Genomic DNA, 57,671 nt, shown 5'->3' with positions numbered 1-57,671 from the left:
ACTCCTACGTGGGCTTCGAGACGAGCGTAAACATCGCCGAGGAGACCAAGGACCCGGCCCGGTCCTACCCCAAGGCCCTCTTCGGCGCCCTGGTCGTGGCCGGAATCGTCTACGCACTCGTCGGAGCGGCTGCTGCGGCCGTCATCCCCACGGCTGAACTGGCCGAGAGTTCTGCTCCCCTGCTCCAGGTGGTCACGGCCGCCGGATTCGTCCCGCCGATCCTCTTCAGTGTGATCGCCCTCGTGGCGGTGGCCAACGGCGCCCTGCTGACCGGCATCATGTCCTCACGCCTGGCCTACGGCATGGCCCGGGACCGGCTGCTGCCGGCCGTGCTGACCCGGCTGCTGCCACAACGGCGGACTCCCTGGGTGGCCATCATCGCCACCACCGGCCTCTCCTTGGTACTCGCGCTGACCGGCACGCTGGAGATCCTGGCGGGCACCATGGTGCTCTTGCTGCTCGTGGTGTTCACCGCGGTCAATGCCGCCGTGCTCGTGCTGCGGCGGGACCCGGTGGACCGGCGCCACTTCCGTGTTCCGGCGTTCCTGCCCGTGGCCGGGATCGTCTCCTGCATCGGCCTGACCACCCAGGTCGAGGGCGAGGTCTGGCGACTCGGTCTGCCGTTCCTCGCCCTCGCGGCGGTGCTCGCCGGTCTGGCCGCCTGGCGCCGACGGGCCCGCCGCGAGCACGCCACCGACAAGGACTCTGAAAAGGGCTCTGAAAAGGGCTCAGCAGAAGGATGCCGCCCGGCGCCCTAGGCTTCCGGCGTTGACGCCGCCTGCTGCTCTGCCAGCTCTGCCTGTTCAGCCTGCTCTGCCGCAAACCGGTCCAGGCGGGTCAGTGTGGAGTGCTTGCCCAGAATCTCCAGGGACTCGAACAACGGTGGCGAGACCTTCTTGCCGGACACGGCGGTCCGCACGGGGCCGAAGGCCTGCCGCGGCTTGAGTCCCAGGCCGTCGATCAACGCGGCACGCAGGGAAGTCTCGATGGACTCGACGGTCCACGAGCCGGCGTCGACCCCGTCCAGGCCGGCCCGGGCCGCGGCCAGGGCCGCCGGCAGATCGGAGGGCATGCCCTTCAGGGCCCCGTCCGCCGTCTTGATGTCCTCGTCCTGCTGGAAGAGGAAGGCGAGCATGTCCACGGCCTCCCCCAGCAGGGCGATGCGTTCCTGGACGAGGGGGGCGCCGGCGTCGAGGATCTCGTTCTCCCGGTCGGTCAGGGACTCTCCCACCAGGCCCGCAGCCTGCAGGTGGGGCACCAGCCGGCCACGGAAGTCGGCGGCGTCCAGCATCCGGATGTGGGTGCCGTTGATCGCTGTGGCCTTTTTCTCGTCGAAGCGGGCGGGGTTGGCCAGCACCTGGTGGATGTCAAAGGCCTCGATGAACTGCTCGCGGGTGAAGATGTCCTCATCCGCGGAGAGGGACCAGCCCAGCAGGGCCAGGTAGTTGATGAGCCCCTCGGGGATGAAACCGCGCTCACGGTGCAGGAAGAGGTTCGACTGCGGATCACGCTTGGACAGCTTCTTGTTGCCCTCGCCCATGACGTAGGGCAGGTGCCCGAACTCCGGCATGTACCGGGCCACACCCACCGCGTAGAGAGCCCGATAGAGGGCAATCTGGCGGGGCGTGGAGGAAAGGAGGTCCTCACCGCGCAGTACATGGGTGATCTCCATGAGGGCGTCGTCCACGGGGTTCACCAGGGTGTACAGCGGGTTCCCATCGGCACGGACCACCACGAAGTCCGGGACGGAGCCCGCCCGGAAGGTGATCTCACCGCGGACGGTGTCCGTGAAGGTGATGTCCGTGTCCGGCATGCGCAGGCGCAGCACCGGCTGGCGGCCCTCCGCCCGGAAGGCCTGCTTCTGCTCGTCAGACAGCTCGCGGTCGAAATTGTCATAGCCCAGCTTCGGGTCCCGGCCGGCGGCCCGGTGCCGGGCCTCGACCTCGTCAGCCGTGGAGAAGGCCTCGTAGATGTAGCCGGCGTCCCGGAGCTTGGTGATGACCTCCTGGTAGAGCTCGGCCCGCTGTGACTGCCGGTACGGGCCGTGCGGTCCACCGACCTCCACGCCCTCGTCCCAGTCGATGCCGAGCCAGTCCATGGCCTCCAGCAGCTGCTGGTAGCTCTCCTCGGAATCGCGCTTGACGTCGGTGTCCTCAATGCGGAACACCATCTTGCCGCCAGTGTGGCGCGCCCAGCCCCAGTTGAACAGGGCCGTGCGGATCAGCCCGACGTGCGGGGTTCCGGTGGGTGAGGGACAGAAGCGGACGCGGACGGGCGTCTCGGCGGGGACAGCGGGAACATCGGCAGGGGCCGGTCGGGTTTCAGGGCTCATGATGGCCACCATTCTAGTGCGGCCCCCGCCGCGTTCTCGTCACGGGCGGTCCGGCGGCCCCTGCGGGGCCCGCTGCGGTTGCCCTGCCCCGGGCCGACGGAGGTGCTGGGACAGTGTCAGCGGCGGAACACCGTGGTGAGGGTACCGATGCCCTCCACGGTCGCCTCGGTCCGCTGCCCGCCTTCCACGAGCCCGACGCCGGCCGGCGTCCCGGTGAGGATGACGTCACCGGGGAGCAGGGTGAAGGCCTGAGAGACAGCGGAGACGATCTCTTTCACGCCGAAGACCATGTCCGAGGTGCGGCCGTCCTGGACGACGGCGCCGTCGAGTTCCATCCGGATGCCCAGGTCCTCGGTGTCCGCACTGGTCAGGCCGGTCTCGATCCATGGCCCGAGGGGGCAGGCGCCGTCGAAGCCCTTGGCTCGGGCCCACTGCAGATCGGACTTCTGCGCGTCCCGGGCGGTGAGGTCGTTGCCGACCGTGTAGCCGAAGACCACATCGTCCACGCGCTCGGCGGGGACGTCCTTGCAGATCGTGCCGATGACCACGGCCAGCTCGGCCTCATAGGAGATCTGATCGCTCCAGCTCGGCAGGGTGACCGGCTCGCCCGGGCCCACCACGGAGGTGTTGGGTTTGAGGAAGAACTGCGGGCTGTCCGGGACGGCGTTGCCGAGTTCGGAGGCGTGGTCCGCCCAGTTGCGCCCGATGCCCACGATCTTGGACCGGGGAATGATGGGGGCCACAAGGCGCACGTCCGCCAGACGGTGGCGTGTGGCAGTGGGCTGGATGCCCTGGAAGAACGGGTCCCCGTGAAGGACCACGACCTCGAGGTCCTCCGAGTCAGCCTGGGGGTTATCCGCCTCCCCCTCGACGAGTCCGTACTGAGGTTCGGCGTCTACAACAAATCGGGCAATGCGCATGGGACCAGCCTAAGTCAGCGCAGCCGGTGTCGCGGCCCGCCCGGTCACACTCACCGGATCACACCAGCCGGTACAGCCAACCGTGCCGATCATCGCCATGGCCGGTCTGCAGGTCCAGCAGCTCGCGGCGGATGTCCAGCGCCACCGACGTGGTCGGATCGACCGCCGGCGACGTGAAGGAGTCCTCTCCGTCCACGAGGGTGCCGATCGGGGTGATGACCGCAGCCGTGCCGCAGGCGAAGACCTCGGTGATCTCGCCGCTGGCCACACCCGCGCGCCATTCCTCGACGGTGATGGTGCGCTCGGACACGTTCATGCCGCGATCCCGGCCCAACTGGAGCACGGAGGAGCGCGTCACGCCCTCCAGGATGGTGCCGGTCAGCTCGGGGGTCACCAGGCTGCCGTCCGCAAAGACGAAGAAGACGTTCATGCCGCCGAGTTCCTCGACAGCGTTGTCCCGGACCGGATCCAAGAACAGGACCTGGTCGCAGCCGTGGGCCGAAGCCTCGAGCTGGGCCGCCAGCGACGCGGCGTAGTTGCCCCCGAACTTGGCGGCACCCGTTCCGCCATGGCCGGCACGGGCCAGCTCACGCGACACCCAGATGGACACGGGCTTGAGCTCGCCGCCGAAGTAGTTGCCGGCCGGGGACGCGATGACCTTGAAACCGACCTCGTTGGCCGGCCGCACGCCGAGGAACTCCTCGGTGGCGATCATGAAGGGGCGAAGGTAGAGCGATTGGCCGTCACCATCGGGGACCCAGGACTGGTCCGTGGAGACCAGCACACGCAGCGCTTCCAGGAAGACCTCCTCCGGCAGCTCCGGCAGCGCCAGGCGGCGGGCGGACCGGTTGAGCCGTGCGGCGTTGGCCTGCGGGCGGAAGGTCCACACGCTGCCGTCGTCATGCCGGTAGGCCTTGAGACCCTCGAAGATCTCCTGCGCATAGTGGAACACGGCGGCCGCCGGAGAGAGGGACAGCGGGCCGAACGGTTCGAGGCGAGCATCATGCCACTCTCCCCCACTGTGGGGTGCCGAGGAGACCGCTGCGGTCTCCCCGGACTCCCGGGTCCAGTCGATGGAGACCATGTGGTCGGTGAAGTGCTGTCCGAAGCCGGGGTTGACCAGGATCTCCCGGCGCCGCTCCTCGGCAATCGGCGAGGGATGGGGATGGCGGGCGAATTCCATGGTCACGGCAACTTCTTTCTCATCGGGTGCATCCATCATAGAACCCGCCGGCTCCCGGGGCGGTGACGGCTGGCGGCTGGATGCTGACAGACGGCCGGGTGCTGACAGGCGCCGGTACCGCCTCAGACGGAGCGCGCGATGGCGTCGCCGATCTCGGCGGTGCTCCGCACGGCCCCGCTGTCCGCCCCTCCGCCTGCCCCACCACGCGCCGCGATGTCCGCGTACACGGCCTCGTTGATGCGGCGGGCGGCCTCGGGGCGGCCAGCGTGCTCGAGCAGCAGGGCACCGGAGAGGATGGCCGCCGTCGGGTCGGCCTTCTGCTGGCCGGCGATGTCCGGGGCGGAACCGTGGACCGGCTCGAACATGGACGGCGCGGTGCCGGAGATGTTGACGTTGCCGGAGGCGGCCAGGCCGATGCCCCCGGTGACAGCCGCGGCGAGATCTGTGAGGATGTCTCCGAACAGGTTGTCCGTCACGATGACGTCGAAGCGGGCCGGGTCTGTGGTCATGAAGATGGTGGCGGCATCGACGTGCATGTAGTCGTGGGTGACGTCCGGGTGCTCGGTGGCCACGGCCTCCACGGTGCGGCGCCACAGGTGTCCGGCGTGGACCAGGACGTTGTGCTTGTGCACCAGGGTGACGTGCCGGCGTTCCCGGGTGGCGGCCAGGGCGAAGGCATGCCGGACCACGCGCTCCACACCGAAGGCGGTGTTGATGGAGACCTCGGTCGCGATCTCCTGTGCCGTGCCGGTCCGGATGGCTCCCCCGTTGCCCACGTAGGGGCCTTCGGTGCCCTCACGGACCACCACGAAGTCGATGTCCCCGGGGTGGGCCAGCGGGCTCGGGACGCCAGGGTAGAGGCGGGAGGGGCGCAGGTTCACGCCGTGGTCGAGCGAGAACCGGAGCTTGAGCAGCAGCTCGCGTTCGATCAGCCCAGAGGGGATCCGGGTGTCGTTGGGGGCGGCACCGACGGCGCCGAACAGGATGGCGTCATGTCCGCGCAACTGCTCCAGCGCCTCGTCGGTGAGGGTCTCCCCCGTCGCGAGCCAATGGGCGGCCCCGAGGGTGTACTCGGTGGCCCTGATCTCGGCGTCGCCGGCGGCAGCCGTGGCGGCGCGCATGACCTTGACGGCCTCGGCGGTGACTTCCGGGCCGATCCCGTCGCCGCCGATGACGGCGAGATCCAGGGCGGTGGCCGCACCGGACGTGGTGGCAGACGGAACGGTGGCGGAGGCGGTGGTGTCCATGGCGACAGGCTAGGCCGACACCGTGACGAGCGTCCACCATGTGGTCGGGCAGTCCACATGGTGGACATGGCCTCAGTTGGCGCCCTGCTCCTCGTGCCGCGGGAAGACCGGCTGGGGCGCGGGCAGGGAGCTGCGCGGCACCAGGGCCTCGTCCCAGGCAGCGAAGGAGCGCGGGCCGGCGCCTGAGGCACCGGTGCGGCCGGCGTCGCCGCTGCGGGCGATGCCCAGCAGGTCCAGCAGCTTCGCCGCGGACCCCGGCATGACCGGTTGTACGAGCAGCGCCACACGGCGCACGGTCTCCAGGGTCACGTAGAGCACCGTGGCCATCCGGGCAGGGTCGGTCTTGCGCAGCACCCAGGGCTGCTGCTCGGCGAAGTAGGCGTTCGCATCGCCCAGCAGCGCCCACGTGACCTCGAGGGCGTGGTGGTAGTCCTGCACGCCATAGTCCGCGCGTGCCGTGTCCAACAGGCCGGCGGCCGCGTCCAGCAGGGCACGGTCCGCCGCGGTGTACTCCCCCGGCTGGGGCACCGCACCGTCCAGGTTCTTGGCCACCATGGACAGGGACCGCTGGGCGAGGTTACCCAGGTTGTTGGCCAGGTCCGCGTTCTTTCGCCCGACGACGGCCTCGTGGCTGTACGAGCCATCGGCACCGAAGGGGAACTCGCGCAGCAGGAAGTAGCGCACGGCGTCCAGGCCGTAGTGCTCGACCCACTCCGCGGGGCCGACGACGTTGCCCAGCGACTTGGACATCTTCTCGCCGTTGTTGTTGAGGAAACCGTGGATCATGACCCGCCGGGGCAGCTCGAGCCCGGCACTCATCAGGAAGGCCGGCCAGAAGATGCAGTGGAACCGCGAGATGTCCTTGCCGATCACGTGCAGGTCGGCGGGCCAGAAGCGGAACTGCTCCGAGTCCTCAGCCGGGAAGCCGGCACCGGTGAGGTAGTTGGTCAGGGCGTCCACCCAGACGTACATGACGTGGTCCTGCGTGGGCCGGTTCCCGGAGCCCTCGGCGGGGGCCGGGACGTCGATCCCCCAGTCGAAGGAGGTCCGGGAGATGGACAGGTCCTCCAGGCCGGACTCGACGAAGCGGATGACCTCGTTGAACCGGGACTGCGGCGCGGCGAAGTCAGGCCGGGTGCGGTACAGCTCGAGCAGCCGGTCCTGGTACTGGGACAGCCGGAAGAAGTAACTCTCCTCCTCCGTCCACGTCACCTCGGTGCCGGTCTCGGTGGCATAGCGCTTCCCGTCCTGGCGGACCTCGGTCTCGTCCTCGCCGAAGAAGCGCTCGTCCCGGACGGAGTACCAGCCGGAGTACTGGTCCAGGTAGATGTCCCCGGCGGCCTCCATGCGACGCCAGATCTCCTGGACCGCCGAGGTGTGGTCGGCATCTGTGGTGCGGATGAACCGGTCGTAGGAGATGTCCAGCACCTCGTCGTCGACCGCCTTGAACGCCGCCGAGTTCCGGGTGGCGAGCTCCAGGGCCGTGATGCCCTCGGCCTGCGCCGTCTGCTGCATCTTCTGGCCGTGCTCGTCCGTGCCGGTCAGGAAGTACACGTCCTTGCCATCCAGTCGCTGGAACCGGGCCATCACGTCCGTGCCGACGAACTCGTAGGCGTGCCCGATGTGGGGCTCGCCGTTCGGGTAAGAGATGGCGGTCGTCAGGTAGTACGGCTCCCGCTCGGGGGTCTGGTTCTGGGGCTCGGCATCCGGAGAAGTCACCCGTCGAATCTATCGCATCGCCGACGCCGGCCGGGCCGGCTCAATGCCCCGCCGGCGGCCGGCGTGCCACGTCAGTTGCAGCCCGCTGGCGGTTTCGCTGACCGACCCGTTGGTCTCCCGGTTGGTCTGCCGGTTGGTCTGCCGGTTGGTCTGCCGGTTGGTCTGCCGGTTGGTCTCCCCACCGGAAGTCAACCGGACGGCGGCCATTGGTGCGACCACCAGGAGGGCGGAGCCGGTGAACTCCAGCAGTTCCTCCACGTGATAGCTCGCCACGTAGGCCCACGAGTCCAGCGGCACCCCGACCCCCACCACCACGGCCTCGGCACCGAGCGCCCCGAGGAAGAACACCACGATGCCCAGCACGTACAGCGCCATGGACGGGGCCGGCAGCACGCGGGCGCACAGCCACAGGAACACGACGACGGCGCCGGCCACCGGCACGCCCAGCATCAGCCACTCGAAGGCCGGCAGCGGGTTGTCCCCCACGAGCCGCCGCCACAGCCCGTCCAGCCGCTCGTGGATGCCGGCGAACTCGTCAAGGGACATCATGGCCAGCAGCGCTCCCAACCCGCTCCAGGCGGCCCAACCACCGCGGCCGTCCAGACGCGCGGGGCGGCGCAGCAGTCCGACGGCGACGCTGAGGGCACCGGCCATCAACAGCAGGCCCGCGTTCCACCAGGTCGGCAGGTTGCGCTCCCCGGCCACGTCGAAGAACACCCGCACCGGGGAGGTCCGGTCCACGGGTCCGGCCCCCAGGACCAGGGGCACCACCGCGGAGAGGATGACCAACGCCAGTCCGGCGGCGAGCAGGAACCACAGGGTGGGCTGCCACCACGGGCGCGTGCCTCCGCCGCGCGCGGCAGAACGAGCCTCGGACTCCCCGTGGGCCTTTGGGTGCCCTGGTACCTCGGGGGCCTCTGGATGCTCTGGGGCCTCTGTCTTCTGCATGGCAGAAGTCAAGCATTCGCGGATGAGAGCGTGATGAAGGACACGCTGGGAGGGTCAGTCCTCCAGGTCGATGCCGGCCACCTTCGAGGCGCCGATGGCGTTGCCGAGCTCCTCGGCCACGCCGGAGGGCAGGGTGGCGTCCAGGGTCAGCAGGGCCAGTGCCTCCCCGCCCTCCTCCTGGCGGGACACGTCCATGCCGGCGATGTTCACGCCGGCGTCGCCGAGGACCTGGCCGATGGTGCCGATGACGCCCGGACGGTCGGTGTAGCGGAACACGAGCAGGTGCTCCGCCATGGGGACCTCGAGCTCGTAGCCATCGATGCCGACGACCTTCTGCACCTGCTTCGGCCCGGTCAGGGTGCCGGCCACGGAGATCTGGGTGCCGTTGGAGGTGGCGCCCTTGACGGTGACGGTGTTCCGGTAGGCCGGGGATTCGGCGGTGGTGGTCAGCCGGGATTCGACGCCGCGCTGCTCGGCCAGGACCGGAGCGTTGACATAGGAGACCTGGTCCGAGACGACGTCCGTGAACACGCCCTTGAGGGCGGCCAGTTGCAGGGACTTCACGTCCTTGTCCGCGATCTCACCGGCGACCTCGAGCTCCACCACGGTGAGCGAGTCTCCCGTGGACAGTGCCGTGAGGATGCGGCCGAGCTTCTCGGCCAGCGGGATCCCGGGACGGACGTCCTCGTGGATGACGCCGCCGGCCACGTTGACGGCGTCCGGGACAAGCTCGCCGGCCAGCGCCAGGCGAACGGACTTGGCCACGGACACGCCGGCCTTCTCCTGGGCCTCCTCGGTGGAGGCGCCCAGGTGCGGGGTGACCACGGCGTTGTCATGGGCGAAGAACGGCAGGTCCACGGCGGGCTCGGAGGAGAAGACGTCGATGGCCGCGCCACCGATGATGTCCGCCTCGAGGGCACGGTGCAGGGCGTCCTCGTCGATCAGGCCGCCGCGGGCGACGTTCACCACGAAGGAGGTGTCCTTCATGATTCGGAACTGCTCGTCCGAGATCATGCCGAGTGTCTCCGGGGTCCGCGGCATGTGGATGGTGATGAAGTCCGATTCGGCCAGCAGCTCGTCGAGGGACAGCAGCCGGGCACCGATCTGCTGGGCGCGGGCGGAGGTGACGTACGGGTCGTAGGCCAGGATCTCCATGCCGAAGGAGCGCATGCGCTCTGCCACCAGCGAGCCGATGCGGCCCAGGCCGATGATGCCGAGCTTCTTCTCGTAGAGCTCGACCCCCGAGTACTTGGACCGCTTCCATTCGCCGCCCTTGAGCGCACGGTTGGCCGGGGCGATGTTGCGGGCCACCCCGAGAATGTGGCCACAGGTCAGTTCTGCGGCCGAGAGGATGTTGGAGGTCGGGGCGTTGACGACCATGACGCCGGCCTGGGTGGCGGACTTCGTGTCCACGTTGTCCAGCCCGACTCCGGCCCGGGCGATGACCTTCAGGTTCGGAGCGGCCGCGATGGCCTCGGCGTCCATCTTGGTGGCCGAGCGGACCAGCACCGCGTTGGCCTCCGGCAGGGCCGCCAGCAGCTGAGCCCGATCCGCACCGTCCGTGGTCCTGATCTCGAAGTCCGGACCGAGCGCGTCCACCGTGGCCGGGGAGAGTTCTTCAGCAATGAGGACAACGGGCTTGGTCTCAGACACGGGTCAATCACCTTCGGGTAGTCAGGGATGCCGACCGCGCTGGCTCGGGTCGGCCGTTTCGATTCTAGGGGTAGGCAGGGATGGTCGGCGGTCCGCAGAGCGGCCCGGTGGCCGGCCTGAGGGACGACGACGGCCCCTCGCCAACGCTTTCAGTCGACTTCGCGTGGGTTCCGGGCTCTAAGACCCACGCGAAGTCGACTGAAAGCGGTCAGTGGTGCGGGCTCGATCAGCGGGCCGCGGTGCCCTCGGTGTAGTCGTCGTCGGAGTCCTTCAGCCAGGAGAACATCTGGCGCAGCTCGCGGCCGGTCTTCTCGATCGGGTGGGCCTCCCCGGCGGCGCGCAGCTTCTTGAACTCGGGGCCGCCGGCGGCCTGGTCGTCCATGAAGCGCTTGGCGAAGGTGCCGTCCTGGATGTCGGCCAGCACGGCCTTCATGTTCTCCTTGACGGACGGGTCGATCACACGCGGGCCGGAGACGTAGTCGCCGTACTCGGCGGTGTCCGAGACGGACCAGCGCTGCTTGGCGATGCCGCCCTCGACCATCAGGTCCACGATGAGCTTGAGCTCGTGCAGGACCTCGAAGTAGGCGATCTCCGGCTGGTAGCCGGCCTCGGTCAGGGTCTCGAACCCGTACTGGACCAGCTGGGAGGCGCCGCCGCAGAGCACAGCCTGCTCGCCGAAGAGGTCGGACTCGGTCTCCTCGGTGAAGGTGGTCTCGATGACGCCGGCGCGGGTGCCGCCGATGCCCTTGGCGTAGGCCAGGGCGAGGTTCTTGGCGTTGCCGGTGGCGTCCTGCTCCACGGCGACCAGTGCCGGCACGCCGCGGCCGGCCTCGAATTCGCGGCGGACCACGTGGCCCGGGCCCTTCGGGGCGACCAGGGCGACGTCCACGCCGGCCGGGGGCTGGATGTAGCCGAAGCGGATGTTGAAGCCGTGCGCGAAGAACAGGGCGTCGCCGTCCTGCAGGTTCGGGGCGATGTGCTCGTTGTAGACCGCGCCCTGGACCTGGTCCGGGGTCAGGATCATGATGAGGTCCGCTTCAGCAGCGGCCTCGGCCACGGAGACGACGCGCAGGCCCTCGGCCTCGGCCTTGGCACGGGACTTCGAGCCTTCGGCCAGGCCGATGCGGACGTCGACACCGGAATCGCGCAGGCTCAGGGAGTGCGCGTGGCCCTGGGAGCCGTAGCCGATGACGGCGACGGTGCGGCCCTGGATGATCGACAGGTCGGCGTCGTCTTCGTAGTACTTGGTGGTCGTCACAGGAAATCTCCTCGTTGTGGATGTCTGTTGGATGAGATGGTTGGGATTGGTTCTGAGTTCAGCTCTTGGGGAGAGCGCGGTCGGTCATCGACTTGCCCCCGCGCCCGACGGCGATGGTGCCGGAGCGGACGAGCTCACGGATCCCGAAGGGCTCCAGGACCTCGAGCAGGGCGGACAGCTTGTCGGCCGCGCCGGTCGCCTCGATGGTCACCGAGTCCGTGGAGACGTCCACCACGGATGCGCGGAAGAGCTCGACGGCCTGGACCACCTGGGACCGGGACGCGGCATCGGAGCGAACCTTGACCAGCAGGTGGTCGCGCTGGACGGAGCCACCGGACGAGAGCTCGACGACCTTGATGACGTTGATGAGCTTGTTCAGCTGCTTGGTCACCTGTTCCAGCAGGTCGCCCTCGGCGTCCACCACCACGGTGATGCGGGACAGCCCCTCGAGCTCCGAGGTGCCCACGGCCAGGGAGTGGATGTTGAAGGCCCGGCGGGCGAAGAGGCTGGCGACGCGCGTCAGCACGCCCGGCACGTCCTCCACCAATACGGACAGCGTGTGTCGTGCCATGGGTCAGTCCTCCTCGTCCCAGTCCGGGGTCATATCCTTGGCCACTTGGATCTCGCTGTTGCCCACGCCGGAGGGAACCATCGGCCACACCATGGAGTCTCGGGAGACCACGAAGTCGACGACCACCGGGCGGTCGTTGATCGCCAGGGCCTGTTCGATCGTGGCGTCCAGGTCCTCCTCGTTCTCGCACCGCAGGCCGACGCAGCCGTACGCCTCGGCGAGCTTCACGAAGTCGGGCACCCGGATGGTGTCGTGCCCGGTGTTCAGATCCGTGTTCGAGTAGCGGGACTCGTAGAACAGGGTCTGCCACTGCCGGACCATGCCCAACGAGGAGTTGTTGATGATCGCCACCTTGATCGGGATCTTGTTGATCAGGCAGGTGGCCAGCTCCTGGTTGGTCATCTGGAAGCAGCCGTCTCCGTCGATGGCCCAGACCACGCGGTCCGGATTGCCGACCTGGGCACCCATGGCTGCGGGGACCGCGAAGCCCATGGTCCCGAGGCCGGCGGAGTTCAACCACTGGTGGGGGCGCTCGTACTGGACGAATTGGCTGGCCCACATCTGGTGCTGACCCACCCCGGCCACGTACACGGCCTCGGACCCGGAGTGCGCGGAGAGGCGCTCGATGACCTTCTGCGGGCTCATCAGTCCGTCCTCGGTGGGCGTGTAGCCCATCGGGTAGGTCTCGCGGAGTCGGTTCAGCACGGTCCACCACTCGGCCAGGTCCGGCTTCCCGGCCTCGGCATGGGTGTCCCGCACGGCATCGGTGAGCTCGGGGATGATCTCCTTGACCGAACCCACGATCGGCACGTCCGCCGTGCGGTTCTTGGAGATCTCGGCCGGGTCGATATCGGCGTGGATGACCTTGGCCTTCGGCGCGAAGGAGTCCAGTTGGCCCGTGACGCGGTCGTCGAAGCGGGCCCCGAGTGTGATCAGCAGGTCGGACATCTGCAGGGCGGAGACGGCTGCCACGGAGCCATGCATGCCCGGCATGCCGAGGTGCTGCCCATGGGAGTCCGGGAAGACGCCACGCGCCGTCAGGGTGGTCACGACCGGCGCGCCGGTCAGTTCGGCGAGCTCGGCCAGTTCGACGCTGGCATGGCCGCGGGAGACGCCGCCACCCACGTACAGGACCGGACGCTCGGCCAGCTGGATGAGCCGGGCCGCCTCCCGCACCTGCTTGGAGTGACCGCGGAGCACCGGCCGGTAGCCCGGCAGGTCGATCTTCGGGGGCCAGGAGAACTCCATCATCGCCTGCTGGGCGTCCTTGGCCACGTCCACCAGGACGGGGCCGGGACGGCCGGTGGTGGCGATGTGGAAGGCCTCGGCCATGGCCTGGGGGATGTCGGCGGCCTTCGTGATCAGCCGGGAGTGCTTGGTGATCGGCATGGTGATGCCGACGATGTCAGCCTCCTGGAAGGCATCGGAGCCGATGGCCGTCGAGGCGACCTGACCCGTGATGAACACGCAGGCCTGGGAGTCCATGTGGGCGTCCGCAATGGCCGTCACGAGGTTGGTGGCACCGGGACCCGACGTGGCGATCGCCACGCCGGGCCGGCCCGACGCCAGGTAGTAGCCCTGTGCCGCGTGGCCCGCGCCCTGCTCGTGGCGCACCAGGATGTGGCGGATGGTGGTGGAGTCCATCAACGGGTCGTAGGTCGGCAGGATCGCTCCGCCCGGGAGCCCGAAGACGTCCGTCACACCCAGTTCCTCCAGCGCCCGCACGATCGCCTGTGATCCGGTCATCTGCACCGGCTCGACGACTCTGTTGAGGCCGGGGACCAGACTGTCGGCCGGCGACTCGTTCCTGTCCCGCTTGTCACGGGCCGTATGGGATGGCATCACCGACGGGGTGATGCGAGATCCGTTGCTCATTGCTGTGCCTTCTTCGTCACTGCTAGTCCGATGGCTACTCAAAGCCTCTTGGGTGCCCGGCCCGGGTGTCCCCCGGGTCGTCCGCCTGCTGGCGGAGAAACCAGTGAAGCCGATGTGATGGCCGGCCTCGTTCCGCTTCCCCAACAAAAAAACCCCGACGGCGGCCGGTTGGCCTACTCGGGGTTTCGCGCCTGGCAGCGGGCGAACCCGCCGTACCGAACCGTGGTTCAGGCCAGGCGCTGGATAACGACGACTAGTCGTGTGTTGGACATGCGACCAGTATCCCCGAGTGGGTGCTTACCGTGTCAATCTACCGGACACCCGTCTCACATCATGAGACGGGTGTCCGGTCCTTGGACAATCAGCCGAGGTAGGCGCCCTCGGCGGCGGAGTGCACGAGCTTGGCGTACTTGCCGAGCACCCCGGTGGTGAACTTCGGCGGGATCGGCTCCCAGCCGTCCTTGCGAGCCTCCAGCTCGTCCTCCGGAACGAGGAGGTCCAGGGTGCGGGCGGCGATGTCCACGCGGATCCGGTCGCCGTCGCGCACGAAGGCGATGGGGCCGGCGTCGGACGCCTCCGGGGCCACGTGGCCGATGCACAGGCCGGTGGTACCGCCGGAGAAGCGGCCATCCGTCAGCAACAGGACGTCCTTGCCCAGGCCGGCGCCCTTGATGGCCCCGGTGATGGCCAGCATCTCGCGCATGCCCGGGCCACCCTTGGGGCCCTCGTAGCGGATGACGACGACGTCGCCCGCCTGCAGCTCGTTCGCCTCGAGAGCGTCCATGGCCTGGCGTTCGCGCTCGAAGACGCGGGCATTGCCCTCGAAGACGTCGGCGTCGAAACCAGCAGATTTCACCACGGCGCCCTCGGGAGCCAGGGACCCCTTGAGGACGGCGAGCCCACCGTTGTGGTGCAGCGGGTTGTCCAGGGCACGCAGGACCTTGCCGTCCAGGTCCGGGGGCGTGAGGTCCGCCAGGTTCTCGGCCACGGTCTTGCCCGTGACGGTCAGCGCGTCGCCATGGATGAGTCCGGCATCCAGCAGTGCCTTCATGACCACGGGAACGCCGCCGACCTTGTCCACGTCCGTCATGACGTACTGGCCGAAGGGCTTGAGATCACCCAGGTGCGGAACCTTGTCACCGATGCGGTTGAAGTCGTCGAGGGTGAGGTCGACGCCGGCCTCACGGGCGATCGCGAGCAGGTGCAGCACCGCGTTGGAGGAACCGCCGAAGGCCATGGTCACGGCGATAGCGTTCTCGAAGGCCTTCATGGTCATGATGTCCCGCGAGGTGATGCCCAGGCGCAGCAGGTTGACGACGGCCTCGCCGGACTTGCGGGAGAAGGCGTCGCGGCGTCGGTCGGCCGAGGGCGGGGCGGCGGAGCCGGGCAGGGACATGCCGAGTGCCTCGCCGATGCAGGCCATGGTGTTGGCCGTGTACATGCCGCCACAGGCACCCTCCCCCGGGCAGATGGCCCGCTCGATGGTGTCCAGGTCCTTCTCGCTCATCAGCCCGCGGGCGCACGCGCCCACGGCCTCGAAGGCGTCGATCAGGGTGACCTGCTTCTCCGTGCCGTCCTCCAGGGTGGCGTACCCCGGCATGGTGGACCCGGCATAGATGAACACGCTGGCCACGTCCAGACGGGCGGCGGCCATCAGCATGCCCGGCAGCGACTTGTCACAGCCGGCCAGCAGCACGGAGCCGTCCAGGGCCTCGGCCTGCATCACGGTCTCCACGGAGTCGGCGATGACCTCACGGGACACGAGCGAGTAGTGCATGCCATCGTGGCCCATGGAGATGCCGTCCGACACGGAGATGGTGCCGAACTCGAGGGGGTAGCCGCCACCGGCGTGGACACCCTCCTTGGAGGCCTGTGCGAGGCGGTCCAGGGAGAGGTTGCACGGGGTGATCTCGTTCCAGGAGCTGGCGATGCCGATCTGGGGCTTGGCGAAGTCGTCGTCGCCCATGCCGACCGCGCGGAGCATGCCGCGTGCGGGGGCGCGCTCCATTCCGTCGGTGACCGCGCGGGAGCGTGGCTTGATGTCCGGGGTGGAGGCGCCGGAGTTGCCTCCGCCCTCCGAACCGCCGGGAAGGGTGGTGTCTGCGGTGGGGGTGGTCATGGGCAACATCCTAGGACCGCCCGCCACGGTCCGGCCCCACGTGACACCACACACGACTCCCCACGCACGACACCCCGCACACGACACCCCGCGCACCACCCACCCGCAGCATCGTGGCTATCCGTAGACTGGCCCCATGGACGGCGAAGACCTGAAGCACCTGCTCCGCGGGGTTTTCGACACCCGCGTGTTCAACCACGGCGACTTCAATCTCGTCTACGCACAGCCCTCCGGCGCCGGCAATCCCTGGACGATCGGGTATCGCCGGCAGCCCCTCGAGCTACTGCTGTGCCCGGTTGACCTGGATGCCTTGCCCGAGGTCCCGGCCGACACGTCCATCGCGACGGTGGCCCTGGGCAACGTGGCCACCCTGGCGGACACGGGCACCGGCTACCAGGTCGAGACCGTGACCGGCTTCCGGACCTGGTTTGAGGTCTCCGGGGCGCCCCGGGTGCCACTGCCCGAGAACCTCCGTGCCCACCTCACGGCTCTCAGGCCCGGTTCTGAGGAGGGCGACGACGGCACCCTGGTTCTGGAGCAGGACGAGGACGCCGAGGACTTCCACCAGTTCATGTCCCATTTCATGGACACCCTGGAGTCCTACTACGCCGAGACCGGTGAGACCGTCGGCAGTGGGGAAGCCGGCGATGAGACCGGCTATGAGACCGACGAGACCCCTGAGCCGGCCGCGTCCGGAGACCACCGCCCGTAGTGGCGAAGGCCACGCCTCTGCCAATTTCGCGTCCACCACGGTTCTCTGCTAAAGTTTTTCCTCGTTGCACGGACCGTTTACCGGTCCAAAACAACAGGCACCTCTAGCTCAACTGGCAGAGCAATTGACTCTTAATCAATGGGTTCCGGGTTCGAGTCCCGGGGGGTGCACCCCACCAGAAGGGCCCCGGTCACAGGACCGGGGCCCTTCTGCAATTCCGTCTGAAATCTGGTCTCTCCGTCACCGGCACGAGCGCTCCCACGAAGGCGCCGCCGGCATCGTTGTGAGAATCGACACGCCCGGAGCACTGTCCGTTCACCTTCAGGTCTACCTCCCGTGCCCAAAGCGTGCCACGCTATCGGCTATCGACAGTCGCTGCGATGAGGGAAGATCGAGGTAAACCGGATCGTGAAGCATGGATGGGCACCTGCTGGTGCTGCAACAACGGCACTGGTTCTGCTCGCGGTCTCCGGAGGAGTGGGCACGTCGATGGCTCTTCCGTCACGGGGGACAGAGCTTCCCTCCACCGCATCGGCGGCCGCGACGGACTCCACCCACGGCCAAGAAGCGCAACGAGGATCCACCTTCCTCCTTCCCGGTTCGCTTGCCCCCGCCACGGCAGGCCCTTCCGACGGCGGATCCCCCGGGGACCTCGCCCCGGTGGTGAACGGTTCCTTTGCCACCGCCCAGAGCGCCTATCCCGGATCCTTCGTCGTCCTCTCGGCCTCACAACAGCAGACGCTGCAGGAACGGACCGGGTCCGCTGACGCCGCCTCCGGCCACGTTCCGGCTTCGGCTCATCGAGGCGCGATCCCCGGCATCAACGTGGTGATGGACCATCCCGTGTCCGGGCCCATCTCGCTCAGCTCCGCCTTCGGCTGGCGCGTCAACCCGACCAACATCGGTCCAGCCATGCAGTTCCACATCGGTCAGGACTACCCGGTGGCTTGTGGCACTCCGGTCCGGGCCTCTGCGGATGGCACCGTGCGCTTCGCCGCGGACCGGGGTACGTCCGGACTGCGGATCGACCTCGACCACGGAGACGGCCTGGCCACCGCCTATCACCACAACTCGGTGCTCCTGGTCTCCGCCGGCGACCGAGTGACCCGGGGTGACGTGATAGCCCTGGCCGGGACGACCGGCAACTCCACCGGTTGCCACGTCCACTTCGGCATCACCCTGGACGGCCGATATCTGGATCCCTCCCTCGTGCTGCCGGCCGTGGCGGGCCAGCCGGCCGCCCTCACCCCGGAGGACCTGAAACGCATCCGCAACGCCTCCCACGGCAATCCGACGACGGCCCCGCCGACCAGCATCGCGTCCGGCTCGAAGGACTCCACCTCTGAAGCCGAGCGTTCCGACCCGCAGAAGCAGGAAGGGCAGAAGCCGAGCACGCAGGAAAGCGGCAGGAACGGGTCCAGGGCGCCTCGGCCAGATGCCCCGCCGGCGAAGGCACCCGAACGGCCCACCGATGGCTCGGCCTCACGGCCCGCGCCCCCGTCGGCCACAGCGCAACCGAAACCGAACCCGTCCAAGCCCGCCCCGACCTCCAAGCCGACGGCTCCGCAGCCGAGCGTCACCGCCAAGCCCTCGACGCCTGCCCCCACTCTCACGACTCCTCCAACATCCACGCCCAAACCAACAGCGGAACCGACGCCAGCACCGACACCATCTCCGCCGGAGCCCACGTCCACACCATCGCCGACCACCCCGACACCCGCTCCGACGCAGCCACCGAAGCCATCAGCAACCCCGTCACCCGAGCCGCCATCGGCAGCGCCCACTGACCCAGCGCCCACCCCTGAGGCTCCGGCCGCTCCGAAGGCCCTGGACGAGGTCGAGGCAGCCCGCTGGTGTGTGGACCTGGACCCGGACGACTTCAACGGCGGCTTGGACATCACGGCCGACACCGTGCTGACCGAGGTCATCGCCGTGCTGAGCGCGGCCGGCGACCCCGAGCAGGTGGATGCACGCCGCCTGGCAGAGGTGGACCCCAGCACCGCCTGGCTGGAAGCCCTCCCCGCATGTTCGGATGAGGACTTCCTCACAGCAGCTTCGTCGGCCACCTCGGCGCCAGCGACGTCCTGAGCACCGACGTCGGGGTGAGAATCCTGTACCGACGGCGTACCGCCTGCTCGCTGCGGAAACGTCGCACATCGGGGGAAGCCCTACAGTGGTGCGCATGACTGATCAGCAGCGACTCGCCCCGGGTGACACGGCTCCCGCCTTCAGCTTGACCGACCAGGAGGGCAATACCGTCGCCCTCGCCGACTACGCCGGCCAGCGCGTCATCGTGTATTTCTACCCGGCTGCTGCCACGCCCGGCTGCACCACCCAGGCCTGCGATTTCCGCGACAACCTCGCGGCATTCACGGCAGAGGGCTTCGCCGTGGTGGGAATCTCCCCCGACGGGCCTGCCAAGCTGACGAAATTCGCCGAGGCCGAGGCGCTGGCCTTCCCGCTGCTCTCGGACGAGGACCACGCCGTGGCCGCGGCCTACGGTGCCTGGGGCGAGAAGAAGAACTACGGACGGACCTACGAGGGCCTGATCCGCTCCACCGTGGTGGTCGGCACCGACGGCGCTGTGGAACTGGCCCAGTACAACGTCCGGGCGACGGGACACGTGGCCAAGCTCCGCCGGGATCTCCAGCTCGCCTGAGTCACCTCAGGACCGCCCCGGGGCGTGTCAGGGAGGCATCGGCGCCGCCGACCTTTCCTGTCCTCGCTACCTCGGGCCCACGACGGATCCGCGTCCGCCCCAGCGGGTATGATGGGCCGTTGTTCCCGTCAGCGGGGACCTGCGGGCGTGGCGGAATTGGCAGACGCGCTGGATTTAGGTTCCAGTGTCTTCGGACGTGGGGGTTCAAGTCCCCCCGCCCGCACCAGAAGTACCAGACCCTTTCACCTCAGTTTCAGGGAGGCCCGGACGCGTGGAGATCTCGCGCCGCACCGTCATCACGTCCCTGGCGGCGGCGTTCGTCTTGCCGATGACCGGGTGCGCGGCCCAGATCCGCAGCGAATCCGCTCCGGAAGGCTCCACTCCGCCGCCATCGGCGCCCCCCGCTCCTGCCACGGTGCCCGTGACCATCGGCGTTCCGGCCCGGCCCCAATCGCTGGACCCGTCCCTCACCGTGGACGCCGAGTCCCATCGCAGCACGCGCCAGGTCCTGGAGACGCTCCTCGGAGTCGATCACAACACAGGTGCCCCGATCCCCTACCTGGCCAGTGACTGGACCGTCACCGACGACGGTCTGCGCTACACCTTCTCCCTCGCCCCGGATGTCGAATTCCACGACGGCACCGCGTTGACCGCCGAGGTCGTCGCGGCCAACTTCGAGCGGTGGGCCCGATTGCCCGGACTCCTGGGGCAGGACCGACTGGACCGACTGCCCCGCCTGGCCTTCGCCTCCGTCTTCGGTGGGTATGCCGGAGACGAGCAGTGCCGCTACGTCGAGTGCCAGACCGTCGGTGAACGGACGGTGTCCCTCGTCCTGTCCGAACCGATCGTCTTCCTCGCGGCCGCGCTCACTTCCCCGCCGTTCGGCCTCAGCTCGCCCGACTCATGGGTCGAGTTCGACCGTGCCCTGGCGGAGACTGAGCCCGGCAAGCTCCCGGAGGCCCGGCCGGCAGGAACCGGCCCGTTCCGCTGGGGTGCAGCACCGGCAGACGGGGCCGGCAAGGCCGACGGTGCAGACGGGGCCGGCAAGGCCGACGGTGCAGACGAGGCCACCGGCGAGCACCTGCTGGTACTGGAAGCCGACCCTGACTACCGTGACGGGCCCTCCGCCGTCGGACCGGTGACCCTGTCGATGATCACCGGAGCCCAGCAACGGCTCCGGGAGTTGCGCCGCGGGCGCCTCGATGCCTTCGATTACGTCTCCCCGTCCACCCTGCGCCCCCTCGTGCAGGGAGGCGCGCAGGTGCTCCAACGGGATCCCTTCTCCGTCCTGTACCTGGGGATGAACACCCAGCATCCGATCCTGGGCCAGCTGTATGTCCGTCAGGCCGTGGCGCACGCCCTCGACCGGAGGGCCCTGGCTGAGGAGTATTTCCTGGCGGGGTCTTCACAGGCCGACGAGTTCGTCCCGCCGTCCCTGGGGGTGGCCCATCCGGAGTTGACGACCTACGGTTATGACGCCGAGAAGGCCCGGGGGTTGCTGGAATTGGCCGGATACCGCGGTGAGCCGTTGGAATTCCTGTACCCCGTGGAGACGTCACGGCCCTACTTGCCCTCCCCGGAACCCGTGTATGCCCGGATCGCCGAGGACCTGGCGAACGTCGGTCTTGTCCTGGAGCCGGTACCCGTCCGGTGGGAGGACGGCTATCTTGACCGGCTCAACGCGGACACCGGCCGGGCCTTCCACCTGTCCGGCCGAACCGGCGAGTACCGCGATCCACACCACTTCCTCGAGCCGCTCTTCGGCAGTCACTCCACCGAATTCGGCTACTCGAACCCGTTCGTGGTCGAGACCCTGACCGAGGCCGTGTCCAGCAGGCATGCCGAGACCCGCACAACCCTGTACCGGCGCAGTGCGGAATCGCTGGCGCTGGACCTACCCGCCCTGCCCCTGGTGTATCCGATCTCCGCCGTCGCCTCGGGACACACGCTGGTCTCCTACCCGACCTCTCCGGTCTTGGACGAGCGTTTCGACCGGATCGTACCCGTGGATCAGAGCGGTCCGCGCCGGTAGTAAAGTCAAGGGCAGACCCCTATCTGTCACCCATCCGTAACCCTGGGAGAGAATCGTGAGCCAGCAGTCTGCCGCAACCACCTACGACGTTGTCCTGGTGGGGGGTGGCATCATGAGCGCCACGCTGGGGACCTTCCTGCAGCAGCTGCAGCCGGACTGGTCGATCGGCCTGTTCGAGAACCTCAACCAGGCCGGTCTCGAGTCCTCCGACCCATGGAACAACGCCGGCACCGGCCACGCTGCCCTCTGCGAGCTGAACTACTCCCCGCTGGGCGCCGATGGTACGGTCGATCCGACCAAAGCACTGGCCATCAATGAGCAGTTCCAGGTCAGCCGCCAGTTCTGGTCCTATCTGGTCAACGAGGGCAAGCTCGGCGAACCGAAGACCTTCATCAATCCCCTGCCGCACATGAGCTTCGTGTGGGGCAACGATCACGCCGACTACCTCAAGACTCGCCACGAGTCCCTCAGTGCCCATCCCCTGTTCGAGACCATGGAGCACACGGAGGACCCGGATACCATCCGCGATTGGGCCCCGCTGCTCATCGACGGCCGCAAGGATGGCCAGCGGCTGGCCGCCTCCCGCCAGACCAATGGCACGGACGTGGACTTCGGCTCGTTGACCCGGCAGCTGACCACGAACCTGGCCAATTCCGGGGTGGACGTGCGCTTCGGCCACAAGGTCACCTCCGTGGACCGCGGCACCGACGGCCGATGGGAACTCAAGGTCAAGAACAAGGCCGCCGGCGAGTCCTTCACCGCCCGAGCCCGCTTCGTCTTCCTGGGGGCCGGCGGCGGCGCCCTGCACCTACTGCAGTCCTCCGGCATCCCCGAGGGCAAGGGCTTCGGGGGCTTCCCCGTCTCCGGCAAGTTCCTCAAGTGCACTGACGAGTCGATCGTCAACCAGCACATGGCCAAGGTCTACGGCCAGGCCTCAGTCGGCGCCCCGCCGATGTCCGTTCCGCATCTGGACACCCGCTTCGTGGACGGACGCCGTTCGCTGTTGTTCGGCCCCTACGGCGGATTCTCCTCGAACTTCCTGAAGTCCGGCTCCTACCTGGACCTGCCCCTCTCGGTCCGGGCGCACAACCTGTTGCCGATGCTCAACGTCGCCAAGGACAACGTGGATCTGGTCAAGTACCTCGTCACCGAGGTCACCAAGAGCCAGGCCAAGAAGGTTGACGCCCTCCAGGACTTCTACCCGCTCGCCAACGGCGGCGACTGGGAGATGATCACTGCAGGCCAGCGTGTGCAGGTCATGAAGAAGGACCCGAAGAAGGGCGGCGTGCTGCAGTTCGGCACCGAGGTCGTCACGGCGGGCGATGGCTCGATCGGCGCCCTGCTGGGTGCCTCCCCGGGCGCGTCGCAGGCGGCTCCGATCATGGTCGGGCTGCTGGAGAAGTGCTTCCCCGCCATGATGGAGGCGTGGAAGCCCAAGCTGCAGGAGATGATCCCTTCCAGCGGTCACCGGCTCAACGAGAACCGGACCCTGATGGAAGAGGTTGAGCAGGCCACCAACGCCGCGCTCAAACTCGCCTGACCGGCCCCACCCGGTCCGGCACACGGACCTGAAGGTGTGAACCCTGCTGGGTCTTCTGCACCTCGAGCCGGTAGCCGATGTCCTGCTTCATCCGGTCGACGTGGCTGACGATGCCGATGGTACGGCCACCGGCCTGCAGTCCGTCCAGTACGTCCATGACGTCGGCCAGGGTGGCGGTGTCCAGGGATCCGAAGCCCTCGTCCACGAACAGGGTGTCCATGTCCACACCCCCGGCCTCGGCCTGCACGGTGTCCGCCAGTCCCAAGGCCAGGGCCAGCGAGGCCATGAACGTCTCCCCGCCAGACAGGGTCGAGGCGGCCCGCTCATCCTCGGTATACCGGTCGAACACCGTGATATCGAGCCCGCGGATGCCGCGGCCCCGGGCCGAGTCGTCGTGGCGCAACTCGTACCGGCCCTGGGTCATGCCCAGGAGCCGTTCCGTGGCGGCTGCCACCACCTCCTCCAGGCGACCGGCCAGCACATAACTGCCGAGAGTCATCTTGTACGAGTTCTCCCCGGCGCCGCGGACGAGCCTGAGCAGCCCCTCCGTCTCTTCGAGATCCGCCACTTGTCCGGCCGAGCGGTCGGCGACCTCGGTCAGCACGCCGGCCTGCCGGCTCGTCTGCCGGTGCAGTGACTCCAACACACCGACCCGTTCGCCCGCGGCATCGCGATGTTGCGTGGCAGCGTCCAGGGCAGCCTCGTGCTGCGCCACCTCCTGCTCCGACGGCGGTTTGGTGCCGCCCTGGAGAAGCTCACGTCCGCGTTGCACCGTCTCACTGGCGGCCAGCTCGGCCAAGCGTGCCTCCTCGTGGTCCCAGTCCCGGACGGAAGCCGCGAGTCGAGTCTCCTCCTCGGCCGGTAATACGGCGGCACGAACGTCCTCGACCGTGGCAAAGGGACTCGCCCCGAGTTCAGCGGCGAGGTGTTCGGCGGCTTGGAGGGCCAGTGACCGATGGGTGGCTTCGGCGGCCGCAGCCGCAACCACGGCGTCCACGAGTTGCTTGGCAGCCTCCAGTTCCCGACGCACCACAGCAAGGTCGGTCCGGCCGTCCAAGGCTTCTGCCACCACCCGGCGGAGGCGGTCGATGTCCTCGTCCGCCGCCGTCAGCCGGGTCTGCGCCGCGGCGAGGTCGCCGCGAGCCGTCTCGGCCACCTTGGCCTGGACCAGCTGGTCTTTTTCGTTCTGCTGCACAGCGGTACGGGCCAACTCGAGGTCCCGGGCGGCTTGTTGTGCGGCAGACACCGCATCCTGGGCCTGGCTCAAGGCCACCTCGGCGTCCTGCGGTGACAGGCCCGCCGAGGCCAGTCGGCTGGATTCCGCCGTGCGTCGCGCCTCGTCCACGGCGGCCTCAGCGCGCCGTCGAGCCGCTGTGAGCCCGTCCATGTCCTGACGCGCCCGGTCCTGGGCTTCGGCGGAGATCTCGGCGTCGCCCGGTGCCGCCGGTGACGGGTGGTCCACTGACCCGCAGACCTGGCACGCCTCGCCGTCCTGCAAGGCAGCCGCCAGCAGTGAGGCGGCCCCGGCCAGCCGACGTTCGACGACGTCCTGCCAGGCATCCACGGCCGCCTGGGCCCGGTCGGTGGCAGTCCGCAGGGAGTCCTCGGCGGCCGCCCTGGCGTGGTGGTCCCGCTCATGGGCCAGTGCTGCTTCCTTCCGGGCGGTGGCCTGTTCGAGCAGCAACCGAGCGGGGCCCAGGCCCGCGGCCGGACTGGCCAGGTCCTCGAGGCGCTGGTGCAGGCTTCGCTGCGCTGCCACCAGCTCGTCCCGTTCGGCCTCGGCCGCAGTGGCCGTGCGGTTCGAGACCTCGATGGAGTCGACCAGCCGTGCGCGCTCTGCCTCGGACCGGGTCAGGGCTGCGGCGTCCCGCTCGCGGTCGGCCAGCTGGTTGAGGTCCCGTTCGGCCCGTTGGCGCAGGTCGTCGAAGCTGGAGGCCAGGCCGGTCGATGCCTCACCCCCGTCCCGGTCCCAGGCCCGGTCCAGGGCTCGGTCCAGGGCTCGGTCCCATGCCAGACACTGTTCATCGGCCCACGCCCGTTCCAGGGCACGGTCCAGAGCCGCACGATGCTCCCGGTGGGCGTCCTCGGCCGCTCGGGCCTCCGTGGCCCTGCGGTTCACGGGCACTGCCGCCCGGTGCTGTTCGACGGCGGACCGGGCGGAAACCGTGGGGTTCCGTTGTTCCTCGTGGCGGCTGGTCCGGTCCGCCCAGGCCTGTGCGGCCTGCAGGTCCTGCCGGGTCCGGCTCACCGAGTCCACGGCTCGTTGAGCGCGGGACGCCTCCACCACGGCATCGTGGCGTGCGGCCCGGGAGGCTTCGAGGGCAGCGGCCACGGCAGCGGTCGACTGGGACACGAGCTCGGCGTCCGGCCACCCCTCCGGCTCGGTTTCGGAGTCCCACCAGCCCTCTCCCAGTCCGTCCTGCAACGAGAACAGGAGATCCTGGCGGGCCGTGGCCACGAGATCCCGGTCCCGCCGCGCAGCTTGTTCCAGAGCCTGTTGCCGTGCGGCCAGGGACGTCGCGACCCCGTCGTACCGGCCCGTGCCGAAAAGCTTACGGAGCAGCGTTTCCTTGTCCTGGGATCCGGCCTTCAGGAAGGCGGCGAATTCCCCCTGGGGCAGCAGCACGACGCGCATGAACTGCTCGGCGTCCAGGTACAACTCCTGGCGCAGCAGCTGGCCGATCTCGTCCGCCCGCACGGAGACCTCGACCCACTCACCGTCCCGGAATTCACGGAGCACCGCACCGGCCTTCTCCTCGGTCAGGGTGATGCCGGCCTCTCCCTGGCGTTGCCGCTTGGCCGGACGCCGGTACTTCGGCCACCGCAGGACCTCGAAGTTCCGGGCGCCAATGGTGAAGTCCAGCAGGACCTCGGGCCGCGTCCCGATCGGGGACTGGGTACTCGCCAGTCCCTCGGCGCTCCGGCCACCGGGGACCGTTCCGTAGAGCGCGAAGCAGATCCCGGCCAGCACGGTGGACTTACCGGCACCGGTGGGGCCGTCGAGCAGGAACAGGCCCGCCTCGTTGAGTTCGGAGAAGTCGACGTTCTCCCGTCCGGCGAAGGGGCCGAAGGCCTGCAGCTCGAGTCGGTGGATCCTCATGCGGCACTTCCTTCGTCCCCGAGCTCGGTCCTGCTCTCCGCCAACGCCGTCGTCAACAGTGCTGTCTCGGACGCTGACGCTGGGCGCTGCCGCACGTGCTCCACGAATCCGGTGCATACCTCGAGGTCCGTGGTCGCGGCGGCCAGCCGGGCGGCGTAGGTCGACTTCACCGCTGCCGCGCCAACCTCGGGATCGAGAACGAAGTTCAACAGCCCGTCGAAGCGCTCCTTGAGCCGGCGGTAGGCCTGCGGGGGGCGCAACGGGTCCGTGACGGTGATCTGGCACCAGCGGTCCTCCGCCCACGCGTGGTCCGGGTTGTCCATCAGGTCCTCGATCCGTCCACGCAGGACGGCCAGCTTCCTCCCGGCGGACCAGTCCACGGTCTCGACGCCCGTCACCGTGCCTCCTGCCGTCCTCACGAGCAGTCCGCCCTTGGTGTGGTTGGCCTCGGAGAAGGAGTACGGCAGCGGTGATCCCGAGTACCGCACGGTCTCCGCCATCCGCTGGCGGCCATGCAGGTGGCCCAGCGCCACGTAGTCGATGCCTTCGAAGACCGAGACCGGTACCTGTCCGAGGGTGCCCACGAGCAGCTCCTCCGACGGACAGTCCGCCCGTCCCTCCTGGTTCTCGGTCTCTTGGTCCTCGGGCGCCTGGTTCTCGGTTTCTTGGTTCTCGGTTTCTTGGTTCTCGGGCGCCTGGTTCTCGGTTTCTTGGTTCTCGGGTGGCTGGCCTTGGAGGACATCCGCGCCGATGTCCCGCTCACTGTCCGACCCGGCACCACCGGCGGCGAAGAGATGCGCCATGGCGATCACGGCGGCCTCCTGGTCCTGGCCGCCGAACCGCGCCTCGGCGTCCTCCCGGATCCTTCGCACCGCTTCGGCCGTCACCGCCGTGTGGTTCGGGTCCACCTCCCACACCTGGCCGGCGTGCCGGGGTTCGAGGTAGGGCACACCGTAGACGGCGACCAGGCCGCCGTCGGGATCCTCCAGCACCACCGGCGCGGTGACCTGGTCCATCCGGGTCCGGAAGTGCACCCCGGAGGCGCCCATGAGGTGGCCGCCGAAGCCCAGCCGGATGGCGGAATCGTGGTTCCCGCTGGTCAGCACCACGGCCGCCCCGGCGCTCACCAGCTCCGCGAGGGCCCGATCGAGGACCTCCACGGCATCAGCGGCGGGCAGGGCACGGTCATACACGTCACCGGACACCACAACCAGGTCCACGCCCCGTTCCCGGACCGTGGCAGCCATCTGGTCAAGGACCTCACGCTGTGCCTGGAGCAGGCCGGTTCCGTGGAACGAACGGCCCAGATGCCAGTCAGAGGTGTGCAGGATCAACATGGACACCACGCTATCCGTCACACAGGACGCGTTTGGCACTTCTCCACAGCCGTGGTCCTGCCGATGTGGTCCTGCGATGTGGTGATGTGGTCCTGCCATGCCGCCGGCAGTGCCTACGATGGAGATCATGAGCGAATCCGCCGCGCCATCCTCCCCCACCTACCCCTCACGGGTGCTGGGCCTGCTGACCGGCGGTGCCGCCGGGGACGCCCTGGGCTACACCGTCGAGTTCTCCTCGCTGCCGCAGATCCGCGCCGAGCACGGTGGCGGCGGGCTGACGCACCCCCTCCAAGTGCCCGCCATCCGCGCGGGCGGGACGATCCCCATCAGCGACGACACACAGATGACGCTCTTCGTCCTTGACGGTCTGCTGGACTGGATCGAGTGGGCCAACGAGGGCTCCATGGCCGATCCCGCCGCCTGCGTGTGGCTCTCCTGCCTGCGCTGGTACCGCACCCAGACCGGCACCCTCCCTGAGGGAGCCCCCGAGCCGCCCACGCGCTGGCTCGAGGAACACCCGGAGATGCACGTGCGCCGAGCCCCCGGCAATGCCTGCCTGTCCGGCCTGTCCTCGCGTGACATGGGCCTGCCCCACCAACCGCAGAACCCAGAGTCGAAGGGCTGCGGGACCGTCATGCGTTCGGCCCCCTACGGCATGGTCCCCGGCCTCGAGGACACCATGGTCGTCTCCCTCGCCCGCCGGGGCGCCGTCCTGACCCACGGCCACCCGGCAGCATGGACCTCGGCCGCCGCCTTCGGCCTGATGATCTCCCGGCTCATGGCCGGGCACGCGGTTGACGCGTCCGTCACCGCCGCGCTGGAGTGGCTGGACACCGTGCCCGACGACGGCGGCACGGCCGCGGCGGTCCGTGCGGCCGTCGCTCTGGCCGGGTCTCGCGGGCCTGGCGGATCTGACGGGCCTGACGAATCCGCCGGGGGCGGTGCTGTCCCCGCCGCACTGGGCGAGGGCTGGGTGGCCGAGGAGGCCTTGGCCATCGCGGTCTACGCCGTGCTGGTGACTGGCGGTGCTGTGGATCCCGCACAGGCTGCGGCACTCGACGGTGGCGATGCGGCGGTGGACCCGGACGTCGAGGCGCTGGCGCCCGTCGATTTCCGCGCGGCGCTGCATTTCCGCGCTGCCCTGCACCTGGCCGTCAACCACGGCGGCGATTCCGATTCGACCGCCTCCCTGGCCGGTCAGCTCCTCGGGGCCCGCTATGGGATGAACATCTTTCCCGACGCCGCCGTTCCGGCATGGATCGGCGAGCGGGAGATCGTGGCCGAGGCCGCCGAACGCTGGATCGCCGCGACCAGCTGAGCCGAGGCGCGATCCGAGGCCGACCTTTCTAGACCGACCTCAGAGTCCGACGCTGATGTACTTCGTCTCCAGGAACTCGTCGATGCCGCTGAACCCGCCCTCGCGGCCCACCCCGGACTCCTTGACACCGCCGAAGGGCGCCGCCGGGTTGGAGACCACCCCGCGGTTGAGGCCGACCATCCCCGTCTCCAGTGCGTGGCTGACGCGGAAGCCGCGCGCCAGGTCGGTGGTGTAGAGGTACGAGACCAGCCCGTAGGGGGTGTCGTTGGCGATCGCCACGGCCTCCTCCTCGGTGTCGAACTCGGAGAGCGCGGCCACGGGCCCGAAGATCTCGGCGCTGCACATCTCGGCGTCCGCCGGCACCCCGGTGAGCACCGTCGCCGGATAGTAGTGGCCCGGCCGGTCCACGGCCTGGCCGCCCAGCCGCACCTCGGCCCCGCGCCCGACGGCGTCGCGCACGAGTTCGGCGACCTTGTCCACGGCCCCGGCGTTGATGAGCGGCCCCACGACCACACCGTCCTCCACGCCGCGCCCCAGCGGTAGCTCGGCCATGCGCCGGGTGAGCCGATCGGCGAAGTCCGCGGCCACCGAGCGCTGGACCAGGATGCGGTTGGCGGCGGTGCAGGCCTGGCCGATGTTGCGCATCTTGGCCTGCATCGCCCCCTCCACTGCGGCGTCCAGGTCGGCGTCCTCGAAGACCAGGAACGGGGCGTTGCCACCCAATTCCATCGAGGTGCGCATGACGGTCTTCGCGGCGAGCTCGAGCAGTCCCTTGCCCACCTCGGTGGAGCCGGTGAAGGAGAGCTTGCGGGACCGCGGGTCGAGGATCAGAGGGGTCATCACGTCGTTGCTGCGCTTCGTGGTGACCACGTTGACCACCCCGTCCGGGACCCCCGCGCGGACGAGGATCTCGGCCAGGGCCAGGATGGACAGCGGCGTGTGGGAGGCAGGCTTGATGACGCAGGTGCATCCGGCGGCCAGGGCCGGGCCGATCTTGCGGGTCCCCATGGCCAGGGGGAAGTTCCACGGTGTGATGAGGATGCAGGGCCCCACGGGCTCGCGGGCCACCAGGAAGCGGGAGTCGCCGGCGGGGGCGGTCATGTAGCCCCCGTCGATCCGCACCGCCTCCTCGGCGAACCAACGGAAGAACTCGGCCGCGTAGGCCACTTCACCGCGGGCCTCGGCCAAAGGCTTACCCATCTCCAGGGTCATGATCAACGCCAGCCGGTCGGTCTCCTCGACCATGAGCCGGTGGGCCCGGCTCAGGATCTCGCTGCGCTGCCGTGGCGGGGTCGCCGCCCAGTCGGCCTGGGCTGTGGCCGCGGCATCCAAGGCGGCCGCGGCCTCCTCCGGGCTGGCATCGGCCACCTCGGTCAGGACCGCTCCCGTGGACGGGTCCTCCACGGGCATGGTCCGGGCGGTGGTCCGCCACCGACCGCCGGCGAACACGCCGGTCGGGACGGAGGCGATGGCTGCTGCCTCGGTGGCTGAAGAGGGGGTTGACTGGCGCATGTGCTGCCTCCGCGTCGTGGATCCTTGCCGGTCAGCCCATCGTAGAAGTACTGTCAACACCCAACCGCAGCCACCGACCCAGCACCCACTCCTCGACCGGAGGCTCATCTATGACGGCGTTGTCACCCCACCTCAAGCAGGCCAGTCCCGTGATCGTGGACCATGCCCGCGGAAGTTGCCTCTACGACCAGGACGGGCGGCGGTTCCTCGACTTCACCGCCGGCATCGGGGTGGTCAGCACGGGCCACTGCCATCCGCGCGTGGTGGCAGCCGCCCAGGAGCAGGTGGCCTCCCTCATCCACGGCCAGTACACAACCGTCATGCACCGGCCCCTGATCGAGCTCACGGAGAAGCTGTCCGAGGTGCTGCCGGACCACCTGGACTCACTGTTCTTCGCGAATTCCGGCAGCGAGGCCGTGGAGGCGGCGCTGCGCCTGGTCCGGCAGGCGACCGCACGGCCGAACGTCATCGTGTTCCACGGCGGCTTCCACGGCCGCACGGTGGCCGCCTCGACCATGACCACCTCCGGCACCCGGTTCTCCGCCGGCTTCAGTCCCCTGATGTCCGGGGTGCACATCGCCCCGTTCCCCACCGCCTACCGCTACGGCTGGAGTGAAGAGGAGACAACGGCCTTCGCCCTGAGGGAGCTGGACTACCTCTTCGCCACCGTGACGTCCCCGCAGGAGACGGCGGCGTTCATCGTGGAGCCGGTCCTCGGCGAAGGTGGCTACATCCCTGGGAACACCGCCTTCTTCGCCGGCCTGCGCGAGCGGGCGGACCAGCACGGCATCCTGCTGGTCATGGACGAGATCCAGACCGGGTTCGGCCGCACCGGACGGTACTTCGGTCACCAGCACTTCGACGTCTCCCCGGACATCATCACCTTCGCGAAGGGCATCGCCTCCGGCTTCCCTCTGTCCGGGATCGCCGCCACCGAAGAGGTGATGGCCCGGGCCTGGCCGGGCTCCCAGGGGGGCACCTACGGTGCCAACGCCGTGTCCTGTGCGGCCGCCGTCGCGACCTTGCAGGTGATCGAGGACGAGGGGCTCGTGGGCCACGCCGCCGAACGCGGCACCCAATTGCTCGACGGCGCCCGGTCGGCTGCCGCGGCCGGCTCCCCCGGTGCCGGCGGGATCGGGGACGTCCGCGGGCTCGGACTGATGGTGGGCAGCGAGTTCACCACCGCTGACGGCGTCCCCGATCCGGGCCGGGCCAAGGCCGCCCTGACCGTGGCGGCGGACAAGGGCCTGCTGATGCTGACCTGTGGCGCCTACATGAACGTGGTCCGGATGATCCCGCCGCTCGTGGTCACCGCGGAGGAGATCGACGAGGGCCTGGCCATCTGGTCCGAAGTCCTCGCGGAGATCTAGGCAGAACGCAGAACCAGGGGACCCGATGCCACGCCACCTCATCCTCACGCTCGCCACCCGCCAGGTCTCCTGCCGCGTCCGGTTGCTCGACGACCTGGCCCCCGCCACGTGTGCGGCCGTCTGGGAGGCCCTCCCGCTGGCCGGGGACGCCTATCACGCCAAGTTCGCCCGCAACGAGGTGTATGCCCTGCTGCCCCGCATCACGGCGGCACCTCGACGGGAGAACCCCACGGTCACGCCGATCCCCGGGGATGTGTGCCTGTTCGACTTCGAGCCGTGGGAGATCGGCAACCCCGCCTACGGCTATGCGCCCGGCACCACCGCCCACGAGGCCCAGGGCGCCACGGACCTGGCCCTGTTCTACGACCGGAACAACCTACTCCTCAATGGTGACGTCGGATGGGTCCCGGGCAACGTGTTCGGCACGGTTGTGTCCGGCCCGGACAACTCAGCGGGCGCAACTGGGCTCGAGGCCATGGCCGCGGCCTGCAACGACCTGTGGCGGAACGGATTCGCCGGCGAGCGGCTGGTGTTCGAGCGCGAGTAGGGGCTACTGGTCCAGCAGCCACTCCACGAACCGTGCGACGGCCAGGACGAGGTCATCGGAGTGCCGTGGACCCACGATCTGCAGCCCCACGGGCAGCCCGGCGGCGGTGACGCCCACGGGGATGCTGATGGCCGGCTGCTGGGTGAGGTTGAACGGGAAGCTGAACGTCGCCCACTGCGGCCAACGCTCCAGGCCGCTGCCGGGCGGGACCTCGTACCCGGCCTCGAACGCCGGGATCCCCACGGCAGGGGTGAGCAGCACGTTGTGCTCCTCGTGGAAGGAGCCCATGGTGATACCCGCCTGCGCAGCGACATCCCGGGCCCGAAGATACTCGACCGCGCTAATTCGCTCCCCCCGGTCCCACACCCGGCCCAGACCCGGGTCGACCTTCTCCCGGGTGCCGGGCGAGGCCGCGGCCATCGTGTCCAGCAGGGTGGCCGCCCCACTGGCCCACAGCACCTCGAAGGCCTCGATCGGATCGGCGAAGCCGGGATCGGCCTCGGTGACGGGCAGACCCGCCTCGTCGATCCGCCTCACCACCGCGTCCACGACGCCCGCGACCTCCCGGTCCACCTTCGCGTAGCCGAGGTCACGCGAGTAGGCCACGTGCAGTCCGTCCACCTCACGGTTGAATTCCCCGCGGAAAGTCCGTTGCGGCGGCGCCAGCGAAGTGGGATCCCGGGGATCCGGCAGCGCCAGGATGTCCATCATCAGGGCCGTGTCCTCCACCGTGCGCGTCATCGGCCCGGCATGGGCCAGCGGACCGAACGGGCTGGCCGGGTACAGCGGGATCCGCCCGTGGGTGGGCTTGAAGCCCACGATGCCGCAGAAGGAGGCCGGGATGCGGACGCTGCCGCCGCCGTCGGTCCCCACGGAGCACGGCCCCATGCCAGCGGCCACCGCGGCGGCAGAACCACCGGAGGAGCCGCCGGCCGTCAACCGCGGGTCGGCGGGGTTGCGGGTGATGCCCGTCAGCGGGCTGTCCGTGACCGCCTTCCAGGCGAGCTCCGGCGTCGTGGTCTTGCCCAGGAAGACCATGCCGTCCGAGCGGAGCCGGGCCGCGACGGGCGAGTCCACCGTCCACGGCTGGTCCGGGTCGATGGACCGGGAACCCCGCAGGGTGGGCCAGCCGTCCGTGAGGAAGATGTCCTTGATGGAGACCGGCACGCCGTCCAGGAGCCCCTGGGGATGGTCACGGTGCCACCGGGCCTCGGACGCGCGGGCCTGGTCCAGGGCGCGGTCACCATCCACGAGGCAGTAGGCCCCGAGATCCCCGTCCGCCGTCCCGATGCGGTCCAGGATCGCGGTGGTGGCCTCGACGGGCGAGAGTGACCGGCTGCCATATGCGGCCACGAGCTCGACGGCGGTCATCTGGGTGGGGTCCATCTGCAGCTCCCGGTTTGGTGACGTGGTGCTAGGTGACGTGGTGCTAGGTGACATCGTGCGGACGGCTTCGCGGACGGTCAGGTTCGCGGCCCTCGTCCCCGCATTATGGGGGTTTGATCTGCGCGGATGGAAGGGCCCACACGTCGTGACCGGCCCATGGTCGCGAGGACGGTGGCGCCCCTATGATTCAGCCCATCATCAACTCGGCAGATCGACGTGACAGAGGGCGAGGAGCGGCAGTGGACCTGTCAGACATCGATTTCGACGGTCCCGTGACCCAGCGCGGCATCGGCGTGATCGCCCCCTTCGACCTGGCCCTGGAGCGGGAGCTCTGGCGGTGGACACCCTTGGACGTCAGCCTGCACCTCGCCCGGACGCCCTTCGAGCCAGTCCCCGTCAGCCTGGAGATGGCCGAACTCGTCTCCGAGAAGCGGCACGTGCAGTCAGCCACCCGGGATGTGCTCGGCGTGGATCCGGAGGTCGTGGCCTACCTGTGCACCTCCGGCAGCTTCATCCACGGGCTCGGGTACGAGTCCGAACTCCGCCGGTCCATCCTGGAGGCCGGAGCTCCCGACGCCGTCACCACCTCCGGTGCCCTGGCGGAGGCCGTGCGGGCGCTGGGACTGCGGCGCGTCTCGGTGATCACCCCTTATGACGCCGACCTGACGGACCGCCTGGTCGCCTTCCTCGGCGAACTGGGGGTGACCGTGCCGCAATGCCACTACCTCGGCCTGGGCGGCGGGATCTGGCGGGTCAACTACCGCACCGTGGCCGAGCTCATCCTCGCGGCCGACACCCCCGACTCCGAGGCCGTCTTCGTCTCCTGCACCAACCTGCCCACCTACGACATCATCGAACCGCTGGAACGCCGGCTCGGCAAGCCCGTCCTGACCGCGAACCAACTGACCGTCTGGGCCTGCCTGGGCCGCATGGGCCTGCCGATGGTCGGCCCGGGCCGCTGGCTGGCCGACGTCTTCCGAGAGGAATCCCCCACATGACCACCATCGGCATCATCTACCCGGACCACGCGGCCGAGGACGAATACCCGACGGCGGCGAGCCGGCTCGGTGTGCGCCTGCCACTCGTGCACATCTACGGCACCGATCTCCACGCGGTTCCCGAACTCCTCGATCTGGGCAGCCCGGAGAAGCTCGCGGAGGGGGTCGGACGGCTGCTCGCGGCCGTGGCAGGGGCACCTGCCGTGGACGGGGTGGAGAACCTGGATGCCGTGATGTGGGCCTGCACGTCCGGCAGCTTCGTCTACGGCCACGCGGGCGTGCGCCAGCAGGCGGACCAGCTGACCGAGGCGGCCGGGGTGCCGGCGGCCAGTACCTCGCAGTCGTTCGTGGCCGCCGCGGCCGCGCTCGGCGTGGGGCGGGTCGCCGTGGCCGCCAGTTATCCCGACGAGGTGGCGGTGCTTTTCACCGACTTCCTGGCGGCCTCGGGGATCGACGTGGTGGCCCGCGGCAGCGCCGGGATCGGCACGGCGGCGGAGGTGGGCGCCTTGGAGGGCACCCGGGTGATGGATCTGGCCCTGCAGAACGACCACCCTGCCGCCGAGGCCTTACTCATCCCGGACACGGCCATGCACACGCTGGACGTGTTGCCCGCGATCGAGCACCGGCTCGGCAAACCCGTCCTCACGGCCAACCAGGTCACGATCTGGCACGGTCTCCGGCTGGCCGGCTCGTCGGTCGTCTCGGACCAGCTGGGCGCGTTGTTCACCCGGGTGTAGTGGCAGCGCCCATCGCCGCTAGGGAATGGTGATCTGACGACCGGCGAGCGCCTCCAGGTTGGCGCTGGCGAATCCCCAGGCACTGCGCCGCGGGCTCACCCTGGCGCCGCTCCATTCCGCGAGCATGTACGCCACCTTGCCCTGCATCTCCTCCCGCAGGCGGCGGAACGAGTCCTCAGGATCGGTGCCCACCTGGCCCTGCAGCAACCACCAGGCCCAGGCCGCCGCTCCGGCGTTGGCCACGAAATCCGGGATCACCGGGATCCCGCGCACGGCTAGGCGTTCCTCCGCGTCCGGCGTCGTGGGTGAGTTCGCGGCCTCGACCACCGCCCGTGCCGCGATGTCAGCCACGGACCCGACCCCCAGCGCATAGGAGACCGCCGCGGGGACGAGGATGTCCGCGGGTGCCGAGAGCACCGCCTCGCGCGGCAAGAGCTCGACGCCGGACGGTACCGTGGCCCGGTCGATCTCACCATAGTGGTCGCGGGCGGCCAGCAGGGCCGGGATGTCCAGTCCGCGGGGACAGAACAGGGTGCCGGCGGCGTCGGCGATCGCGGTCACCGGGACGCCCGCCTCGTGCAGGTACCAGGCGGCTCCGCCACCCATGGTGCCGATGCCCTGGATGGCCACCGTGGTCCGCGTGGGCTCCCAGCCGAGGGCCGCCGCCGTCCCCAGGCAGGCCTGAGCCACCCCGTAGCCACCGATCACGTCCCCCAGCGGCAGTCCGTCCCGGTCCACGGTGTCGAGTCCTGCCCGGACGCGGTCCAGGGTGGCAGCCGGGTCCGGCGAGCGACGGATGGCGGCGTGGAAGGACTGGTCCAGTCCCAGCCGGGTGAAGACGGCGTCGAGGTCCGACTGGGAGACGCCGAGGTCTTCGGCGGTGACCCAGGAATTCTCGAGCCATGGCCGCATGTGCGCGAAGAACCGCTCCAGGACCCCCAGCGCATCCGGGTCCCTCGGATCGCAGTCGATGCCGGCCTTGGCCCCGCCGACGGGCAGACCGAACGCCGCGGTCTTGGTGGCCATGCAGCGTGCCAGGTCGGCGACCTCGTCCCGGGTGCAGCCGGCTCGCATGCGGGTGCCGCCCGTGGCCATGCCACCGACCAGGGTGTGCACCACGAGCCATCCTTGAGAGCCGGTGACCGGATCCGTCCACACGAGCTCATGCTGCGGTGGACGATCGAAGGGGTCAGGCCGCGTGAACGGCTCCCGCACCGGATTCCGGGGCAGGGTCTCTGGCCGCGTGCCACGCTCCGGTCCACTCGTGCTGTCGTGCGTTCGGTTGCCATCAGGGTTCTGGATCAGGGTCATGCCCGCCACCTCCATCGAGTTCACGGTTGGTCCCGCAGCGATTCGCCCTCCGGCGTGTGCTCCGGTGCGTGCTTCGGTGAATGTTCGGTTTGCGCCGGTTCAGCTCCGGCTCGTACTCCCAGCGTGGAGGGGGTTGCCGCTGGCGTCTATCGCCGGTTCCTGCACGATGCCGTGCATCGGGACTGCAAGGTCTCCCCTCCGCCGGCGGCGCACCCCTATGCTGACGCGCATGGAGTTGTCGTTGCGTCGGCTGAGGATGCTGCGGGAGTTGCACCTGCGTGGCACCGTCACCGCCGTGGCGGCCGCCCTGCACTACAGTCCCTCCGGCGTCTCCCAGCAGTTGGCCCAGCTGGAGCGCGACGTCGGCGCCCGGCTCGTGGAGCGGCATGGCCGCCGGCTGCTGCTCACCGATCTGGGGCTCGTCCTCGCCGAGCATGCGGAGCAGATCCTCGGCTCGGTGGACCGGGCCACGATGGCCCTGGAGCAGGCTCAGAACGGGGTGACGGCCCGCCTCACTGCGGGTGTCTGGGCGTCCGTGGCCTCCAGTCTGGTGCCGCAGGCCCTGTCCAGTCTGGCGGTGAGGTATCCCGGGATCGAGGTCCGCACCGTGGAGTTGGATCCCGAGCAGACGGCGGGTGCGGTCAAGGACGGCACCCTGGATTTCTCCTTCGTGATCGATTACTCGGTGACTCCGGTGACCTGGGACCCCCAGCTGACCCGGACGATCATCGCCGTGGAACGGCTCCACGCCGCAGTGCCCACCGGGATGATCCCCTCCGAGACGGTGCGACTGGCCCAGCTGGCAGACTATCCGTGGATCCTGGCCCGGGAGAGCGATCACTTCGGTCATGCGGTCCGCATCGCCTGCCATCAGAAGGGCTTCGACCCGAGGATCGTCCACACCGTCGCCGAACAGCCCACCGCGCTGGCCATGGCCGCCGGCGGGCTCGGGGTGACGCTGGTGTCCGATCTCGCGCTGGAACTGATCCCGGACGGAGTGGACATCATCGCCCTGGAGGAACCGGTGATGAGGACGGTCTCCATCGCCTATCGGACCACCCCCACACGTCGGCCGTCGCTCGATCTCGTCATCAACGCGATCCGCACGGCAGCAGCGGAGAAGGGGCTGGCCATCGGTTCAGCTCCGGCCTCGTCTGACTCGTCTGACTCGTCTGAGTCCGCGCCGGCGTCCAACCCGCTCGGGAGCCCTTCCTCCTGAGCCCTGAGCGTTGATGCCTGCTCCCTGCTCCCTGCTCCCTGAGCGTTGATCCCTGAGCGTTGATCGTTGATCCCCGAGCCCTGATCGCAGAGCCCCGCAGTACTCCACAGCCGCAGGTTCTCGCTCAGCCCTCCACCTTCCCGTGGAGCGCGCTTATCTCGTCCGTCGTTCGTGGTCGAATATATGTGCTAGCACACAGGGCCCGCGTAGGCGACAGGGTCACCACGGCTGCGCGGGAGCGAGGACCGTCCGGAAGGAGGACAGGGAATGACGGCAGAGGAGAGGGAGCCCTCACGTGGTTTGGACGAGTTGGCCGAGTGGGCCACTCCGGACGTTCTTGATGTCGCTCGCCAAGCCCTGGAGCTCCTGGCCGAACGCCTGTCCGGTCCCACGACGGTTGACGCCTTCGAACGCGTGGTCTCGTCGCCCGCTGATCAGGACTGGTCGGGACTGACCTCCTTCGCACCGATCGCCCCGGGAGAGTCGCCCCATGGTCCCGACTTCGTGGCTGCACCGGAGACCTTTGCGACCGGTTCGCTACCCGTCATCCACCGTAGGGTCGAAGATCTGGGACGTCTTCTGACAGCGGTACATACGTCGTTGGCCGGACATGCCGCCCATGCCATGGGTGAGGGTTCCCTCCGCGAGCCGTTGCTCGGCATCCCTGGAGGGGCCAAGCCGTTTCGAGATGCCCCGGACTGGATGGTGAAAACCCTGCGGATTCCCCGGCCGGAGGCACGCAGACGCATCCACCGTGCCCAGCAGGTCCAGCCGCCGGTCCCAGAGATCACCGGCCACCAGCGCAGTGCCGCCTACCCCGTCCTGGCCGAGGCCTTCCTGCGGGGGCATCTCGACCCATGCTCTCTCGACCTGATCTCCACGGCCCTGGAGCAGACGAAAAAGGATGCCGAAGCGACGAACGCGGACGCGTCCTTGACCGCGGATTGGCTGTCCCGGGGCGAGGAGACCCTGACGGCCCAGGCCACCGTCCTGGACCCGGAGTTGATGCGACATGCCTGTACCCGCTGGCGTCAGTGGGCCCAACACGCGCTCAACCCGGATGGGGCAGAGCCGTCCGACGCCGTCCCGTCCGTCCAGCAAGGACTCTCCTACCGGGGCAAGCGACGGGGCTTCCATCTGTGGAAGATCGCTGCGGACGACCTCCAGCACGAGGTCCTCAGCACCATCGCCGGCGCCGCGACCAACCCCCGCGCGCAGGGTGAGGGCACGCAGGGCGGTGGCGCGCAAGACGAAGGCATGCGCGACGAAGGCACCCAGGGCGGTGGCGAGGCCACCAGCAGTACGGTGTCGGCCGCGGAGGCGCCCGTCCCGAATCTCTCAAATGGAGCAGGCCTCTGGCCAGACGCCGATGTCATGTCCGTCGACCGCAGGTCCCGTCACCAGCGCCAACTCGACGGCCTGACTTCCGCCCTCATGGGGGCTTTGGCATTGGTCGAGGGCAACGGACTGCCGTCATCCGGCGGGAACCGGCCGCTGGTCATGGTGACCATCGACTACGAGACCCTCGCCGGTCAGGTCGGGAGCAGCCAGGTTTCTACCGCCGGAACCTCCCCGCCCGAATCCAGATCGGCCGACCCACGGAAACCACCAGACCCACCCGGCGAGCCGGGCATTCTCCCACTCGACCTCGGCACTTACAGATCGGAGGCGGCCTTCACCGGTCCGATCAGTCCCAGCACCGTACGTACCCTCGCCTGTGACGCCGACATCCTGCCCGTGGTCATGCGCGGCCCAGGACAGATCCTGGACGTGGGGCACACCCAACGCCTCTTTCCACCTCGACTCCGTCGGGCCATCACAGCCCGCGACGGCGGATGCGCGTCACCCGGCTGCACGATGCCGGCGCCGTGGTGCGAGGTCCACCACATCCAGTGGTGGACCCACGGCGGAGCGACGAGCGTGGACAACGGTGTGCTGCTCTGCAGCCGGCATCATCATGCGGTCCACAGTGGTTCATGGGACATCAGCGTCGAAGACGACGGCGTCCCCTGGTTCGTCCCCGCACCCTATCTGGATCCGTTCAGGACGCCCCAGCGCAACCGGTACTGGCGGGCCTAGGCGTGGACCGAGCCGACGCGATGAGTCAGGTCGCGCGACTGGCGCATGGCAACTGAGTGGCTTCGAGCAACTGAGTGGCTACGAGACTGCGGGACACCGTGGCTGGCGGCCACGAGACTGCTGGGCCACAGGGTCATGTGGCTGCCTGAGTCCACTACCCTGCGGCGTCGGGCCAGTTGCCATCCAGCATCTGCAGGAACTCCGGTTCGGAGACGAGTTCCACCTGCTGCCCCTGCTGACGGCGGGCCAGTGCGTCCCGCGTCTTGCGATGCCCGACCGCCCCGCCGCGCGTTGACGTGCCGAGATCCTCAGCGCGGAAGCCATCTCCGACGACCAACATGGTGGTCTGCGCGTTGACCCGGCTGCCCGTCCGTGCTCCCCACGCGGCCGCCCGATGCTTGGCCTCCTGCCGGGGCATCCCCAAGTTGCCGGTGAACACCACGGTCTGTCCATACAGGGGATGAGCCGGGTCTGCGTCGGCGGCAGGCTCGGGATTGATTCCCTCATCCGGCCAGTGCATCAAATCAGGCATGCGCTCGGCGTGCGGCAGCACCACGGTGGAGTCGAAGACCGGCCCGAGCCCGCGGGCCTGGCGGGTGGCTCGGGATTCCGGGCTGGTTCCGGCCCGGCGAGCCTCCAGCTGTCGCAACCGCACCCCATCGAGGGCCAGGATCTCGGCCAGCCCCGCTTCCAGCAGGCCGGTGGAGGACCGCGTGGTCCGTGTTCTGCTCGCTGTGCCAGTCGAGTCCGCCGTGGCCTCCGCGTCCACTGGGGCCGGTGACGTCGGTTCGTCCCGCGTCGCCAGGTGCGCGCCGGTGTTCGGATGCTCCAGCAGCGGTCGGTTCGTCAGCTGCGGATCAGCCCATCGCGGATCAGCCGGTTGCAGCTCAGCCAATTGCAGCTCAGCCGGTTGCCGGGCTGCCCTTCGGCGCTCGACCACGTCGATCATGATCCACGCGCACGCCTCGGCGTCTGCGAGGGCATCGTGGTGGTCCTCGAGTGGATGTCCCGCCTCCGCAGCGGCCACCGGTAGCGCATAGGACGGCAGGTCATAGGTGCGCCGGGCCATCACCAGGGAGCAGGCATAGTCGAAGCGCGGGATGTCTCGGCCGGAGACCTCGAGCGCAGATTCTATGACTCCGAGGTCGAAGCCCGCGTTGTGGGCCACGAGGGGGTCCGGCCCGATGAAGTCCGCCATGTCCCCGAACACCTCAGCGAATCGCGGGGCGCCGGCCACCTGCGCCGCCGTGATGCCGTGGATTCCCACGTTCCGGGCATCGAACCGGTCGAAGCCTGCCGGGGGCCTCATCAACCAGTACGCGCGTTCCACCGGTTGACCGTTGCGGACCCTGACGAGGCCCACGGAACACGGCGAACCGCGGAAGCCGTTGGCCGTCTCGAAATCCACCGCCGTGAAGTCGAGCGCCATCAGCGCCCTCCGCCGGACGCACCATCTGACCCGGTCAGCAACCGCACCAGTTCGGGAAGCAGCTGCCGGAAGGCGGTACCACGGTGGCTGATGGAGTTCTTCACCTCGGGGTCCAGTTCGGCCACGGAGACGTGCATGCCGTGCGGCTGCAGGATCGGGTCATAGCCGAAGCCGCCCGTACCCCGGGGTGCCGTCAGCAGGGTGCCGGCCAGGAAGCCGAGTTCGACGTGTTCCTCGCCGGCCGGTGTAGCCACCGCGGCGGCACAGACGAATGCGGCGTTTCGGTGTTCGGGCTTGACGTCCGCCGTCTGGTCCAAGAGCAACTGAAGGTTGGCCGCATCATCTCCATGTCGTCCGGACCATCGGGCGGAGAAGATCCCGGGGGCGCCCCCGAGGACCTCCACGGAGAGGCCGGAGTCGTCGGCCACGGCCACCAGCCCCGTGTGCCGGGCGACGGCATGGGCCTTCTTCAGGGAGTTCTCCTCGAAGGTGACACCATCCTCCACCACGTCCGGGGCGTCCAGGGACGCCGCGTCGACGACGTGGATGTCGACGTCCAGGCCGGGCACCTGTCCGCGGAGCAGTTCACGCAGCTCGCGCAGCTTGCCCTGGTTGCGGGTGGCGAGGACGAGCCGGGGCTGGGTGGTGCCGGCTGGACCGTTCACCGTTCGCCCGCCAGGGTCTCGCGCTGGATGCGGGCCAACTCGGCGGACCCGGCCACGGCCAGGTCGAGCAGGGAGTCGAGTTCGGAACGGTTGAACGGGGCGCCCTCGGCGGTGCCCTGAACCTCCACGAAGTCGCCGGCTCCGGTGACCACCACGTTCATGTCCGTCTCCGCGCGGACGTCCTCCACGTAGGGCAGATCGAGCATGGGGACACCATCGATGATGCCGACGGACACCGCGGCGACGGAGTCCTTCAGCGGCTGAGCGGAGGCCGAGATGACTCCTTGTCCCTTGGCCCAGGCGATCGCCTCCGCGAGCGCCACATAGGCCCCGGTGACCGAGGCGGTGCGGGTGCCACCATCGGCCTCCAGGACGTCACAATCCAGCACGATGGTGTTCTCGCCCAAAGCCTTGAGGTCGATGATGGCGCGCAGCGAGCGGCCGATGAGGCGAGAGATCTCATGGGTGCGGCCGCCGATCTTGCCCTTGACGGACTCGCGCTGGGAGCGGGTGTTCGTGGCGCGCGGCAGCATCGCATACTCTGCGGTGACCCAGCCGGTGCCCTCGCCCTTGAGCCAGCGCGGGACGCCCTGGGTGAAGGAGGCGGTGCACAGCACGCGAGTGTTGCCGAACTCGATCAGTGCAGAGCCCTCGGCCTGGCGGGACCAGCCACGGGTGATGCTGATGGGGCGCAATTCGTTGACGGCACGCCCGTCCTGGCGGGTCGCGGTGGACAGGGGGCCAGTGGTGCCGTTTTCGGGCACGGCGGAAGCTCCGGAAGTCGATGAGGTCATGCCCGCCATCCTACCGAGGGCCCGGACGCGTTAATCCGGGCGGAAGCACCTCGGGCGCCTCGGACACCGGGAGCATGCCGGACACCCGCAGCGGTCTAGACCCGGTAGGTGACCCCGGAGACCGCGACGGCGAGGTCGCCGGCATAGGTCTCCCGTGCCTCGATGGAGGCGGCCAGGGGGTCCGTCCACACGGGAAGGTGGGTCAGCAGCAGCCGGCGGGCGCCGGCGTCGGTGGCCATCTGCCCCGCACGCCGGCCGGTGAGGTGGACCCCGTCGATGCCGTCGTCGCGGCCCTCCTGGAAGGCGGCCTCGCAGAGGAACAAGTCTGCGTCGCGGGCGGCCTCGACCAGGCCATCACAGGTGTCCGTGTCACCGGAGTAGGTCAGCACCCGGTGCACCGACTCGCCGTCCGGGCCAGGTTCGGTGATCTCCAGACGCAGCGCGTACGCCTCGTCGATGGGGTGGCGCACCGGGACGGGCGTGATGGTGAAGGGGCCGACGGTCACGGGGACGTTCGCCTGCCAGTGGTGGAAGTCGAAATCCGGATGCATGCCGGGGTCCGGGTCGAGTCCGTAGGCGGTCGCCATGCGGTCCGCGGTGGCGGCGGGGCCGTACACGGGAACGTGGATGCCCTTCCAGCCGTACGGGTTCCAGCGGATGGCCACGTGCAGTCCGCAGAGGTCCATGCAGTGGTCCGGGTGCAGGTGGGTGAGCAGCACCGCGTCGATGTCGTCCAGAGCCATATAGCGCTGCAGTGTGCCCAGGGCACCATTGCCCAGATCCATCAGGATCCGCCAGGTCTTCCGGCTACCGGGTGCGCCGTCCGGGTCCGGCCCTTCAGCCGTGACGAGATAACACGAGGCCGGCGAGCCCGGACCGGGGAACGATCCTGAGGCTCCGATGATCGTGAGCTTCACCCTGCGTCCGGCCTTTCCTCCGTGGCGATCCCCCGATGACCCGCGCTCGACAGGCTTGAGACCGGCACGGGGGATCCTGCGTTGGAACCACTGTACTGTCCGTTTCCGCCCTGTCCGTTTCCGTCCTGGGCCGCCGAGAGCATCTCCGGGGTGATCCGGGCCAGCACTCCGGTCGGGTAGCGCTCGGAGATGTGGTCGACCTGCTGCACGCCGCCCACCTCGGGGCCGAGGAAACGCCGGGCCAATGTCTCGAAGTACTGCGGGTCGCCGGTCGCCATGAACCGGTGACCGGGTTGCTCCGCGGCACCGCCCGCCGCACTACCCGCGGCACCGCCCGCTGGACTCTCCAGACCGTGCCGGACCAACGCCCGGTAGACGTCCTTCGCCGTCTCCTCCGCAGAGGAGACCAGCGTGACGGACTCCCCCATCACCAGCGAGATCACGCCCGTCAGCAGCGGGTAGTGGGTGCATCCCAACACCAGGGTGTCCACGCCCGCCTCCTTCAACGGGGCCAGGTACCGCTCGGCGGTGGCCAGCAGCTCTGGTCCCGTGGTGACGCCGGCCTCCACGAACTCGACGAACCGCGGGCAGGCCACCGAGGTGATCTCCAACTGCGGCGCGGCAGCGAAGGTGTCCTCATAGGCCCGCGAACTCACCGTGGCCTCGGTCCCGATGACCCCGATCTTCCCGTTGCGGGTGGCGGCGACCGCCCGCCGCACGGCCGGCTGGATGACCTCCACCACCGGGATCCCGTACCGGGCGGTATACCGTTCCCGGGCATCGCGCAGCACGGCGGCCGAGGCGGAATTGCAGGCGATGACCAGGACCTTCACGCCGGCGTCGACCAACTCGTCCATGATCCCGAGCGCGAAGGCCCGCACCTGGGCGATGGTCCGCGGCCCGTAGGGGCCATTGGCCGTGTCCCCCACATACGCGATCTGTTCGCCGGGCAGCTGGTCGATGATGGCGCGGGCGACCGTCAGCCCGCCGACCCCGGAGTCGAAGACGCCGATGGGGGCCGTCGGCACGGGCGTGTTGGTCATGGTCGGGTCGGTCCTTCGGTCAGCAGGTGTCGTTCCAGCAGGTGTCGTTCCAGCAGTCTGCAGTCAAGCACGATTCAGTCGGGAAGCCGGGTGGACAGGGCCAGCATCAACGTCTCGAGCAGCCAGGTCGTGAAGTTGTACAACAGCGCCATATAGGACTCCACGTCCTTGGCTGCGGACCAGTCGTCCACCGCGTGCACCCGTTCGGCGTCCTCGTCCGCGTCGATGCCCAGCCGGGCCGAGAGCACCAGGCGCACGTCGTTGAGGGCGCGGCTGAAGGCGATGGCTTGCTCTTCGTCCAGCACCACGGGGTTGACCTGCAGCGCAGCCACGGACCGTTGGAGGTCGGCCGTCTTGGCCCGACGGACGCCGTCCTCCGTCAGCGCCCGGAACTCGGCGGCGGCGGCCTGCTCGGCAGCCGTGTCGCCGTGCACCCCGGGCGGCAGCAGCCGCGCGAGCGCTTCGTCCTGCGGAGCCTCTCGCGAGGGGGCGTCCTCGCCGGCCCCCGTCGGATTCCCGACGCCGGCCGGCTCGCCAGCACTGGCGTCGTCCGCTCCCAGCGGCCCCAGTCCCGAGACGATGTCCCAGAACGGGTCGGCGGACGGCTCGGAGGACGGTCCGGACGCGGACTCGGAGGCAGCCCCGGTGGGCGTCTCCTGCCCCACGTCCAGCAGCTGGATCACGTCTTTGAACAGGGTTCGCAGCAGGCGCCGCTCTGCTTTCTCCAGGTCGGCGACGAACCCCTTCGGCGTGCTCTTGAAGGCACGGGCCATCAGGCTCCCTCCCCCTGCTCGTGCTGGAGGGTGGCCCACAGGCCGTAACCGTGCATCGCCTGGACGTGGCGCTCGGATTCCTCCCGGCCCCCGGAGGAGACGATCGCCTTGCCTTCCTGGTGCACCTGGAGCATGAGGGTGTCGGCCTTGGCCCGGCTGAAGCCGAAGTAGGAGCGGAACACGTAGGAGACGTAGCTCATGAGGTTGACGGGGTCGTTCCACACGACCACCTGCCAGGGCCGGTCAGCGGCGGTGCGCTCGGCGGTCCCGGCGGAGGTCTCCTCCCGCTCCAAGACGTCTGTTCCCGTCCCGGGCCGTCCACCCGGCAGATCACGGGGGCGGTCCTGGTGAGAACGGCTGGGAACGACATCCCGGGTGCCTGGGGAACTGCCTGGGTTACTACCAGGAGAACGGAGGGTCAAGAACATGGCAGCCATTCTACGGCGAACGGTACCCAGCGGACGGCGGGCGGCGCCCAGCACCCAGCGCCCGGCACCCAGCGCCCGGCAGACGGCGGACGGCGCCCAGCACCCAGCGCCCGGCAGACGGCACCGGCGTCCACGCGTGGTCAAGAGTTGTAGGGTGTCAGTCGTGACCGACCAGATTTCCACCGGCACGGCCGGTTGGCTGCTCCCGACGTCCCTGTTCACGGACCACTATGAACTGACCATGCTGGAGGCTGCCCTCCAGTCCGGGGCAGCACACCGCCGCAGCCTGTTCGAGGTCTTCGCCCGCCGGCTGGCCGAGGGCCGCCGCTACGGCGTGGTGGCGGGGACCGGGCGTCTGCTCGAGGGGTTGGCCACGTTTCGTTTCGGCACCGAGGAGCTGGACTTCCTCTCCGACCACCGGGTGGTCAAGGACACCACGTTGCAGTGGCTGGCCGATTTCCGCTTCTCCGGCAATATCTACGGCTACGCCGAGGGCGAGGCGTATTTCCCCTACTCCCCCCTCCTCCAGGTCGAGTCCACCTTCGCCGAGGCCTGCATCCTCGAGACCTACCTGCTGTCCGTGCTCAACTACGACTCCGCGGTGGCCTCGGCCGCCTCGCGTATGACCTCGGCCGCCGACGGCCGCCCCTGTATCGAGATGGGCTCGCGCCGGATCAATGAGGAGTCCGCCGTCGCCGCGGCCCGGGCCGCCGTCATCGCGGGCTTCGCCTCCACCTCCAACCTCGCGGCCGGGATCCGCTATGGACTGAAGACGGTGGGCACCGCTGCCCACTCCTTCACCCTGTTGCACGATTCCGAACGCGAGGCCTTTGAGGCCCAGGTGGCCTCGCTCGGCAAGGACACCACCCTGCTCGTGGACACCTTCGACGTGGAGTCCGGCGTCCGGACCGCGGTCGAGGTGGCCGGACGGGAGCTGCGCAACGTCCGGTTGGACTCGGGTGACCTCGTGGAGCAGGCGCATTGGGTGCGCTCGCTGCTCAACGAGCTCGGCAACGAGGAAACCGGCATCATGGTCACCTCGGATCTGGACGAATACGCCATCGCCCACTTGCAGTCGGCGCCGGTGAACTCCTACGGCGTGGGCACCCGGCTGGTCACCGGCTCGGGCGCGCCCACGGCGTCGATGGTCTACAAGCTGGTCAGCCGTCAGGACGGCAACGGCACATGGATCGATGTGGCCAAGGCCGCCGCCGGCAAAAATTCCCTGGGCGGCCGCAAGCACGCGGTCCGCCGGCTCAACAGGTCCGGGCGCGCTACCGCCGAGCTGCTCACGGTCAACCAGCGGGCCGAGGCCGAGGCCGACGACCGCCCGCTGCAACACGCCTTCGTCCGCGATGGCGAACTCCAGCCCGGCTGGACCGGACCGGACGCCGTCACCCGGGCAGCAGACCGGCACCGGGCCTCCCGTGCGGAATTGCCCGCCGCAGTGCGTAGACTGCAGCCCGGCGAACCGGTCATCCCGACCGTGTTCAACGGGGCCTGAGGGCCTCCCCCACCACCGCTTCACCCCCGCGTCAGAACAGGAAAGAACTTCACCATGCGCGCCTTGGTCATCGTGGATGTGCAAAACGACTTCTGTGAGGGCGGTACCCTCGGCGTCGACGGCGGCGCCCGGGTGGCCGGCAGGATCACGGCCTTCCTGGACGAGCACGCCCAGGACTACGCCGCGGTGGTCGCCACCCGCGACTGGCACGTGGATCCGGGTCCCCACTTCGCCGACGAGGGCACCGAGCCGGACTACACCGAGACCTGGCCCGTGCACTGCGTCGCCGGAACCGGAGGTGCCGAACTGCATCCGGAGCTGGACACCGAGTTCATCGACGCCCAGTTCCTCAAGGGCCGCTTCGACGCTTCATACTCCGGCTTCGACGGCCAGCTCGGCCTTCCGGACATGGTGCGCTCCGGCGCCCCCGAGGGCACGTCCGGCCCCTTCGGCGCCACTGCCGCGGCCGCCACAGCCGTCGAGGAGGACGCCCCGGGCCTGGACGACTGGCTGCGAGCGGAGGGCATCAACTCCGTCACCGTCGTCGGGATCGCCACCGACCACTGCGTCCGCGCCACGGTGCTGGACGCCATCGACGCCGGCTATGACACCTCCGTGTTCACGGACCTCGTGACGGGTGTGGACCCGGAGCGGTCCGAGGAGGCCCTGGAACTCATGGAGGAGAACGGCGCCGTGCTGCAGATGTGGGGCGGCGCGGCAGACTAGCGCTGCGTCCTCACGTCCGGCTCACGGCCGGATCACTTCCGGCCGACGAACCAGCCCTGGAGGGTCTTCAGCCGCGTCTCCAGCTGCTCGGCCGTTGCCTGGGCCACGGCCGGCCCGCCGCTGATCTCGCGGAGGCGGTTGTGGATCATCCCGTGCGGGGTCCCGGACCGTGCCGACCACGCCGAGACGTTCTTGGACAACTCCGACCTCATCTGCTTGAGCCGGCGGTGGTCCACCACCTGCTCGGTCCCCGGGCCGGCACCGTGGTGCGCCGGGTCCGACGCCGTGTTCCCGCCGGTCTTGGGCCGGCGCTTGAGCTGATCGGCCTGGCGCTGACGCAACAGCTCGCCCACCTGCTCGGCATCCAGCAGACCCGGGATGCCGAGGAAGTCCAGTTCGTCCTCGGAACCGATCGCCCCGCCGGTGCCGAACTCGGAGCCGTCGAACAGGACCTTGTCGAAGGACGCCTGGGATTCCAGGGCCTTGAACTCGGACTTCGTCAGGGAGTCCGAAGCACGCTCCTGCCGGTTGGCCGCGGCCAGCAGGTCCTCCTCCGGAGACTGGGACAGGTCCTCCAGCTCGTCCACCCCGGCAGCTGACTCGGGCCGGTCCAGGGCATGATCCCGCTCGGCCTCCATCTCGTTGGCCAGCAGCATCAGCTGCGGCACGGACGGCAGGAAGACACTGGCGGTCTCCCCGCGCTTGCGGGAGCGCACGAAACGGCCGACGGCCTGGGCGAAGAACAACGGCGTGGACGTGGAGGTGGCGTACACGCCCACGCAGAGCCGCGGCACGTCGACGCCCTCGGACACCATGCGCACGGCGACCATCCACCGCTGGGTCCCGGCCGAGAACTCCTCGATCTTGTCCGAGGCCCCCTTGTCGTCCGAGAGCACCACGGTGACCTCCTCGCCGGTGATCCGCTTCAGCTGCGCGGCGTACGCCCGCGCGTCCTCGTGGTCGGTCGCGATGACGAGGGCGCCGGCGTCGGGCACATTGCGCCGCACCTCCGTGAGGCGCCGGTCCGCGGCCGCCAGGACCGAGGGGATCCATTCCCCCTCCGGGTTGAGTGCCGTCCGCCAGGCCTGGGCTGTGATGTCCTTGGTGGCGGCCTCTCCGAGCTGGGCCTCCATGATGTCGCCCGTGGTGGTCTTCCAGCGCATCTGGCCGGAGTACGCCATGAAGATCACGGGACGGACCACGTGGTCACGCAGGGCCGGGCCATAGCCGTAGGTGTAGTCGGACTTCGAGCGGCGGATGCCGTCGTCGTACTCCACATACTCGACAAACGGGATGGCCGCCGTGTCCGAGCGGAACGGGGTGCCGGTCAGGGACAGCCGCCGGGTGGCCGGTTCGAAGGCCTCCCGGATGCCCTCGCCCCAGCTCAGGGCGTCGCCGCCGTGGTGGATCTCGTCCAGGATGACGAGGGTGCGGGCGTTCTCGGTGCGATTGCGGTGCAGGATGGGCTTCGAGGCGACCTGGGCGTACGTGAGCGCGACGCCGATGTACTCGTCTCCGTGCCGACCGTCCGAGTTCTTGAAGTTGGGATCGATGGCGACGCCGATGCGGGCCGCTGAGTCGGCCCACTGACGCTTGAGGTGCTCCGTCGGCGCCACGACGGCGATGCGGGTGACGGTCCCGGCCTCCAACAGCATCTTGGCCACGCGCAGGGCGAAGGTGGTCTTGCCGGCGCCGGGGGTGGCGACCGCCATGAAGTCCTGCGGCTGTTTGGACAGGTACAGCTCCAGGGCCTCCTGCTGCCATTGGCGCAGTTTCGGAGCGGTACCCCAGGCGGCCCGCTCCGGCAGCGCCGGGGGCAGGTCGTCACCGATGTGGAACAGGGCGCCGGGCACGGCATCAGTCACGGGATCAGTCACGGAGTTTCGGAGGCCTCCTTGCGGGCGTGGGCATGCACAGGGTCATGCGTGGGACGGTCCGGGACCGCGGGATGAGGGACACGGCACGACGCCGGCCGGCCGGGTCGGGCGCGGTCCGTCACGTGGGCACGGTCAGGGAAAGAGGTCAGGGAAAGTCGGTCAGGGAAAGACTGGTGTCGGAGGGCGCGTGGACGTAGCCCAGAGCACGGCGGGACAGGCGAACGGTCAGATCACGGCGGGACAGGACAGGACGACAGGATCGCCGTTCAGCCGCGGCCGCCGAACCAGCCGCGCCGTCCCCCACCGGACCCGCCCTGGCCGGAGTCCCCGCCGGAGTTGCCGTCCTTGGGGGATTTCAGGCCGTCGTAGATCTCCTTGCACTCCGGACAGACGGGGAATCGCTCCGGGTCCCGGCCCGGGGTCCAGACCTTGCCACACAGGGCCACCACGGGATCGCCGGTGACGGCGGACTCCATGATCTTCTCCTTGCGGACATAGTGGGAGAAGCGCTCGTGGTCGCCCGGCTCGGCATCCTGCAGCTGCTCCTGGCGGTCGAGGACCGCGGCTCCGCCGCTGCTGGGGCCGCCAGGGGCCCCCGGGGCGCCCGGCTGATGGGGGTCAGGATCGGCAGGCAAACTCATGTCCACCAGTCTACCGCCACGGCACCCGGATGGAGGCAAGTCTGCGGGCAGGGACAAGGACGGGGCCACTCATCCGGTGGCGGCCAGCACCGACTGATAGGTATCGGCCTGGGAACGGTCGAACCACTTCGCGCCGAGCCGGATGCCCAGCCACAGCAGGAACACCCCCAGTCCCAGGCCCACCACGAGGGTGATCCACATCAGCAGCAGGGTGCCGGTGGCCAGGGCCACGACGTAGAGGATCAGGCTGGGCAGGCAGAGCGCGCCGACCACCACCATGGCGCCGAGGGAGATGAGCATCATGCGCATGCCACCGCCCTCAGGCGTGGCGAACGGACTGGCCCCGGGTGGCGGCACCGGGTAGATGAACCGGGCCGAGACCAGGGCGGAAACGCCCGCCCCGGTCAGCAGGGCACCGATCCCGAGGCCGATCAGCCCGGGCAGCAGCCACCATTGGCCGGCCATCCACACGGTGGCGACGGTGAACAGCAGCGTCACGGGGATCCCCCACGCCAGCAGGGAACCGATCCGGCCGACGCGGTCGTCCCGGCCGGAGACACCGGCGGTCACGTGCTGGGCGAAGGCCGAACCGTCATAGCTGATGTCCGCGGAGATGGAGTAGCCGAGCATGAAGCCGGTGATGGGACCCATCAACAGGATCATCACGTACTCACCGGACTGGTAGCCGAGGAACCAGAAGAGCACCAGCAGCAACGGCAACACCACCAGGGATGCCGAATAGCGGGGGTCCTTGAGCCAGTAGATCAGCGAGCGGGCGGCGATGGCTCCGGCCGGTGTCCCCGGGAACACCCCCAGCAGGCCCACGCCGGCCTTGGTCTTCGAGCTGGCGGGACCGGAACCGCGCACCTGCGCATAGCTGCGGTTGACGGCCAGCTGCCAGAGCCACAGGGCCCCGGCCACCCACACCAGGCACAGCACGGCCTGGGCCGCGGCCTCGAGCAGTCGCCCTTCCGCCAGTGCCCAGGGGGCCCCGGTGAAGGAGCCGAGGGGGGTCCAGGCGATGATGGCCGCCAGGCCGGGCAGCTGCTCCAGGGCGGCCTCCACTGATTCGACGATGCCGGTGAGGATGACGCCGGCCAGCATCAGGGGGATGAAGGCGACGATGGACATGATCTCGCGGATCCGCCGTTGCCCCGTGATCCCGGCCAGCAGTCCGGTCACCGCATAGGACATGCAGATGCAGAAGACGGCACCGAGGATGGTGGTCGGCACGGCCAGCAGCATCGCGCCGGCCTGGTCCCGCCATGCGAGCGTTGACAACAGGAAGCCGATGAGGGTGGCCGCACCTGGGATCGTGGCCAGCCCGGCCATGGCCAGGCCGAGGACCAGCTGGCGGGACGGGACCCCGAAGGTGGCGAAGTTCGCCGGGTCCAGGGTGAGGTCCACCCCGGTGAAGAAGACGGGGATGATGATCCAGCCGAGTACGGCGACGGCACCGACCAGAGTGAGGATGGCACCCCGGGCGTCCGTCTCGAGCTCCGGCATGAACGAGGCCCCGACGCCCAGCATCACGAGGACGAACGCGAGATACGCCATCAGCAGGATGGCCAGGACCAACTGGCCGGTGCTTTTCTTCCACCCGTTGACCGTGATGGCCAGCTTCATGCGAATCAGGTGCGCAACCATGACAGGCCCTCTCCGGTCGAGCGGCCACCCACGAGATCCACGAAGCGGTCCTCGAGGCTCTGACCGTCCCGGACCTCGTCCACGGTTCCGGCTGCCAGGAGGTTGCCCTGAGCGATGATCGCCACGTGGTCACACATCCGCTGGACGAGGTCCATGACGTGGCTGGAGACGATCACGGTTCCACCCGACTGCACGAACTGCGCCAGGATGTCCCGGATGTTGGCGGCGGAGACCGGGTCCACGGCCTCGAAGGGCTCGTCCAGGACCAGGACCTTCGGGGCGTGGATCATGGCCGACGCCAGCGCGACCTTCTTGGTCATGCCGGCCGAATAGTCCACCACCAGCTTCCCGGCGTCCCCCGTGAGGTCCATGACCCGCAGCAGATCGGCGGTGCGCTCCGCCACCGTGTCCCGGTCCAGCCCCCGCAGGAGACCCGAGTACGTGACGAGCTGTTCCCCGGTGAGCCGATCGAAGAGGCGCACGCCGTCAGCGAGCACGCCCATGCGCCGTTTGGCGATCAGGGGCTCGGACCAGACGTCGGTGCCGTGGATCCAGACCTGTCCGTGGTCCGGGCGCAGCAGTCCGGTGGCCATGGACATGGCGGTGGTCTTACCGGCGCCGTTCGGTCCGACCAGCCCGTAGAACGAACCGGCGGGCACATCAAGGGAGATGCCGTTGACGGCGATCTTCTCCCCGAAGCGCTTGGCCAGGCCACGGATGGCCAAGGCGGTGTCCGGATCCGGCACGGCGTCAGGCTGTTGAGGCGGGAATGGCGCGGACAGGGAGCTCTCAGGATTGCTCATGCCCTTGACGCTAGCAAGGGCAGGGTCCAGGCCACGAGAGCGCCATGGCCAGGATGACCATGACTTAAGTCAGGATCTGGACCCGCACGGTGTTGGTCAACCGAGTTGGCCCACCGTGTTCGTCAACGGTGTTCGTTAACCGAGTTCGTCAACCGGCGCTTAGAGTCAACCGGCGCTTAGAACAGCGCCATGGCCAGCGCCTTGCGGGACGCGGCCGTGCGCGGGTCCTGGTCACCCACCACGGTGTAGAGGCCCACGAGGTGTTCGCGGGCGGTGTTCCGCTCCTGCCCCGGGTGGCCGGCGATGAAGCGGACCAGACGGTGGAAGGCATCCTCCACGTGGCCGCCGAGCACGTCGAGATCGGCCACGTCGATCTGGGCCTGGACCTCATCCGGCTCGGTGGCGCCGCGTTCCCGCACGGTGTTCGCGTCCATGGCCGCGGTCCGGGCGAACAGCCCGGCGCGGGACAGTCCCACCTTGGCCTCCGCGTCGGCGGGGTTCTCGGCCAGAGCCCTGCGGTAGGCGTCCTCGGCCGCCTCGTACTGGCCGGCCTCGAGCGCGTCCTGGGCCTCCTGGTGCAGCGGCGGTAGCGGCGGGGCGGCCGGGGCCTCCTGCCCCGCGGATCCGGCGGCACCCTGGCCGTACTCGCGGGCCGGGGCCAGCGGAGGCACGGTGCCGGAGACGCCGTTCTGGGCGGCAGCGGCGAGCAGCTCGTCCAGGAGTTGCTCGAGCTGGTCGGCGGGAACCGCCTGGTTCAGGACCGGAATCGGCTGACCGGCCAGGACGGCGACGACGGCCGGCCCGGCGGCCAGCCCGAAGACCTGGAGAACCTGCGGGTCGGCCTCGGCATCCACTCTGGCCAGGATCAGCTGACCGCCCCGCGCGTCCACGGCGGGGGCCACGAGATCATCGATCTGCTGGCTCGCGGGGTTCGAGGGCGCTGTCAGGTGGACGAGGACCGGCACACGGGAGGACAGCTGGATCAACTGCTGCAGGTCGCCCTGGCTGGCGTGGTCCAGGACCCAGCTTCCCGCCGCCGCACCCTGGGCCGGCGCCTGGCCAGCCGTTCCGGCCTGCGCCGGCTGTCCGGGCTGGCCGGGTTGGCCCGCCGACCGCTTGAGCGCGGACAGGTCGAGGGCCCCCCGCAGGTGGGTCGGCATGGCTGGGGGCTGCTGGGACATTCGAGCACTCCTTGAAGGGATCGAGAGCTAGATCGGGAACTGGATCGAGAGCTGGCGGGCACCCGTCACTCGTAGGTGACGGCCTGCAACTCGTCCGTCAGGGCCACCATGGAGACCTTGGCTTCTTCTCCGGTGGCGCCCTCGGCCGGGATGCGCAGGCCCACCACTTCACGGTACGTCATCTCCACCGGCGAGTTGCTCTCAGTGCTGTCTTCGCCCGCCAGGGCGGCAGCCACCTCGTCCACCATCACGGTGGCTCCCTCCTCGCGCGGGGCGATGGTCATCCGGGCGTCCAGGAGGCCCATCACCAGGGCGGAGCCATCGGCCAGGCGCATCGTGGTCGTCGTCCCCGGAATGGACTCACGGAGGAGGGACAGGCGGGCATCGGGCGCCTCCTCCTCGATGCTGGCCTGGTAGTCATGGATTTCATCCACCGTGCTGTTGTGCGCGAACTGGTCACCGAAGGAGTGGTCCGGCACATTCAGGTACCGGGCCAGCCCGTCCACGGCAGCGGCGGGCGACATGACCAGACCGCTGCCGTCATCCTCCGCCACCATCTCGACCGCCGTGTTGGACAAGTCGCTGGCCGGCAGCCGGGCCGCCGGGATCATGGACGCGGCGGTCACCAGCCGGTACTGTGCCCGTGCCGAGTCCTGCCGCAACACCAGCAGCTGCGGGGTGGTGTTGGCCTCGCCCTGGGTCACCACGGTGACCGTGCGCGGAAACGCGGGATCGGCCGGCGCCAGCACGGATCGGAGGGGTGCGGCCGCTACCGGCTCAGCTGCCCGCACGTCGTCCGAGACCTGGACGTTGGCGTAGTTGGCGGCCCGCATGGACAGCTGGGGGTCGGCCACGCGGGGCTTGAGAACCTCGGGGTCCTGCTCCTCATCGCCCTCGGCCACGACCGACTCGATCTCGCCGAGGATGCGCTCCAACTGGCTGTCGGTCAGGACCGGGTACTGGTCGCCCTCGCCCTCCGGCGCCCGGTCCGGGGCCTCCGGGGCGTCGCTGGCCGGAGCACTCTGAGTGCCCTGCGCGGTCGCCGGGCCCACGCCCAGGACCCCCACCAGGGCCAGGCTTCCGGCCAGGAGGCCAGCGAGCCGGGCCCGGGGGGTGTGGGTTCGGGGAGCCTGCGTGCGGGAGACCTGCCCGGTCCCGTCGGCGTTCGGCGTGGTCGGCGTCGTTGAAGTGGTCGGCGTGGTCGAAGCCGAGCTGCCACGCACGTCCGGGGAGCCAGCGCTGGTGCCGCCGGTGCCGCCGTCGTGGTGGTGGTGGTGGTGATCGTGGTGATGGTCGTGGTTTCCCGTATTGCCCGAGGCCGTCCGGCGACGGATCAGGAGCGCCCACACCAGCAGGGCGAGTCCGGCGAGGACCAGCAGGCCGCCGATGATGGCCAGCGGGACGATCCACGGGCTGTCGCCGAGCGTGTTGGTCCAGCTCACCGTCATCTCGGCCGGTGCAGGCTCGGTGCCGTCGGCGGCGACCAACAGGGACCAGTCCCCCTCGGACGGCACGGACCACCGCTGGTCGATCGTGCCGCTGGCCTCCTGAGTGTCCACCCACAGATCGGAACCGGCGGGGTCGGGGACCGTGGCCTCTCCCTCGGTGTGCTCCACCACCACCTGCGGGTCCTGGCCGTTCGGGACCTCGGTCTCAACGCCGGTGACGGTGTTGTGGGCGGCGTCGCCGATCCACGCCTCGATGTCCCGGGTCTGCCCGAGCATCACCGTGTAGTCGCCGTCGCCGGTGAGCGTGTAGTCCACCGGGTCCTCCGCGACGTCGTTGATGCCACCGGTGATGACGGTCAGGGGAGCCTCCGGCACGGCATCGACGGAGGACTGGTCCGTCGCGGCCGTCAGCGTCGCCGGAGGGGCCCAGATCGTCTGCAGGCCGACGGCGCCGAAAATGGCGGCAAGGCCCAATATCAGGGCTACTACTCCGGAAACAACTCGCACGCGGTCTACCTGTCTATGGATCGGGGGATCTGTGGCGGTGGTGTGTGGCGGTGCCACGGCTGAAAGCGGTGCGAGGGCAGAACCCTGCCGCACCTCAGCACCCCAGTATACCGAGAAGGTCACCAAATGATAACGACGCAGGTCGTCCCGGGACTCGTGCGGGTGACGTAACCTGTGGCTTGTGCAGGACCACGACTCCCCCCACGCGGCTTCCGATTCCGCCCCCGAGGCCGCTCCCGGCAGCCCGTCCGGGGCCGCCGCCGGTACCCCCGCGGCCGCGGACGCCGCAGCCGCCACACCGCGCTCCGGCCTCCTTCGACGGTGGTGGGCCGCACGCCGGCTTCCCGGTGCACGGCCCCGGCCCCGATTCGAGTTGCGGCCGGCGGCCGCCTCCACCACCGCGGCCGAGATCGAGGCGAATGCGGGGCCCTCGGTTCGTGCCGCCGACGCCGCCGACCCGTCCCACCGCGTCCGGCTGGTCCAGTGGGCCCATCCGGTCCAGACCGGGTTCCTGTTCACCTTCGGCGTGGGCCTGGCCTTCCTGCTGTACGGGATCATCTCCGCCAACACCCAACTGCTCGTATGGATCGGCGCCGCCCTGTTCATCTCCCTCGGGCTGGATCCAGTCGTCCGCCGCATCGAGTCGTGGGGCGCCCCCCGAGGGGTGGGCGTGGCGGCGGCCGTCCTGCTGCTGGCCGCGATCCTGACGCTGTTCTTCTCCCTGCTCATCCCCACGGTGGTCGAGCAGACCACGGCCTTCGTCAACGACCTGCCGGCCATGGTCTCCGACTTCCTGGAATCGCAGTTCTTCCACGATCTGGACAGCCAGTTCGGCATCCGGGACATCGCGGTGACGGAGCTGGAGAAGTTCATCGGCGACTCGTCTAACGTCACGGCCCTCTTCGGCGGGCTCTTCGGGGTGGGCACCGCCATCGTCAACACCGGGTTCTCCGTGCTGATCGTGCTGGTTCTGACCCTGTACTTCCTCGCCACCTTGCCGGCCATGAAGTTCTGGGCTTACCGGCTGGCTCCGAGCACCCGGCGCCCCCGGGTCGAGTACCTCGGCGAGGAGATCACCTCCTCCGTGGGGCACTACGTCATCGGCCAGTCGGTCGTGGCGGGTCTCAACGGACTGGTCGCCTTCGTCGCCATCTCCATCGCGGGGATCCCCTTCGGGGCGCTCCTGGCGTTCTTCGCCGGACTGATGGCCTTCATCCCCCTCGTGGGCGCCATGACCGGCGGCATCATCCTGACCCTCGTGGCCTTGACCGGCGGATGGCAGCAGGCCCTGATCTTCGCCGCCATCTACTTCATCTACCTCCAGGTCGAGGCCTACTTCGTCTCCCCGCGCGTGATGAGCAAGGCCGTGGCCGTGCCGGGTTCCGTCGCCGTGATCGCCGTTATCGCCGGGGCCGCCCTCCTCGGGGTGTTGGGCGCACTGATGGCCATCCCACTCGCGGCGGCCATCATGCTGGTGGTCAAGGAAGTGCTGATCCCGCGGCAGGACCGGATCTAGGTGCGTGGGTCGGTAGTGATTTGATGACCCGCGGAGTGTGAAGGGTCAGGGTCGGCGAGGACGGGGTAGTACTGACCCGGGGCGGCAGCG

General features: G+C 69.3%; 45 protein-coding genes and 2 tRNA genes (1 of these 47 running past the window's edge). 18 read left to right on the top strand and 29 right to left on the bottom strand.

The window, feature by feature from the left end; translation table 11 throughout:
• Positions 1 to 758: the 3' portion of an APC family permease gene (locus AB0333_RS15430; protein WP_366219573.1), read on the top strand. 622 nt of this gene lie to the left of the window's left edge; only the last 758 of its 1,380 coding nucleotides appear in the window; its start codon lies beyond the left edge, outside the window; it ends in the stop codon at positions 756 to 758.
• Here the strand turns inward: AB0333_RS15430 and gltX are convergent.
• From gltX to ilvD, 11 genes are all read right to left on the bottom strand, one after another.
• On the bottom strand, positions 755 to 2,332 hold the full coding sequence (gene gltX, locus AB0333_RS15425; protein WP_366219572.1) for a glutamate--tRNA ligase: 1,578 nt from the start codon (positions 2,330 to 2,332) through the stop codon (positions 755 to 757). The genes AB0333_RS15430 and gltX overlap by 4 nt on opposite strands.
• A 116-nt stretch (positions 2,333 to 2,448) precedes the next feature.
• On the bottom strand, positions 2,449 to 3,252 hold the full coding sequence (locus AB0333_RS15420) for a fumarylacetoacetate hydrolase family protein (RefSeq protein ID WP_366219571.1): 804 nt from the start codon (positions 3,250 to 3,252) through the stop codon (positions 2,449 to 2,451).
• A 58-nt stretch (positions 3,253 to 3,310) separates the two neighbouring features.
• Positions 3,311 to 4,435: a branched-chain amino acid aminotransferase gene (locus AB0333_RS15415; RefSeq protein ID WP_366219579.1), complete on the bottom strand. Its 1,125-nt coding sequence runs from the start codon at positions 4,433 to 4,435 to the stop codon at positions 3,311 to 3,313.
• 122 nt (positions 4,436 to 4,557) lie between these two features.
• Positions 4,558 to 5,682, bottom strand: coding sequence for a 3-isopropylmalate dehydrogenase (locus AB0333_RS15410; protein WP_366219570.1), 1,125 nt, complete (start codon positions 5,680 to 5,682; stop codon positions 4,558 to 4,560).
• Between the two features lie 72 nt (positions 5,683 to 5,754).
• The gene (metG, locus tag AB0333_RS15405; protein ID WP_366219569.1) at positions 5,755 to 7,401 is read right to left on the bottom strand and encodes a methionine--tRNA ligase; all 1,647 of its coding nucleotides are present in this window, start codon (positions 7,399 to 7,401) and stop codon (positions 5,755 to 5,757) included.
• A 71-nt stretch (positions 7,402 to 7,472) separates the two neighbouring features.
• Positions 7,473 to 7,583, bottom strand: coding sequence for a PT domain-containing protein (locus AB0333_RS15400; RefSeq protein ID WP_366219578.1), 111 nt, complete (start codon positions 7,581 to 7,583; stop codon positions 7,473 to 7,475).
• 820 nt (positions 7,584 to 8,403) lie between these two features.
• The gene (gene serA / locus AB0333_RS15395; protein ID WP_115930966.1) at positions 8,404 to 10,002 is read right to left on the bottom strand and encodes a phosphoglycerate dehydrogenase; all 1,599 of its coding nucleotides are present in this window, start codon (positions 10,000 to 10,002) and stop codon (positions 8,404 to 8,406) included.
• A gap of 226 nt (positions 10,003 to 10,228) precedes the next feature.
• On the bottom strand, positions 10,229 to 11,260 hold the full coding sequence (gene ilvC, locus AB0333_RS15390) for a ketol-acid reductoisomerase (protein WP_115930965.1): 1,032 nt from the start codon (positions 11,258 to 11,260) through the stop codon (positions 10,229 to 10,231).
• Between the two features lie 58 nt (positions 11,261 to 11,318).
• On the bottom strand, positions 11,319 to 11,831 hold the full coding sequence (gene ilvN / locus AB0333_RS15385) for an acetolactate synthase small subunit (protein ID WP_115930964.1): 513 nt from the start codon (positions 11,829 to 11,831) through the stop codon (positions 11,319 to 11,321).
• 3 nt (positions 11,832 to 11,834) lie between these two features.
• A complete protein-coding gene (locus AB0333_RS15380) occupies positions 11,835 to 13,706 on the bottom strand; it encodes an acetolactate synthase large subunit (protein ID WP_366219568.1) in 1,872 nt (623 codons plus the stop codon).
• 361 nt (positions 13,707 to 14,067) lie between these two features.
• On the bottom strand, positions 14,068 to 15,825 hold the full coding sequence (gene ilvD / locus AB0333_RS15375; RefSeq protein ID WP_366219567.1) for a dihydroxy-acid dehydratase: 1,758 nt from the start codon (positions 15,823 to 15,825) through the stop codon (positions 14,068 to 14,070).
• A gap of 136 nt (positions 15,826 to 15,961) precedes the next feature.
• On the opposite strand from ilvD, the gene AB0333_RS15370 reads away from it, so the two are divergent.
• The 7 genes from AB0333_RS15370 to AB0333_RS15340 all read left to right on the top strand — a co-directional run bounded on the left by AB0333_RS15370 (position 15,962) and on the right by AB0333_RS15340 (position 22,768).
• Positions 15,962 to 16,537, top strand: a complete 576-nt coding sequence (locus AB0333_RS15370; protein WP_245952036.1) for a hypothetical protein — start codon at positions 15,962 to 15,964, stop codon at positions 16,535 to 16,537.
• 97 nt (positions 16,538 to 16,634) lie between these two features.
• Positions 16,635 to 16,707, top strand: a tRNA-Lys gene (locus tag AB0333_RS15365).
• Between the two features lie 319 nt (positions 16,708 to 17,026).
• Positions 17,027 to 18,625, top strand: a complete 1,599-nt coding sequence (locus AB0333_RS15360; RefSeq protein ID WP_366219566.1) for a peptidoglycan DD-metalloendopeptidase family protein — start codon at positions 17,027 to 17,029, stop codon at positions 18,623 to 18,625.
• A 94-nt stretch (positions 18,626 to 18,719) separates the two neighbouring features.
• Complete coding sequence (gene bcp / locus AB0333_RS15355) at positions 18,720 to 19,196, top strand: thioredoxin-dependent thiol peroxidase (RefSeq protein ID WP_115930962.1); 477 nt, start codon at positions 18,720 to 18,722, stop codon at positions 19,194 to 19,196.
• Between the two features lie 141 nt (positions 19,197 to 19,337).
• Positions 19,338 to 19,422 (top strand) — tRNA-Leu (locus AB0333_RS15350).
• A gap of 45 nt (positions 19,423 to 19,467) precedes the next feature.
• A complete protein-coding gene (locus tag AB0333_RS15345) occupies positions 19,468 to 21,228 on the top strand; it encodes an ABC transporter substrate-binding protein (RefSeq protein ID WP_115930961.1) in 1,761 nt (586 codons plus the stop codon).
• 55 nt (positions 21,229 to 21,283) lie between these two features.
• A complete protein-coding gene (locus AB0333_RS15340) occupies positions 21,284 to 22,768 on the top strand; it encodes a malate:quinone oxidoreductase (protein WP_115930960.1) in 1,485 nt (494 codons plus the stop codon).
• Here AB0333_RS15340 and AB0333_RS15335 read toward each other — a convergent pair.
• Together AB0333_RS15335 and AB0333_RS15330 are read right to left on the bottom strand one after the other, a co-directional pair.
• Positions 22,755 to 25,868: an AAA family ATPase gene (locus tag AB0333_RS15335; protein WP_366219565.1), complete on the bottom strand. Its 3,114-nt coding sequence runs from the start codon at positions 25,866 to 25,868 to the stop codon at positions 22,755 to 22,757. The genes AB0333_RS15340 and AB0333_RS15335 overlap by 14 nt on opposite strands.
• Positions 25,865 to 27,205, bottom strand: coding sequence for an exonuclease SbcCD subunit D C-terminal domain-containing protein (locus AB0333_RS15330; RefSeq protein ID WP_366219564.1), 1,341 nt, complete (start codon positions 27,203 to 27,205; stop codon positions 25,865 to 25,867). The genes AB0333_RS15335 and AB0333_RS15330 overlap by 4 nt, the downstream gene beginning before the upstream one ends.
• 127 nt (positions 27,206 to 27,332) lie before the next feature.
• On the opposite strand from AB0333_RS15330, the gene AB0333_RS15325 reads away from it, so the two are divergent.
• The gene (locus AB0333_RS15325) at positions 27,333 to 28,523 is read left to right on the top strand and encodes an ADP-ribosylglycohydrolase family protein (RefSeq protein WP_245952035.1); all 1,191 of its coding nucleotides are present in this window, start codon (positions 27,333 to 27,335) and stop codon (positions 28,521 to 28,523) included.
• Between the two features lie 39 nt (positions 28,524 to 28,562).
• Here AB0333_RS15325 and AB0333_RS15320 read toward each other — a convergent pair whose 3' ends face one another.
• A complete protein-coding gene (locus AB0333_RS15320; protein ID WP_115930957.1) occupies positions 28,563 to 30,035 on the bottom strand; it encodes an NAD-dependent succinate-semialdehyde dehydrogenase in 1,473 nt (490 codons plus the stop codon).
• 110 nt (positions 30,036 to 30,145) lie between these two features.
• Between AB0333_RS15320 and AB0333_RS15315 the strand changes: the two genes are divergently transcribed.
• Positions 30,146 to 31,405, top strand: coding sequence for an aminotransferase class III-fold pyridoxal phosphate-dependent enzyme (locus AB0333_RS15315; protein ID WP_115930956.1), 1,260 nt, complete (start codon positions 30,146 to 30,148; stop codon positions 31,403 to 31,405).
• A 25-nt stretch (positions 31,406 to 31,430) separates the two neighbouring features.
• On the top strand, positions 31,431 to 31,952 hold the full coding sequence (locus AB0333_RS15310) for a DUF3830 family protein (RefSeq protein ID WP_115930955.1): 522 nt from the start codon (positions 31,431 to 31,433) through the stop codon (positions 31,950 to 31,952).
• A 3-nt stretch (positions 31,953 to 31,955) separates the two neighbouring features.
• On the opposite strand, the gene AB0333_RS15305 is transcribed toward AB0333_RS15310, so the two are convergent.
• A complete protein-coding gene (locus AB0333_RS15305) occupies positions 31,956 to 33,338 on the bottom strand; it encodes an amidase (RefSeq protein WP_366219563.1) in 1,383 nt (460 codons plus the stop codon).
• A 239-nt stretch (positions 33,339 to 33,577) separates the two neighbouring features.
• Here AB0333_RS15305 and AB0333_RS15300 point away from each other — a divergent pair, with 239 nt between their 5' ends.
• The gene (locus AB0333_RS15300) at positions 33,578 to 34,336 is read left to right on the top strand and encodes an Asp/Glu/hydantoin racemase (RefSeq protein ID WP_115930953.1); all 759 of its coding nucleotides are present in this window, start codon (positions 33,578 to 33,580) and stop codon (positions 34,334 to 34,336) included.
• Positions 34,333 to 35,073: a maleate cis-trans isomerase gene (locus AB0333_RS15295; protein WP_366219562.1), complete on the top strand. Its 741-nt coding sequence runs from the start codon at positions 34,333 to 34,335 to the stop codon at positions 35,071 to 35,073. The genes AB0333_RS15300 and AB0333_RS15295 overlap by 4 nt, the downstream gene beginning before the upstream one ends.
• Before the next feature lie 18 nt (positions 35,074 to 35,091).
• On the opposite strand, the gene AB0333_RS15290 is transcribed toward AB0333_RS15295, so the two are convergent.
• Complete coding sequence (locus AB0333_RS15290; RefSeq protein ID WP_366219561.1) at positions 35,092 to 36,384, bottom strand: Glu/Leu/Phe/Val dehydrogenase dimerization domain-containing protein; 1,293 nt, start codon at positions 36,382 to 36,384, stop codon at positions 35,092 to 35,094.
• Between the two features lie 229 nt (positions 36,385 to 36,613).
• On the opposite strand from AB0333_RS15290, the gene AB0333_RS15285 reads away from it, so the two are divergent.
• On the top strand, positions 36,614 to 37,603 hold the full coding sequence (locus AB0333_RS15285) for a LysR family transcriptional regulator (protein ID WP_366219560.1): 990 nt from the start codon (positions 36,614 to 36,616) through the stop codon (positions 37,601 to 37,603).
• 267 nt (positions 37,604 to 37,870) lie between these two features.
• Positions 37,871 to 39,682, top strand: a complete 1,812-nt coding sequence (locus AB0333_RS15280; RefSeq protein WP_366219559.1) for a DUF222 domain-containing protein — start codon at positions 37,871 to 37,873, stop codon at positions 39,680 to 39,682.
• 154 nt (positions 39,683 to 39,836) lie between these two features.
• Here the strand turns inward: AB0333_RS15280 and AB0333_RS15275 are convergent, their stop codons facing one another.
• From AB0333_RS15275 to clpS, 7 genes are all read right to left on the bottom strand, one after another.
• Entirely contained in the window at positions 39,837 to 41,111 is a 1,275-nt protein-coding gene (locus tag AB0333_RS15275; RefSeq protein ID WP_366219558.1) for an exonuclease domain-containing protein, read from the bottom strand.
• A complete protein-coding gene (gene rdgB, locus AB0333_RS15270) occupies positions 41,111 to 41,776 on the bottom strand; it encodes an RdgB/HAM1 family non-canonical purine NTP pyrophosphatase (protein ID WP_366219557.1) in 666 nt (221 codons plus the stop codon). The genes AB0333_RS15275 and rdgB overlap by 1 nt, the downstream gene beginning before the upstream one ends.
• Positions 41,773 to 42,570, bottom strand: coding sequence for a ribonuclease PH (gene rph, locus AB0333_RS15265; protein WP_366219556.1), 798 nt, complete (start codon positions 42,568 to 42,570; stop codon positions 41,773 to 41,775). Before rph ends, rdgB begins: the two co-directional genes overlap by 4 nt.
• A 95-nt stretch (positions 42,571 to 42,665) precedes the next feature.
• Positions 42,666 to 43,487: an MBL fold metallo-hydrolase gene (locus tag AB0333_RS15260; protein WP_366219555.1), complete on the bottom strand. Its 822-nt coding sequence runs from the start codon at positions 43,485 to 43,487 to the stop codon at positions 42,666 to 42,668.
• Positions 43,484 to 44,530 (bottom strand): glutamate racemase, encoded by a 1,047-nt coding sequence (gene murI, locus AB0333_RS15255; protein ID WP_366219554.1) that lies wholly within the window; start codon positions 44,528 to 44,530, stop codon positions 43,484 to 43,486. Before murI ends, AB0333_RS15260 begins: the two co-directional genes overlap by 4 nt.
• 74 nt (positions 44,531 to 44,604) lie before the next feature.
• Entirely contained in the window at positions 44,605 to 45,303 is a 699-nt protein-coding gene (locus tag AB0333_RS15250) for a DUF2017 family protein (RefSeq protein WP_366219553.1), read from the bottom strand.
• Entirely contained in the window at positions 45,303 to 45,596 is a 294-nt protein-coding gene (gene clpS / locus AB0333_RS15245) for an ATP-dependent Clp protease adapter ClpS (protein WP_245952423.1), read from the bottom strand. Before clpS ends, AB0333_RS15250 begins: the two co-directional genes overlap by 1 nt.
• Before the next feature lie 310 nt (positions 45,597 to 45,906).
• Here clpS and AB0333_RS15240 point away from each other — a divergent pair, with 310 nt between their 5' ends.
• Positions 45,907 to 47,235 (top strand): nicotinate phosphoribosyltransferase, encoded by a 1,329-nt coding sequence (locus AB0333_RS15240; protein WP_366219577.1) that lies wholly within the window; start codon positions 45,907 to 45,909, stop codon positions 47,233 to 47,235.
• 54 nt (positions 47,236 to 47,289) lie between these two features.
• Positions 47,290 to 47,961 (top strand): isochorismatase family protein, encoded by a 672-nt coding sequence (locus AB0333_RS15235; protein ID WP_366219552.1) that lies wholly within the window; start codon positions 47,290 to 47,292, stop codon positions 47,959 to 47,961.
• A gap of 32 nt (positions 47,962 to 47,993) precedes the next feature.
• On the opposite strand, the gene AB0333_RS15230 is transcribed toward AB0333_RS15235, so the two are convergent.
• The 6 genes from AB0333_RS15230 to AB0333_RS15205 all read right to left on the bottom strand — a co-directional run bounded on the left by AB0333_RS15230 (position 47,994) and on the right by AB0333_RS15205 (position 56,065).
• Positions 47,994 to 49,838: a DEAD/DEAH box helicase gene (locus AB0333_RS15230; protein WP_366219551.1), complete on the bottom strand. Its 1,845-nt coding sequence runs from the start codon at positions 49,836 to 49,838 to the stop codon at positions 47,994 to 47,996.
• Between the two features lie 266 nt (positions 49,839 to 50,104).
• Positions 50,105 to 50,479 (bottom strand): DUF3039 domain-containing protein, encoded by a 375-nt coding sequence (locus AB0333_RS15225; RefSeq protein WP_366219550.1) that lies wholly within the window; start codon positions 50,477 to 50,479, stop codon positions 50,105 to 50,107.
• 69 nt (positions 50,480 to 50,548) lie between these two features.
• Positions 50,549 to 52,126, bottom strand: a complete 1,578-nt coding sequence (locus AB0333_RS15220; protein ID WP_366219549.1) for a hypothetical protein — start codon at positions 52,124 to 52,126, stop codon at positions 50,549 to 50,551.
• On the bottom strand, positions 52,111 to 52,929 hold the full coding sequence (locus tag AB0333_RS15215) for an ABC transporter ATP-binding protein (protein WP_366219548.1): 819 nt from the start codon (positions 52,927 to 52,929) through the stop codon (positions 52,111 to 52,113). The genes AB0333_RS15220 and AB0333_RS15215 overlap by 16 nt, the downstream gene beginning before the upstream one ends.
• Positions 52,930 to 53,105: 176 nt before the next feature.
• Complete coding sequence (locus AB0333_RS15210) at positions 53,106 to 54,110, bottom strand: tetratricopeptide repeat protein (RefSeq protein ID WP_366219547.1); 1,005 nt, start codon at positions 54,108 to 54,110, stop codon at positions 53,106 to 53,108.
• A gap of 65 nt (positions 54,111 to 54,175) precedes the next feature.
• Positions 54,176 to 56,065, bottom strand: coding sequence for a hypothetical protein (locus AB0333_RS15205; RefSeq protein ID WP_366219546.1), 1,890 nt, complete (start codon positions 56,063 to 56,065; stop codon positions 54,176 to 54,178).
• Positions 56,066 to 56,246: 181 nt separating this feature from the next.
• On the opposite strand from AB0333_RS15205, the gene AB0333_RS15200 reads away from it, so the two are divergent.
• Positions 56,247 to 57,581, top strand: coding sequence for an AI-2E family transporter (locus tag AB0333_RS15200; protein ID WP_366219545.1), 1,335 nt, complete (start codon positions 56,247 to 56,249; stop codon positions 57,579 to 57,581).
• The last annotated feature ends 90 nt before the right edge of the window (positions 57,582 to 57,671 follow it).

It is taken from the genome of Citricoccus sp. NPDC079358 (genome assembly GCF_040702545.1).
Taxonomy (GTDB): Bacteria; Actinomycetota; Actinomycetes; order Actinomycetales; family Micrococcaceae; genus Citricoccus.
This window is presented reverse-complemented; position numbering and strand designations above follow the sequence as displayed.

What these genes read in the sequence shown, in the direction of transcription:
- gltX (WP_366219572.1), bottom strand. Translation starts at nt 2,332, where the DNA reads ATGAGCCCTGAAACCCGACCGGCCCCTGCCGATGTTCCCGCTGTCCCC.
- AB0333_RS15420 (WP_366219571.1), bottom strand. Translation starts at nt 3,252, where the DNA reads ATGCGCATTGCCCGATTTGTTGTAGACGCCGAACCTCAGTACGGACTC.
- AB0333_RS15415 (WP_366219579.1), bottom strand. Translation starts at nt 4,435, where the DNA reads ATGGAATTCGCCCGCCATCCCCATCCCTCGCCGATTGCCGAGGAGCGG.
- AB0333_RS15410 (WP_366219570.1), bottom strand. Translation starts at nt 5,682, where the DNA reads ATGGACACCACCGCCTCCGCCACCGTTCCGTCTGCCACCACGTCCGGT.
- ilvN (WP_115930964.1), bottom strand. Translation starts at nt 11,831, where the DNA reads ATGGCACGACACACGCTGTCCGTATTGGTGGAGGACGTGCCGGGCGTG.
- AB0333_RS15380 (WP_366219568.1), bottom strand. Translation starts at nt 13,706, where the DNA reads ATGAGCAACGGATCTCGCATCACCCCGTCGGTGATGCCATCCCATACG.
- ilvD (WP_366219567.1), bottom strand. Translation starts at nt 15,825, where the DNA reads ATGACCACCCCCACCGCAGACACCACCCTTCCCGGCGGTTCGGAGGGC.
- AB0333_RS15370 (WP_245952036.1), top strand. Translation starts at nt 15,962, where the DNA reads ATGGACGGCGAAGACCTGAAGCACCTGCTCCGCGGGGTTTTCGACACC.
- AB0333_RS15360 (WP_366219566.1), top strand. Translation starts at nt 17,027, where the DNA reads ATGGCTCTTCCGTCACGGGGGACAGAGCTTCCCTCCACCGCATCGGCG.
- bcp (WP_115930962.1), top strand. Translation starts at nt 18,720, where the DNA reads ATGACTGATCAGCAGCGACTCGCCCCGGGTGACACGGCTCCCGCCTTC.
- AB0333_RS15335 (WP_366219565.1), bottom strand. Translation starts at nt 25,868, where the DNA reads ATGAGGATCCACCGACTCGAGCTGCAGGCCTTCGGCCCCTTCGCCGGA.
- AB0333_RS15330 (WP_366219564.1), bottom strand. Translation starts at nt 27,205, where the DNA reads ATGTTGATCCTGCACACCTCTGACTGGCATCTGGGCCGTTCGTTCCAC.
- AB0333_RS15325 (WP_245952035.1), top strand. Translation starts at nt 27,333, where the DNA reads ATGAGCGAATCCGCCGCGCCATCCTCCCCCACCTACCCCTCACGGGTG.
- AB0333_RS15320 (WP_115930957.1), bottom strand. Translation starts at nt 30,035, where the DNA reads ATGCGCCAGTCAACCCCCTCTTCAGCCACCGAGGCAGCAGCCATCGCC.
- AB0333_RS15315 (WP_115930956.1), top strand. Translation starts at nt 30,146, where the DNA reads ATGACGGCGTTGTCACCCCACCTCAAGCAGGCCAGTCCCGTGATCGTG.
- AB0333_RS15310 (WP_115930955.1), top strand. Translation starts at nt 31,431, where the DNA reads ATGCCACGCCACCTCATCCTCACGCTCGCCACCCGCCAGGTCTCCTGC.
- AB0333_RS15305 (WP_366219563.1), bottom strand. Translation starts at nt 33,338, where the DNA reads ATGGACCCCACCCAGATGACCGCCGTCGAGCTCGTGGCCGCATATGGC.
- AB0333_RS15295 (WP_366219562.1), top strand. Translation starts at nt 34,333, where the DNA reads ATGACCACCATCGGCATCATCTACCCGGACCACGCGGCCGAGGACGAA.
- AB0333_RS15290 (WP_366219561.1), bottom strand. Translation starts at nt 36,384, where the DNA reads ATGACCCTGATCCAGAACCCTGATGGCAACCGAACGCACGACAGCACG.
- AB0333_RS15285 (WP_366219560.1), top strand. Translation starts at nt 36,614, where the DNA reads ATGGAGTTGTCGTTGCGTCGGCTGAGGATGCTGCGGGAGTTGCACCTG.
- AB0333_RS15280 (WP_366219559.1), top strand. Translation starts at nt 37,871, where the DNA reads ATGACGGCAGAGGAGAGGGAGCCCTCACGTGGTTTGGACGAGTTGGCC.
- AB0333_RS15275 (WP_366219558.1), bottom strand. Translation starts at nt 41,111, where the DNA reads ATGGCGCTCGACTTCACGGCGGTGGATTTCGAGACGGCCAACGGCTTC.
- rph (WP_366219556.1), bottom strand. Translation starts at nt 42,570, where the DNA reads ATGACCTCATCGACTTCCGGAGCTTCCGCCGTGCCCGAAAACGGCACC.
- murI (WP_366219554.1), bottom strand. Translation starts at nt 44,530, where the DNA reads ATGACCAACACGCCCGTGCCGACGGCCCCCATCGGCGTCTTCGACTCC.
- AB0333_RS15250 (WP_366219553.1), bottom strand. Translation starts at nt 45,303, where the DNA reads ATGGCCCGTGCCTTCAAGAGCACGCCGAAGGGGTTCGTCGCCGACCTG.
- AB0333_RS15235 (WP_366219552.1), top strand. Translation starts at nt 47,290, where the DNA reads ATGCGCGCCTTGGTCATCGTGGATGTGCAAAACGACTTCTGTGAGGGC.
- AB0333_RS15225 (WP_366219550.1), bottom strand. Translation starts at nt 50,479, where the DNA reads ATGAGTTTGCCTGCCGATCCTGACCCCCATCAGCCGGGCGCCCCGGGG.
- AB0333_RS15220 (WP_366219549.1), bottom strand. Translation starts at nt 52,126, where the DNA reads ATGGTTGCGCACCTGATTCGCATGAAGCTGGCCATCACGGTCAACGGG.
- AB0333_RS15215 (WP_366219548.1), bottom strand. Translation starts at nt 52,929, where the DNA reads ATGAGCAATCCTGAGAGCTCCCTGTCCGCGCCATTCCCGCCTCAACAG.
- AB0333_RS15210 (WP_366219547.1), bottom strand. Translation starts at nt 54,110, where the DNA reads ATGTCCCAGCAGCCCCCAGCCATGCCGACCCACCTGCGGGGGGCCCTC.